Raw genomic sequence first — 53,879 nt, 5'->3', positions numbered from 1 at the left:
ATGTTGCGACCGTAACCCTTGAAGAACTGGCGCGTGATGTTCTGGGTGCGTCTCCCTGGGTTCGAATTCTGGTTGCTGAGCTTTCTGGGGATGTCGTTGGCTATGCCGCACTCTGCCCCATGGCTCAGATGCAATTTGGCGCACGCGGGATGGACCTGCAGCACCTGTTTGTCGAGGAGCATGCGCGCAGGCTGGGTGCTGGCCGGGCATTGATCAAGGCCAGCCAGACGCGCGCGCGCGCTGAAGGGTGCAAATACCTGTCTGTCGGGACGCATCCGGACAATGTCATGGTGCATGGCATTTACCCTGCGATGGGGTTCGACCCGCTCGATCCCCCCGGCCCGAGATTTCGCATCAATCTGAGCGAGACAGCCGCTTAGGCTGCAAGGCCTTTCGACCCGATATCAAGAAACTTGGTGCGCCGGTCCTGGATCAGTTCAGAGGGGTCCTTGCCGCCCAGATCGGCCAGCATATCCTGGATCGTCCTGCCCACCGCTTCAATGGCCTGAGGGGCGTTGCGGTGCGCGCCGCCCATGGGTTCGGAAATAATCCGGTCGATCACACCCAATTGCTTGAGATCCTGTGCTGTGAGGCGCAGGGCTTCGGCCGCTTCGCGCATTTTTTCCGCATCTTTCCATAGAATCGAGGCGCACCCCTCCGGGCTGATCACGGAATAAACAGAATGCTCCAGCATCGCGACCCGGTTGGCCGTCGCAAATGCCACCGCGCCGCCAGAGCCGCCTTCGCCAATCACGACCGCGACCAGCGGAACGCCGATTTGCAGACATTTTTCGGTCGCACGCGCAATCGCCTCGGACTGTCCACGCTCTTCGGCACCCTTGCCGGGGTAGGCGCCGGGTGTGTCTACCAGCGTGATGACCGGCAGACCAAAGCGGTGCGCGATGTCCATCAAGCGGATGGCCTTGCGATACCCTTCGGGCCGGGCCATGCCAAAGTTGCGCTCGATACGCGATTTGGTGTCTGTACCTTTTTCATGTCCAATGACCATGACCGGCTTGTCGTTGAACCGCGCAAGCCCCCCCATGACCGCGTGATCATCGGCAAAATTGCGGTCCCCTGCCAGCGGCGTGTAATCAGAGAACAGAGCGTCGATGTAGTGCTGACAGTGCGGGCGTTCCGGGTGACGCGCCACCTGGCATTTCCGCCAGGGTGTCAGCGATTTGTAAAGCTCTTCGAGCATCGCGCCCGCTTTTACGTCCAAAGCAGCGGCTTCTTCGGTCACGTCCATCTCTTCATTGGCACGGGCCAGCGCGCGCAACTCTTCCGCTTTGCCCTCGATTTCAGCCAGCGGTTTCTCGAAATCCATGTATTGGGTCATGACGGACCTTTGTGTAATTGCCTTGCCTTATATGGCGGGCAATCAAAGGCAATGCAACGCCTCTCAGAACGGCTTCAGGACCGGGTAGAGTGATAAAATCAGCAGGGCGGCCATGACCCGGTTGAAAATTTGCAGCCGTGTCCGGTTGGTCAGAACCCGTGCCATTTGCTGCCCCAAAACCGTCCAGAAAGTGATTGACGGCAGGTTCACACAGCCAAAGACCGCCGCCACAAGTGCAAATGCGGTGAGTGTCTGGCCGGGCGCATAGACGGAGAGCGCCGTGAGCGCCATTGCCCATGCTTTGGGGTTGACCCATTGAAAGGCCGCCGCCTGCGCGAAGGTCAAAGGTCTGGCCTTGTCCGATGACCTGTCAAGCGGTGCCGCGGTCGCGATTCTCCAGGCCAGATAGGCGAGGTAGAGCACAGAGACGACCTTCAGAATGGTATAGCTGATTGGCAGGCGCTCGAATATCTGGGCCAAACCTGCGCCCACCAGAACGATCATCAGCGCGAACCCGACCGAAATGCCCAGCATATGTGGGATGGAGCGGGTAAACCCATAATTTGCGCCGGATGCCATGAGCATGAGGTTATTGGGTCCGGGGGTGGCTGAACTGACAAAGGCGAAAACGATCAGGGAGGAGAGGATGTCAAAGGTCATACCCGCAATTATTCAGAGGTTGCGGCGAGTGAAATTGCGTTTCCTTGAGAATTGCACGATACTACGCAATATATGTCGAAGATTGACCAAATATCCGACTATATATTGCGCGAGTTGAAGCGCGACGGGCGCATCAGCAATCTGGCGCTGGCTGAACGTGTGGGTCTGTCTCCGTCCGCGTGTCTGCGCCGCGTTCAGGAACTGGAGCGCAGCGGTGTGATCAAGGGCTATCGCGTGGTGTTGGACCCGGCCTCACTGGGCATCGGTTTCGTGGCCTATATTACGGTCGGCCTCGGGGATCACTCCAAGGCGTCACAGGAGGCGTTCGAGCGCGCCATATCCCGCGCACCGGAGGTGGTGGAATGTCATAATGTCACCGGCGCGACCGAATATCTGTTGCGCGTGGAATGTGCCGATTTACCCAGCTACAAGAGCTTTCACACCGACAAACTGGGGGCTTTGCCGCAGGTTAATGCCATCACGTCTTATGTGGTCATGGGCTCGCCGAAAGACGAACGCGCCTGAGCGCGGCTATTGGGTGGCGGCGGCTGCGATGGCGCTGAATTTATTGTCCAGCTGGTCCGACAGATCCTTAAGCGCGTCGCCCCCTTCATCGAGATAAGGCGCAAAAACGCTGCCGGGCGTTTTGTAGGATAGGGTTGCGGTGCCGTCAGCTTCCTCGGTCACATAGAAACGGATGGGCGCTTCGATCATCGCGGCGGTGGAGGTTGCCAGAACTTTGACCGCGAAATCATTGTTGAACACGCCGATCACCCGGTTTTCAGGGATAGTGATGCCACGGTTGCGCGCAGCACCCGTGGGTCCGGCCTGAGTGACCACGCCCATTTTGTTAGCTTTGACGGCTTTTTTCAGATCGGCCAGCAACGCGGCATGTGTCTTGCCGGTTTGCAGGATCACCCAGCCGTCGCGCGGGGCGATGGACTGGGCCTGTGCCGTGACGGCCCAGAAGATGACCAGTAGGGCGGTGACAAGGCGTTGCATATTGAGGCTCCGAGCTGGGTTTTAGCACTCAGCCACGGATCGGCCCGAATGCCAAATCAAAGATGCGTTAGCCGTTGATCATTTCGGATTGGCGGACAATGACCTCAGCCTGCTTGATCGACGCGATATCGACCAACCGGCCCTTGTAGACAGTCGCCCCTTCGCCTTTGGCCTTGGCGTCCTCCATCGCGGCGAGAATTTCGCGCGCTTCGGTCACCGCTTCTTCGGAGGGTGTGAAAACCTCATTGGCGATGGCAACCTGCTTGGGGTGGATCGCCCATTTGCCGACCATGCCAAGGGTCGCGGACCGACGGGCCTGCGCGCGGAACCCTTCGTCGTCAGAGAAATCGCCAAAAGGACCATCCACAGGCAGCACGCCATGGGTCCGGCACGCGGCGACAATGGCGGCTTGCGCCCAGTGCCACGGGTCGGACCAGTGCTTTTGCCCCTCGCGGATCATGTAGTAGTTTTCCTGCGTGCCGCCGATGCCCGTGGTCTGCATGCCCATGGAGGCGGCAAAATCCGCGGCTCCCAGGCTCATCGCTTGCAGGCGGGGGGAACTGGCCGCGATCTCCTCCACATGGGCGATGCCAGCCGCAGATTCGATGATCACTTCGAAGCTGATCTTCTTGCTGCGTCCCTTGGCCGCTTCAATGGCCGTGACCAGGGCGTCCACCGCATAGATATCCCCGGCACATCCCACTTTGGGGATCATGATCTGATCCAGACGGTCGCCTGCCTGTTCGAGCAGGTCCACAACGTCACGGTACCAATAGGGCGTGTCGAGCCCGTTGATCCGAACCGAGAGCGTCTTGGTGCCCCAATCCACATCGCTGATGGCCGTGATGATGTTAGCGCGCGCGCTGTCCTTGTCGGAAGGCGCCACGCTGTCTTCCAGATCCAGGTTGATTACATCTGCCGCGGAGGCCGCCATCTTTTCGAAGATGGCCGGACGGGAACCCGGTCCAAACAGCTGGCAGCGATTTGGGCGTGCGGGAGCGGGGGGCTGAATGCGGAAACTCATGCGGACCTCGGAGAAATAATATTTCGATTGTGTCGTCCTGGGTGGTATTAAATTGCGCCGTATGCTGCAAGCGCATTTTGCACATGCAGCATGAGAATCGGCCAAGTAGTTCAGGTGTGACGCTTAATTCTTCGTCATTATCGATAGATAATCGAAGAAGGTTGCGCAAAATATATTGACCAAGGCTTTTTTGAGATGCCTTTGCGGGGCAAAGAGGGGAAATTGCACCAAATCTGACGGAGGCTTAACCATGATCCAGACACCTTACCTTTTGTTTCTCGGCGACGCGCCGGACCAACTTGCCGCCAAGGTGGCGCAGGGTATCAAAGACTGGCGCTCGGAAAATGCGGTAGGCCAGTTCCGTCTGCCGGGGTGCGGCGCGGACATGGGCCTGACCGATATGACGCTTGAAGAGGGGCTGAATGCGGGTGCCAAGACGCTGGTGATTGGCGTGGCCAACCGGGGCGGGATTATTTCTGAAGAATGGCAGGTGGTTTTGGTCAAGGCGCTGCAGATGGGCTATGACATCGCGGCAGGGCTGCATAATCTGCTGCGCAACGAGGACGCGCTGCAGGCGGCTGCGAAGGTCAATGGTGGCACACTACACGATGTGCGGGTGCCCAGCGTCGCCTATCCGATTGCAAATGGTCAGAAACGGACCGGCAAGCGCGCGTTGGCGATTGGCACCGATTGTTCCTGTGGCAAGATGTATACGGCGATGTCGATGGACGCCGAAATGATCAAACGCGGGTTAAAGTCCGATTTCCGGGCGACCGGTCAGACCGGCATCCTCATTACCGGCAAGGGTGTGCCGCTGGACGCGGTGATCGCCGATTTCATGGCTGGTGCGGTAGAATACCTGACGCCCGACAACGATGAAGATCACTGGGATCACATTGAAGGGCAGGGCAGCCTCTTTCACGTGTCCTACTCCGGCGTGACCATGGCGTTGATCCACGGCGGTCAGCCTGATGCGCTGATCCTCTGCCATGAGCCGACCCGGACGCATATGCGGGGCCTGCCGCACTATACGCTGCCGTCATTGGAGACGTTGCGGGACACTGCCCTTCCGATCGCCCGTGTTGCCAATGCCAATTGCCAGATCGCAGGCGTGTCGGTGAACACCAAGGCGCTGGATGAAGACGCGGCGAAGGCTTGTTTGCAAGAGATCGAGGACCGGATGAACCTGCCCGCGACGGATCCGTTCCGATTCGGGGCGGGCAAGCTGGTGGATTCGCTGCTGGCAATCTGATAGCGGGCTGGATTGTGATCTTGAATGTTATAGGTCGAAGAAGGAGCGGGCATGCGTATTGAGGTCAGCCGGGATGTGTTTCGGCTCGCTCAGGTTTTCACCATTAGTCGTGGGTCGCGCACCGAAGCGAATGTGCTGACGGTGACGTTGACGGATGGGGCACACCGTGGTTGGGGCGAATGCGTGCCCTACGCGCGCTATGATGAAACGCTCGACAGTGTCACGGTGCAGATAGAGGCGCTGCCCGCGGATATCACACGTGCTGCTCTTTATGATCTTTTGCCTGCTGGGGCTGCGCGCAACGCCGTCGACTGCGCGCTGTGGGATCTGGAGGCCAAACGCGCCGGAAAACGGGTGTGGGAGCTGGCCGGGCTGCCTGCGCCGGGGCCGGAGATCACTGCCTATACGCTGTCGCTGGACACGCCGGAAAAGATGCGCGAACAGGCGGCTGAGCATGCGCATCGTCCGCTCTTGAAAATCAAGCTCGGCACGCCCGATGACATGCCACGTCTTGAGGCTGTGCGTGCAGGTGCGCCCGATGCCCGGATCATCGTCGATGCCAATGAGGGCTGGAGTGCTGCGGTCTATTCGGACCTCGCGCCGCATCTTGTGCGTCTGGGCGTGCAACTGGTGGAGCAACCCTTGCCTGCGGGCGAGGATGACGCGCTGATCGGGCTTGACCGCCCCGTCCCGGTCTGTGCCGACGAAAGTTGCCATGATCGTGCCAGCCTGCCCAACCTCAAAGGCAAATACGATGTGATCAATATCAAGCTCGACAAGGCCGGTGGCTTGACCGAAGCGCTTGCCTTGCGTAGCGAAGGCCTTGCCTTGGGGTATGACGTGATGGTCGGATGTATGGTGGGCTCCAGCCTTGCCATGGCACCGGCGACACTTCTGGCCCAGGGCGCGCTGATCACTGATCTGGATGGCCCGTTGTTGCTGGCCGAAGATCGCGATAGCGCTCTGATATTTGATGAAAAGGGCGTTCACCCGCCTCAAGCTGGATTGTGGGGATAGCAACATGCGCACCGTGTATCTGAATGGCGACTATTTGCCTGAAAACGAAGCATCTGTTTCCATCTTTGATCGCGGTTTCCTGATGGCGGACGGCGTCTACGAAGTCACATCCGTTTTGGATGGCAAGCTGATTGATTTCGATGGCCATGCGGTGCGGCTGCAACGTTCGCTTGACGCGCTGGAGATGCAGAACCCGATCAGCAAGGAAGACCTGCTGGAAGTGCACCGCGAGCTGGTGCGCGTGAATGAAATTGAAGAAGGTATGATCTATTTGCAGATCACCCGTGGTGCGCCGAATGACCGCGATTTCGTCTTCCCCGACCCGGACACCACAAAGCCGACCATCGTTTTGTTCACACAGAACAAACCCGGTCTTGCCGATAACCCCGCAGCGCAAAAAGGCATGAAAGTCATCAGTATTGATGACATCCGCTGGGGCCGGCGTGACATCAAGACCGTCCAGTTGCTCTATCCGTCCATGGGCAAGATGATGGCGAAAAAAGCGGGCGCGGATGACGCCTGGATGATCGAAGACGGGTTCGTCACAGAGGGCACCTCCAACAACGCCTATATCGTCAAAGGCAACAAGATCATCACCCGCGCGCTGAGCAATGACATCCTGCACGGGATCACGCGGGCGGCGGTACTGCGGTTTGCACGCGAAGCGCAGATGGAAGTGGAAGAGCGCAATTTTACCATCGATGAGGCGAAAGACGCCGACGAAGCCTTCATCACTTCAGCCAGCACCTTCGTGATGCCGGTGGTGCAGATCGACGACGCGGTGCTAGGCGATGGCGTGCCTGGAGGCGTGGCACCCCGTTTGCGCGAAATTTATCTGGACGAAAGCCGCAAAGCCGCGATCTGAGAGGTGCGGGATGCCGCTTGAAGCAGACAGGCTGGCGGCAGCCGTCGGGACCGAAATTGGCTGCTCCCAGTGGATCGATATCGGTCAGGAGCGGATCAACCACTTTGCGAATGTGACCGAAGACTGGCAGGCCATCCATCTCGACGAAAAAGCCGGGAAACAGGCGGGGTTTGATGGCCCCGTCGCCCATGGCTTCCTGACGCTCTCGTTGTTGTCGACCATGGCCTATGACGCTTTGCCCGAGATTGAAGGCCAGAAAACGTCCATCAACTACGGCTTTGACAAACTGCGATTTATCTCGCCTGTGCATGCCGGTGATGCCGTGCGGGCGCGTTTTCTTCTGGACGCTGTAGAGGCCCGTGACGCGCATGTGCTGATGCTGTGCCTGGCCGTGACCGTCGAGATAAAGGAACGGCCGAAACCCGCGCTCTCAGCGCTCTGGCGTATCATCTACACGTTCTGACGCTAGGGCTTCAACCCGATGCGCAATTTGCCAAGTGTCCTGACCAAATCGGTTAGTTGATCTTCGCTCAGGCCCGTATCTTTGATCATGCAGGCCGTCACGGCGGGCGCTTCCGTTCTGAGTTTGTTGCCACTGGTGGTCAGAGAGACAATCACTCTGCGTTCGTCCTTGGGATCGCGGGTGCGCGAGACATGGCCAAGCCTCTCCAACCTCTTCAGCAAAGGGGTCAGCGTACTGGTGTCCATATCCAGAAAACCAGCAATTTCGCCAACGCTTCGCGCATCCTGATCCCAAAGATAAATCAGCGTGATGTATTGCGGGTAGGTCAGACCCAGGCGCCCAAGGTGCTTTTGATAAGCGCGGTTGATCACATGCCACGCCGTATAGACTGCGTGACAGAACATGTCGTCAGGGTTCTCAGGCGCAGAAATTTCGGCCATCTCGCAGTCTCGCAATTAAGTTGTACACGATATAACTGCTTGACATATAGTTCCAAGAAAAATTATATCGCGCACCATATAAATGTGACGCGATATAAAAAGGAATTGTGATGTCCTGGCTCCCCAGTCTTGCCACAGAAACACCCGAAGAAGGGTTCGAGCTGGCGATTAAATTGTCCAGAATGGCCGTCAAGAAAACCCAGCCCGACGATGCGGCCCGCAATCGCATGCGCCCTGATTACGCAAATAGCGCAGACAGCCTCACCATGGCATCACATGTGGTCGCAACCAACTTTCAGACCGTTGCTCAGGCCAACAACTACTGGCGATAGCGCCGGTTTCACTCTTTTCCGACGTTCTCTTCAAAGGCGGTTTTGAAAGCTTCCCGCTGATCGCTGGTGGCCTCAGTTTGATAGTTGGCTTTCCACTCGGCCATCGTCATCCCGTAAAAAAGTTCCCGTGCGTCGTCTTTGCCGATCTCGATCCCTTTTTCTGCGGCCGCTTCGGCGTACCAGCGGCTGAGACAATTCCGGCAAAAACCTGCAAGGTTCATCATGTCGATGTTCTGCACATCCGTCCGGTCTTCCATCAAGTGCTTTTGCAAACGTCGAAAAGTGGCGGCCTGCAATTCAATTTCGGTCTGTGTCGGCATCAAGGCATCCTTTGTTCTCTGACACCCAGATTGGGGCGGCTGGTGTCGCTGTCAAGCGCTGCCTGAGTGCTTGCAGGGGGCGGTGGCGTCATGTCATCTATAATTTAATGAGCAGTGCAAAGCTTGAGCAGTTGCTCTGCGCGTCATCATGCGACATAAGGCGCGCAAGCCGTTAGCGATAACAAGCCTGGAAGGACGACAGCAGAGATGAGACGCACGCGCAACGTCAAAATCGTGGCCACGCTGGGGCCCGCCTCTGAGACATATGAGATGATCCATGCTCTGCATATGGCCGGGGCGGATGTGTTTCGCCTCAACATGAGCCACGGCAGCCATGAAGAGATTCGAGAAAAGCACCGCATTATTCGCCAGATCGAAGAAGACACCGGCGGCAGTATTTGCATTCTGGCGGACTTGCAGGGGCCCAAATTGCGTGTGGGTGTCTTTGCCAGTGATGATGGCGAGATGCTTGAAGAAGGTGCTTCATTTCGCATGGATCTCGACGATGCGCCGGGAGATGCCAAACGGGTAAACCTGCCGCACCCAGAGATTTTCGCTGCTTTGGAACCTGGCGCCACACTCTTGGTGAATGACGGCAAAATTCGTCTCAAGGTCGATGATTGCAGCCCGTCCCACGCCAATTGCACGGTGATTGCCGGTGGTGTGATCTCCAACCGCAAAGGCGTGAACGTACCGGATGTTGTGTTGCCATTGGCTGCCCTGTCCGACAAAGACCGCAGCGATCTGGAGTTTGTCTGCGAGTTGGGCGTTGACTGGCTCGCACTAAGCTTCGTGCAGCGCGCCGAAGATGTGCTGGAAGCTTCGGATCTGGCAAATGGTCGGGCGGCGATTCTCTCCAAGATCGAAAAGCCCGCGGCGGTACAGAATTTTAGCGACATTCTGAAAGTCAGCGATGGCATCATGGTGGCGCGCGGCGATCTGGGTGTCGAATTGCCTGTGCAAAATGTGCCGCCGATCCAGAAACGGCTGGTGCGCCAATGCCGGCGCGCGGCAAAACCGGTGATCGTGGCCACGCAGATGATGGAAAGCATGATCGAAAGTCCAATGCCGACCCGGGCCGAGGTGTCGGATGTGGCAACCGCGATCTACGAGGGTGCGGATGCTGTGATGCTATCTGCTGAATCTGCGGCAGGCGCATATCCGGTTGAGGCTGTGACCACCATGAACAATGTGGCCACTGAGGTGGAGCTTGATCCGACCTATACTCAGATCATCGAAGCTTCCCGTGAAAGCAAGGGGGCGACAATCGCCGATGGCATCGTTTCCGCAGCGCGCGAGATCGCGGAAACCACCGACATCAAGGCGATCTGTTGTTTCAGTCAAAGCGGCACCACGGCATTGCTGGTGGCACGCGAACGCCCCCGCGTGCCGATCCTGGCGATGACGCCACTTGTACGCACGGCGCGGCGCCTGACGCTCAGCTGGGGGACAAACTGCGTGATCACGGACAAGCTGGATCGGTTCAAACTGGCGGTTGTGGCTTCTGCCCGGGCCGCATTGCGTCAGGGATACGCAGAAGAGAATGATCAGATTGTCGTGACAGCCGGTGTGCCGTTCAATGTGCCTGGCAGCACGAACATCCTGCGCGTTGCCCCTTGCGACGAGCGTTTGATTTTCAACACTGATCCGGAATAGTCTCCCTCCGACAGTTCTTTGGGGAAAATTCCATGGACGCGGATACAGCTTTGGTGCTGGGGATTATCATCGGCGCTTTTTCGATCATTTCGATCTTTTCGGCGCTGGTGGATCGTCGCGCGCCCCGTGCTTCTGCATTGACGGTCCTGTTGGCAACGGGGCTGATTGTCTATGCGGCGATGACGACCCCGGTGGCCTATACGGCTGCCTCACTGCCCAAAGTGTTTGTGCAGGTATTTGTGAAGTATCTGCCTTAACGCATTGGCCACGGATTCTGCCCTTGCCATATAATGTGCAACCGCTTATAGCGCAGCTTCTTACCGCGCGACCGGCCAATGTGGCATGCCGAGTCGCGCCTGAAACCGATCTGAAAGACAGGAGACGGAAATGCCCAAGATGAAGACCAAATCGAGCGCAAAGAAGCGCTTCAAGGTGACCGCGACCGGAAAGGTCATCGGCGGTCAGGCCGGCAAGCGCCACGGCATGATCAAGCGCACACGCAAGTTCATCCGTAACGCCCGTGGAACAACAGAGCTGTCTGCGCCAGACGCCAAAATCGTCAAGGGCTTTATGCCCTACGACCGCTAAAGGGAAGGAGAACTGATATGAGCCGAGTTAAAGGTGGTACAGTCGCCCACGCCCGTCACAAGAAGGTCATCAAGGCCGCAAAAGGCTACTACGGTCGCCGCAAGAGCACCTTCAAGGTCGCGCGCCAGGCGGTCGACAAAGCCAACCAATACGCCACGCGTGACCGCAAGAACCGCAAGCGCAATTTCCGCGCGCTGTGGATTCAACGGATCAACGCCGCTGTGCGCAGCCATGACGAAGCGCTGACATACAGCCGTTTCATCAACGGTCTGAACCTCGCAGGCATTGAAGTGGACCGCAAAGTGCTGGCCGATCTGGCCGTTCACGAACCCGATGCTTTCGGCGCGATCGTGAAGCAGGCCCAGGACGCGCTGGCCGCGTAAGGCACAGATATTTTTAAAATCCAAAGCCGCTCCCGTAAAATGGGGCGGCTTTTTCGTTTGCGGAGGGTCAGCATCCTGAGCCCTGCGACAAGAATGCAATCTCGTCTCTGGGGCCTGATGGTGTCGTGCAGCATGATGTGATCAGGTTAATCGTCGGTCAGTATCAGGCTTTTCCCGAGATGCGCGATTTGGCCACCTGCACATTAGAGCGCTCTTGAGCATGCGCCGTTTAGTGCTACAACCTCGATACTCAACAATGCGAAATCCGAATGGCTGAAGCAGGCAGGAAAATCCAAAACGGCGAGGAGGAGGTCGATCTGAGGGATCGGATCGTCAGTGCTGTGATCATCGGCGTCATCCGATGCCTGACACTCCTGCCTTATAGGCTCCGAGTGCCCGCTGGTGGTTGGGTGATCTCGCGTCTGGTGGCTCCTGTCATCGGCTACCGCGGACGTATTCGCGACAATATGCAGATGATCTTTCCGGATATGCCGGAAAAACAAATAGATGAGATGACGCGCGCCGTACCCAATCAGATCGGCCGCACCCTGTGTGAGCTGTTTTCGCCAAAGAATCTGGTGGAAACCGCAAGGAATACGCCCATTCGTGGCGATGGCATCGACGCCGTTGATGCCGCACGCGATGCCGGGCGTCCGATCATTATCGTATCCGGTCATATTGGTAATTACGATGTTGCGCGTTCCAAGCTTATTCAGCGTGGCCATAAAGTCGGCGGGCTTTACCGAAGCATGAACTACAAGGGTTTCAATGACTTCTACGTCTCGCGCATCAGTCAGGTGGGGACACCGCTTTTCCTGCGCGGACGCCGTGGCATGGGCGAGATGGTCAAGTTTCTCAAAGCCGGCAATGCCATCGCCTTGTTGATCGATCAACATATGTCGGCGGGAGCCCCGCTCAAATTTTTTGGCCGCACTGCCTATACCGCGCTCTCGGCGGCTGAACTTGCCTTGCGATATGATGCTCTGTTGGTGCCATGTTACGGGATCCGGCAACCTGATGGGCTGAGCTTTGAGATGATCGTTGAAAAGCCGATCCCTCACACAACGCCCGAGGAGATGACCCAGGCCCTGAACGACAGTCTCGAAGCCCAGGTGCGCGCGAATTTGAGCCAATGGCTCTGGGTGCACCGGCGCTGGAAAACCCAGTAGCTTCTCGCGCTCCTGCCCCCGGGAGGCTTGCGCATGGGCGTGACTGAGGGGATAACCAGAGACAGCAAACAGAGATTTCGGGGAGAGATCATCATGAGGAAACTAATGACGCTCGTCGCCATGGGCACGGCAATGGCAGCAGGATCGGTTTATGCGCAAAGCTGTTCCGATGGTAAAACACTGACCGAGGGAAAGCTGACGATCGCGACGGGGAACCCGGCCTATTACCCCTGGGTCATCGACGACGCGCCGGAGAGCGGGCAGGGATTTGAAGCCGCAGTTGCCTATGCGCTGGCGGATGCGATGGGGTTTGCCAAGGAGGATGTGGTGTGGACACGCACGTCGTTCGACCAGGCAATTCAGCCCGGTGCAAAGGACTTCGATGTTAACATGCAGCAGTTCTCGATCACACCGGAGCGCGATAAGGTCGTCGATTTTTCGCAACCCTATTACACCGCGCCCATGGCTGTGCTGGTGCGTGGCGGGGATGATCTGAATGCTGATCTCGCCGCCATGAAAGAGATGAAATGGGGTGTGGTTGCGTCCACAACGGCATTGCCTGTGGTGATGGAAGCCATCGCCCCTTCGTCCAGCCCGCTGGTTTATGATGACAATGCAAATGTCGTGGAGGCGATGAAGGCCGGACAGGTGGATGCCGCTTTGTTCGATTTGCCCACAGCGCTCTATCTCTCCGCGGTGGTTCTGGACGGCGGGCAGGTCTTGGGGCAATTCGCACCGGACGCAACGTCTGACCCTGATCATTTCGGTATGCTGATGACCGAAGGCAATCCACTCAAGGCATGCGTGGACGCGGCCCTTGCCGATCTGACCGAAAATGGCACCCTGGCCGCGATTGAGGCGGAATGGTTGCAGGAAGCCACCGGTGTGCCGCTGATCAAGTAATCCCCAGGTGAACCGACGACAGGCATATGAAGCAGCCCAGCGGCGGCGGTCATTGACCGTGGCCGGGGTCAGCACAGTGATCGTTCTGGCAGCGATCATCCTGTTGGTGCCACTGGCACCGGGATGGCCTCAGGTGAAGGCCAGCTTCTTTGATGGTGGTGTCTTTGCTCAGACATTTCCAACTTTGCTCAAGGCCTTTCTGATCGACGTGATGATCTTTGCGTGGTCAGTGCCCCTGATCCTGATGTTGGGGCTGGCAGTTGCGCTGGCGCGTGGCGCGATGGCGCCTGCGCTTTTTCCCCTGCGGATTTTTGGCGCAATCTATGTCGATGTCTTTCGCGGCGTGCCTGTTGTGCTGACGATCTACCTGATTGGTTTCGGGGTGCCTGGCCTTGGACTGCCGCGCCCCTGGAATTCACCCTACATCTGGGGGACGGTCGCGCTGGTGCTGACCTATTCGGCCTATATCGCCGAAGTTCTGCGTTCCGGGATCGAAAGCATCCATGCCAGCCAGCGCAACGCTGCGATTTGTCTGGGGCTTTCTGAGCGGGATGCCATGCGCTACGTGATCCTGCCACAGGCGATCCGCCGGGTTGTGCCGGCAAACATGAACATGCTGGTGGCCTTGCAGAAGGACGTCGCACTCCTCTCTTTTATCGGCCCGGTGGAGATCCTGCGGCAGGCGGGCATCTACAAAAGCCTGTTGGCAAATTTTACACCCTACGTCGTCGCCGCTGTGATTTTTCTGATCGTTACCGTTCCGGCCACCCGCTACGCCGACCACCTGCTGAACAGGGATCGAAATGCCCGAAGCTAAACTGTCCCTGCGTGGTGTCGTCAAATCCTTTGGTGAAAATGCAGTTCTGCGGGGCATTGATCTGGAGGTCTCAGAAGGAGAGATGATCTGCCTGATCGGTGCGTCCGGTTCCGGCAAATCAACTTTGCTGCGTTGCATAAACCAACTGGAGCCTATTGATGACGGTTCAGTCTGGCTTGAGGGTCGGGATATATCGGAGCCCGGATTGGATTTAGGCCCGGTGCGGCGGCGTATTGGGATCGTGTTCCAGTCCTACAATCTCTTTCCGCATATGTCGGCGCTTGAAAACGTGCTGTTGGCCCCGCGCCGGGTCTTGCAAGAAGAAGGTCGCGCATTGACGGCGCGTGCCGAGGCGCTTTTCCAGAGGTTTGGTCTGGATCTGCATATGCACAAATACCCCGATCAACTGTCGGGGGGGCAACAGCAGCGCGTGGCGGTCATCCGGGCGCTGGCGATGCGCCCCGAAATCATGCTTTTTGATGAAATTACCGCAGCACTCGATCCGGAATTGGTTGGCGAGGTGCTGAACGTGTTACGTCAGCTGCGCACCGAAGGAATGACCATGCTTTTGGCAACCCACGAGATGGGTTTCGCACGTGAGTTGGCGGACCGGGTGTGTTTCATGGATGGTGGTGTGATCGTCGAAGAAGGCGCGCCGGAACAGATATTCTCAGCGCCGCAGGTGGTTCGGACCCAGGAATTCCTGAGGTCCGTTTTGCGGTGATCTTCTCAGCTAAGCTCCTGTAACAGTTCTGCGAATTCGGTCGCCAGGCGATGCTGGCTTGATCGCTCAGCGACCAGAGCAGAGACGGAACGTTTGGCCGCCAAATCCACGATTGGTCGAAAAACGAGATCGCCATGAAGGTCCTGCACAACCGACCGTGGGAGGATCGTGACCCATTTGCAGGTCTTGATCATGCCGATCAGCGAAAATGTGTTGTGGGCCTGAATTCGGGTTTCTGACAGAGCCTGCCGCACGGTTTCGTGCTCGATGTTGTGACACAGATTGTTGCCGATGAAGTCTGCCGTAATCACATCCTCCAGCCTGATCGACCCCGCGCAATTGGCAAGTGCATGATCGGGGGCGCAGGTCAGTCCGAAACGATCCTCGAACAATACCCGGCCTTGAATGCCGTTGAGGGCGGGTGTCCCGGATGCAATGCCAATATCTGCCTGTCCGCGAACAAGCGCGTCAATCACCATGGCCGTGTCCGTATCGCGCATGTCGACTTTGAGCCCGCTGTGCCGCGTGATGAGCGCGTCGACGGCCAGAGGCACCAGACGACCGGCGGCAGAGGGGATGGATGCGATCCGGAGCAATCCTTTGGGGGAACTGGCGGAGGTCTCGATCTCCCGCACCGTTGCATCAAAATTGGTGACTTGCTGCTGCGCCAGGGCGAAAACCTGTTGCCCGAGCGGGCTTAGCTGATTCTTGCGCTCGCCTTCGAACAGGCTCTGACCAAGGTGATCCTCAAGCTGTTTCAGCGTCATTGATACCGCAGATTGAGTGCGCCCCATGCGGCTTGCCGCCTCTGCCAGATTACCCGCCTGGGCGACGTGACTGAAACAACGCAACATTTCGATTTTGATTGGCAACTTCAAAATTCCTGAAATTAGATTAAGGAATTTGAGTTTGACTGATATTGCTCATTGTGTCCACTCTTCTCCAAATATCGACTTGGGAGAAACGCGTCGTGGCCGAAAGCAAATTGAATTTCATCGCGGGACAATGGATCGCAGGCGAAGGTGAAATCGAAAACCGGAACCCTTCCGATGTGTCCGATGTTATTGGCAATTTTGCTCAGGCAAGCGCTGGACAATTGGATGCGGCTCTGGAAAAGGCCCGCGACGCGCAGCGTATCTGGGCGGGTTACGGTCTCGAACGACGTCAGGCGGTCTTGCAGGCCATCGGTACGGAGCTGATTTCCCGGTCAGAGGAACTTGGCACGCTGCTCAGCCGCGAAGAGGGCAAGCCGCTGGCCGAAGGCAAGGGCGAGATTTACCGTGCCGGTCAGTTTTTCACCTATTATGCCGCCGAATGTCTGCGTCAGCTTGGTGAAAATGCCGACAGCGTCCGGGACGGCATCGAAATCGACGTGCGGCGCGAACCCGTAGGCGTGGTTGCGATCATTTCGCCATGGAATTTCCCGACCGCAACAGCCTCCTGGAAAATCGCGCCAGCGCTCTGCTACGGCAATGCGGTGGTCTGGAAACCGGCGAATATAACGCCCGCCTCCGCCGTAGCGCTGACCGAGATCATTGCCCGGCAGGATATTCCGGAAGGTCTGTTCTCTCTGGTCATGGGGTCCGGGCGTTCGGTCGGACAGCGGTTGGTCGAAAGCCCGGGAGTGAATGCGATCTCTTTCACCGGGTCCGTGCCCGTGGGGCGGGGTATCGCTACGGCAGCGGTCGGAAACTTTACCAAGGTACAGCTGGAAATGGGGTCCAAGAACGCGCTGGCGGTGATGGATGATGCTGATATCGACCTTGCCGTGACGGTTGCCCTTGGCGGCGCGTTCGGCGGAACCGGGCAAAAATGCACGGCCTCTTCGCGGCTGGTGGTCCATGAGGCCATTCACGATGCATTCGTCGAAAAGCTTGTCGCGGGTGCGCAGGCGATGACGGTGGGCCATGCGCTGGAAGCCGGAACGCAGATCGGCCCTGTTGTCAGCGAAGCGCAATTGCTTGAAAATCTTGGCTATGTTGATCTGGGCAAATCTGAAGGGGCAGAGCTTGCCTGTGGCGGTGAGCGCTTGTCGCTTTCTCATGACGGGTATTACATGTCACCCGGTGTGTTTTTGAACACGACAAACGATATGCGGATCAACCGCGAAGAGATGTTTGCGCCGCTGACCTCGGTTATGCGGGTGGGCAGCTATGATGAAGCATTATCCGTCGTGAATGATACCAGCTTCGGGCTGACCTCCGGGATCGTGACCCGGAGCCTCGCGCGCGCGGCCCATTTCCGCCGGAATGCGCGCACCGGGGTTGTGACTGTCAACCTGCCAACGGCCGGGACCGATTATCATGTGCCCTTTGGCGGGCGCGGCGAAAGCTCCTATGGACCGCGCGAACAGGGCAGGGCAGCCGCCGAGTTCTATACAACCGTCAAGACCGCCTACATCAGCGCGGGGGCGCCGGAATAATGCGTATTGATGGGCTGCAATACGCCAATTGGTCGGAGAAGATTTTTCGGCAGATGCGCGACGGGGATGTCGACGCGGTTCATGTGACCATCGCCTATCATGAGACATTTCGCGAAACGGTGCTCAATTTTGAACGCTGGAACCGCTGGTTCGAGGTGCATTCCGACCTGATCCTCAAGGGAACCACCGCGGCCGATATTGATCTGGCCCGCGAAACCGGGCGCACGGCTATTTTTTTTGGTTTCCAGAACCCAAGCCCGATCGAAGACGATATCGGATTGGTTGAGATCGTGCACAGCCTCGGCGCGCGGTTCATGCAGCTGACCTATAACAACCAGTCCCTGCTGGCCACGGGATGTTATGAGGCCGAGGACACCGGGATCACCCGCATGGGCCGTCAGGTGATCCGCGAGATGAACCGCGTAGGCCTGGTGGTGGACATGAGCCATTCTGCAGATCGCTCGACCATTGAAGCTGCTGAGGTGTCTGAGCGTCCCATCGCAATCACCCATGCCAACCCCTATGATTGGTCGCCCGCCCTGCGCAACAAGAAAGACGATGTGATCCGCGCGGTCACCGAAGGCGGCGGGATGCTGGGATTTTCTCTTTATCCGCACCACCTGAAAGACAAATCCGACTGCTCATTGCAAAGCTTTTGCGAAATGATCGCCCGCGCAGCCGAGCGATATGGCGTCCAACACCTGGGGATTGGCTCGGATCTCTGCCAGGATCAACCTGATAGTATCGTTGAATGGATGCGCACGGGCCGCTGGACCAAAGAGATCGACTATGGCGAAGGATCTGCCACTGCCCCGGGGTTTCCCGAAATGCCCGGTTGGTTTCGCGACAACCGCGATTTTGGTAACATCGAAGCCGGGTTGCGGGAAGTTGGTATGAATGACGATGAGGTTGGCGGTATCATGGGGGGTAACTGGTATCGCTTCTTTTCGGACAACTTCGGAAAGGTCCCTGGATGAAGACGAACGCGGCTGATACCCGGCGGCGTTCCCCGAACACCGTCATGCGCCTCAAACGGCTTGGGTCGCTGCATCAATGCAGGCTCAGCTTCATGCGGGTTCTGATGCGTTGTATGGCCCGCGAAAGCTGGCAATTCACCCGCCCCCTGTTTGACATCGACGACAATGGCGTGGGCCGGGCAGTTTACACTGCGACTGGCCCGGAACGTTCCTATTCGCTCATTGCTTTTGCGCATGACCTTCAGGCAGATCAAAGATCCGACAGGGTTATCGCCGAAGCCTGGGATGCAACGTTCACCCTCTTTGACGGCATCCCCACCGCAGAGGATATTGACCGCCTTTCGCAAAACGTCCCTCTTCAGGAAGCGGGGCGGATACAGGAAACCGAGTTGTCGCTGTCGCGGGCAAACCGGTCTGTCCGGCTGTGGGAGCATGTCGTGGCAGCCTTGGCGTCGGGACGTCAGCCAGACGTCAGCAAGATCGATGCGGTCGGGTATCTGATGCGGACGACCGCGGTCTACGGGTCCGGGAAATTCGGCGCTGCTGATCGCGAAAAAATCGCCGACCGCCCAGAGCTTTCGGTGCCCTTCCAGGCAGAAATGCTGTCGGTTTATCTGACCCGCGTTTTCGTGCGTGATCTGGTGCAACATATGGCCCGAGTGAAGGGCGGCCCCGAAGCGGTGGTGTTGCACCCGGAGATTGCCCAGCGTCTGGGGATCGGGAATTCCACCGGGTTGGGAATGGCACCCTATATCGTCAATCACCCGGTTCTTTTCAACAACTGGATCATGGCCCGCGAAGAGGCAATTGCACGGGTCTGTGCGCTGGATACGGCGAGCGCGGAGGAGGCCACCACATTCCGGACAATCCTTCAACGCAGCGAAGGCTCAATCGCGGTGTGGCATTCGGATCATCCCGCGCAAATCGGGAAACTCGCAGCGCTTAGACAGGATATCGCGGCGCTCAACGAATATCTTGCCGGAGATGATTTGCGCAGCCATGCGCCCTGGGCGCGGCTATGCGCCTGGGCGGCGGAAAATCTGAGTGAAGAGGGGCAGGAACTGGTCGCCTCGCTGATCCTGGAACCTTATCCCGATCTGGTGGACGGTCTGGCCCATTGTATGTCGGACAGTAACGCCGACGCGTTTCGGATCGATGGGTCGATGCCAGTCGCGGAGGTGAAGAAGCTCATCGCAAGTGCGTTTGACTGGGCGCTGGAAAAAGACTGGACCGCGCCGGAAAACTGCGCGCGCGCCTGGTACGTTTCCGAAGAAAAACTGGAGCCAAGACTGGGCGAGCGGTTTGACGAACCAATTGAGGAATATGAACAGCCTCTGGCACCCGCGCGTGACGCCGCTGCGGCTTCGGCTGCACTGGAGGGCTGGGCGTCTGAGAGTCCCATCGCCGATTTTCTGCTGCGCCATCCAGAACACCGGCATACGGTGCGCCGGGCCCAGATGAGCCGTGTCGCACCTTATGGTGAAATCCGTGACAATACGATCAGTGACAAGGTTCTGCCGATTGACATGCTGCGCGCCAAGCTTTCGTTTTTCGGGGCGACGCATTTTGATCCCCGATCAGATCGGTGGGTCCGCATTTGCATGTATGCCGGTGCGCCTTATCCCGAAGCGCTGACCACTGAAAACTGCGACCTCTGGGTTTATCCGGAGCTTGTATCGTGAACCTCTCGCTTAACGAGGTTGAGGCGACTGCGCGAAAGGCTGCGCGAGGTGCGGGCTATCCCTGGGGCCTCGCGGAAGAAGCGGGCAAGGCGACGCGCTGGCTTTGCGCGCAAGGTCTTGAGGGATGTGCTGTTCTCGCCCGTCTGCTGGCCCGCGTTGATGGGGCAACGATCTCTGACTTGTCGCCGAAAGTTGATGAGCTGATATGGCAGGCTCCGGGACCACACCTGTGTCCGTTGGTGACAGGGGCCGCGCTCTCGGACCGAGTGAGCCAGTTCGACCACGGGGCTTTCAGAACAGGTCCGATTGCCGAGCCGTGCCTGTTGTTTCCGTTTGTTTCTTATCTTGCCCGGAAAGTGGAACGCGTCGTCGAGATCGAGTGGCGGGGGGGCGGCGCTATTTTTGACGCAGGCCAGATGGGGCTGACCGGCGCGACCAGCGATTTTGCGGATCAGGTCGCGATCCGCTTTGGCGGAACTTTGAGGTCGCCTCAGGCGCGCTGCACCAGAGCTGATCCGGGGAGTTCCGCGTGGGACACACTTTTGGCATTCGCTCACCGAACCTATGCACCGGCGACCGAAGAGAGCCGCCTAAAAGGCGCAGGCGCAGAGATGGGCGGTTCCGAATGAGCGGGCCGAGCCAGAAACCATGAGGTAAGTACAAGGCCCGCCGGGCCTTGCATAAAAATTGCGCATGAATGGCTGAGACAAAGCCAAGCCGCGCGTGCTTCAAATTTTAGGGAGGAAGCAAATGTCCGTCAAACCACCATTCACGGATCTGGAGATCAACAGATCAACGCAGGGCTTTTACGAGGGGCACAGCCTCGAAATCGCTCTGCTCAGCAAGGCGATCATGATCGGCCTGGTCATTTGGGCGTTGGTGTCACCCGCCAATGCCAATGGCGTTCTCGGTAGCCTGAATTGGCAAATCCTCGAAGGCTTCAACAGTTTCTATATCATCATCGTAGGTTTTTTTGCGTTCTTCCTTTTTGTGGTCGCCGCCTTGCCGCAGACCGGAAAACGGGTGATGGGACGCCCGGGTGCTGGCAAGGAATTCTCGAATTTCTCATGGTTCTCGATGATGTTCGGCGCCGGTCTGGGTGTCGGGCTGATGGTGTTTGCGACAGCCGAACCGCTGGGTTTGTGGGGCTCCAATCCCATAGTTGTGGCCGGGGACGTCGCGCCCAACAGCCAGGAAGCGCTGCAATCAGCCTATCGCTACACGTTTGCCCATTACGGTTTCCATGCTTGGGCGATCTATGTGGTGACGGGCCTCTCCTTGGCCTATTACGCCTATACCCGCGACATGCCCTTGACGATCCGAACCGCGCTGACGCCGCTCTTTGGTGGCCTGATGAACGGGATTCTGGGTCATATCGTGGATGTGCTGGGCGTGGTCGCGACGATCCTTGGTGTATCGGTTACAATCGGATTTGGAATCTCACAATTCATCGACGGCATGTATGCCATTACGGGCATGGAATGGATGATGAATATGACGGGTGACGCGCCGACCCCGGGGACTGTTGGTTTGATTGCGGGGCTGATCGTGATCATGAGCCTGTCAATCATCTCGGCGGTTTCAGGTGTGGGGCGCGGGGTCAAATATCTGTCGAACCTGAACCTGGTGCTGTCCCTGATACTGCTCTTCACCTTTGTCCTTTTTGGTTCTTTCCTCTTCGCGATGACAACCTATGCCACGGCGCTGGTCGACTATATCCTGAACTTTGTATCGCTTAGTTTCGGTGCCTATGGCCCCCAATCGCCCGACCAGTTTACCGCGGCACTTTCTGCCGAGGCAGCGCCCTTTGCGGATGCGCTGCGCGCGGGGGCCACAAATGCCTGGGGGTCGTTTGACGGGTTCCGGTCCGGCCTGGAAGGGGAAGCTGCCAATCTCTCAGAAGATGCGCTCAAAGCGGCCTACGCGGCGGGTGAGCCAGGTCGCCAGTTTGGCTGGCAGGCAGGTTGGACAACTTTCTATTGGGCCTGGTGGATTGCGTTTTCGCCATTCGTTGGCCTTTTCCTCGCGCGCATTTCGCGGGGTCGCACGGTGCGCGAGTTCATCATCGGATGTGTCGTGGCACCGGCACTGGTCTGCTTTGCCTGGATGACGATTCTGGGCGGTACAGCGATTGATCTTGAACTGACAGGTGGTGCAGAGGGCGCAATCATCGGCGCCTCCAACACCGCAAAGCTCTTTGTCACGCTGGGCGAAATGATCTCAGGCGGGTTTCTGTCCGCCATCACGATCATGTGCGTCGTTCTGATCATGACCTTTCTTGTGACCTCGGCAGACTCGGGGATCCTGGTGATGAACACCATCATGTCAGGGGGGGACCAGGAAGTCGGCAACAAGCACAAGATCGTCTGGGGCGTTATCCTGACGGCGGTGATCGGGACCCTGCTGGTGGCCGGCAAATCTGGTGGCGCGGACCCGATGGAGGCGTTGCGCAATGCCATGATCATCGGGGCACTGCCCTTCACCATGGTGATGGGGCTGATGTGCATTGCGCTTGCAAAGGCTATGTATCGCGATGGTCTGAGGTCAAAGTCAGGTGACTTGGCCACAGAGCCAGCAGAATGAAAGATTGCGTCGGGCTGGATTGCCTGCCCGGCGCTTCCCACTAGTTGGTCGACCACCAGCAATTGTCTTGGCTTGGTCAGTCGCCCAAAGGCTGCGGGCCAGTTCGCCCATGATAGGCGGTCAGGGACGCCCTGATCCTCCGCAGGTTTTCAAGTGTTTCCGCTGACATCTCCTGAGCGACCGACATGGCAAGCGCATCAATCAGCGTAAGATGCGCATAGCGCGAGGCAGTTGGTTTGTAGATGTCGCTGTCTTCGGGAATATCGACGGCGATCTGGATGTTGGTCACTGCCGCCAACCGCGTATCTGGTTTGGTGATACAGATTGTTGTGGCACCATACCCCCGGGCGATTTCGGCGGCACCTACGATTGCATCTGCCTCCCCGCTCGCGGATATGAGAAACAGAACATCATCGCGGGTAAGGGTCGCTGCTCTCATTTGCAAAAGATAGCTGTCACTGGTGGCGAAGGACGGAAAGCCAAGGCGAAAAAATCGATTTGCCGCGTCATGAGCAACCATCGAAGAGCCGCCGCCAATCCCGGCGAACAACAGGTGCCTTGTGATCAGCAGCGCATTTTTCGCAGCGTTGAGCGCCTGGGTGTCAACCTGCTGGCGCATGGCATTTGTCGTCGCCAACAGGGCACCCAGAACTTGATTTAAGGCGGCGCTACTGCCCAAGGCTGACTGTTCTGCGCCTGCGGACAAATACTGCATGCTAACCGCCAGGTTCTGGACCAGCCGGAGCTTGAACTCCCGGAAGCCGTCACACCCAAGCGAGCGGCAGAATCGGACAACGGTCGGCTTGCTGACACCACAGCGTTCGGCCAAGTCACCAATTGTGATGGCGCTGATGTCTTCAAGGTTCTGCTTCACATAGTCAGCGACCTTTTGTTCCTGAGCCGCGAGGCTGCCGTCATGCAGGTGCAGCGCCGAGATGACATCCACAACACCCTTGCGGCCTTTTTTGGGTGGCAGATCAGCGGGTTGGAGTTCGGGCGTGTCGTCGGACAATTTTTTGGCCTCATGGATGTGATCTGTGTAATTGAGTTACATATTGGGCGGGCCATACACAATGGAATGCGCCGTTTTAATCCGCTACGTACCCTCTTATGTAACTGGATAACATATATTGGTTGATTTTGTGGAATTTTGACCCCACTATGTAACTTAGTTACAGATTCTGCAAAAAGGGGGGCGGGAAATGCGCAGCTGGGCGGTCACAGCCAGTGCAAAGCTCAACACAGTGGTCGAGGCTATCGCCGCTGGCTTGATGCTGGCGCTTGTGCTCGATGTCTGGCTTGGCGTTGTCGACCGCTACTATTTTCACTGGCAATTACCCTGGCCAGAGGCTTTGGCAAGGTATCTGATGATCTGGGCGGCGATGCTTGCGGTATCTTCAGGCGTGGCGCGCCGAAATCACATCGGCCTCACGTCCTTCATAATGGTTTTGCCATATCGTCTCAGACGTGCCGCTCTGATCTGTATGGACGTCCTGACACTTGCACTGTTTTTATACGTGGCATGGTTCGGGGTCGGTTTCGCTTTTGGCGGTGCCACGCGTCATGCGATGATTTTCGGCGCCAGCCTCGCCCCCTTTTATGCCGCTATTCCCGTCGCTGCCGCTTTGTCCTCGATCCAGCTTGTACTGGTGCTTTTGCGGGACCTCGGCACGCATATCGATGATCCGCCTTTCGAAGTGCCGCAGGAGGAAGCAACATGATCGTTGCCCTTACTTTTGTGCTGCTCATCGTGCTGGGGATGCCGATCGGTTTTGCAATCGGGTTTGCTGGCGTTGTCGGCCTGATCGACATGGGTGGCACCCAATTTCTGGCCATTGGGCCAAGTAAGATCTTCAATGGGCTCAATATTTTCCCGTTTCTGGCAATGCCGTTTTTCATTCTTGCCGGCGAGATCATGAACGATATCGGTATTACCAGCCGGTTGGTCAAACTGGCGCAGGTTCTGGTCGGGCGATTTCGCGGCGGTCTGGCGCATACCAACATGCTGGCATCGGTTTTCTTTGCGGGTCTGACGGGATCAGCGACAGCCGATGCTGCGGCTTTCGGACGGACGTTGGTCCCCGCGATGGTCAAGGAAGGGTACAGTCGCGACTATGCCTGCGCGGTTACGGCTGCAGGCTCGATCATTGGCCCAACCATTCCGCCGTCAGGTCTGATGGTGGTTTACGGCTCGCTCATGGGTGTGTCGATTGCGGGCTTGTTTGCGGCGGGTGTTCTGCCCGGGTTGGTGATTTGCCTGGTTTGCATGGCCGTCATTGCAATTGGGGGTAAACGCGAGAACCTGCCCAAAGCCCTGCGCGGGGCGACACTCGGCGAGATCTGGCAGACATTCCTGTCTTCGCTCACAGCCCTCGCCATGCCGGTCATCATCCTCGGTGGCATTCTGGGAGGCATTGTTACCCCAACCGAAGCGGCATCCATCGCGGTGGCATACGCGCTGGTCATCGGGGCTTTCATATACCGCACGCTCACTTTCAAGAGTTTCTACGGCATGCTGGTTCGCACGGCGCGCATCACAGGTGTGATCTTTGTCATCATCGCGTTTGCAAGCATCCTGGGCTGGTGGATGAGTTTCGAACGCATCCCGCAGCTGATCGCGGAAACCGTCCTGGGATTGTCCGACAATCGCTACGTCGTGATCGCGATCATCGTGGGGCTGCTGCTCGTTGTCGGCATGGTCATGGACATCACTGCGATTTTGATCATCCTCGCGCCTGTTTTGGTGCCGTTGACCGAGCAGGTGGGGCTTGAGCCCATTCATGCGGGGATCATTTTTGTGCTGGCGCTCAACATCTCGCTGATGACACCCCCGGTAGGGGCCTGCCTCTTCGTGCTGTCATCGGTGACCGGCGAGACGCTCGAGCGAATCTCGCTAAAACTGATGCCCTTCCTCGTGGCGGAAATAGCGATCCTCTTTGCCTTTGCCTTCTGGGATGACGCAGCCCTCTGGCTGCCCAGATTGCTTGGATTTGCCCAATAACCTCATATCAGAAACTCAACAGGAGAGAAAAAGATGAAACATATACTGACCGGGACCTTTCTAGCTGCCTCGCTCGTTGCCGGAAGTGCGCTGGCCGAGGGCGGCGTCATCAAGTTTGGCCATGACAACAAAACAGACCCTTTTGAAAACCCCGCCCATGCTTGCACGGCCGTTTTCTCAAATCTGGTGACTTCGGGGACAAATGGCAGCGTCACTGTCGAAGTGTTCGGGTCGAACCAATTGGGGTCTGCAGCGGAACATGTCCAACAGGTGCGCGATGGGTTGATCCAGGCAACGCTGACATCAACAGGTGCCTTGGCAAGCTACTACCCGCGCATTGATGTGCTGAACCTGCCCTTTGCGTTCACCGGAAATGCCGCCACATATCCGGTTTTTGATGGTGCCTTCGGCAAGGCGCTGGCGGCCGACATCGAGGCGGAACTCGGGGACGTTGTGGTCTTGGGGTTCCCGGACACCGGTGGGTTCTTTGCCGTCACCAACTCGCAACGTCCAATTGCCAAGCTCGAAGATTTTGACGGTATCCGCATCCGGACCATGACGCTGCCGTCTCATCAGAAAATCGTACAGGCACTTGGTGCCGAGGCTTATCCGCTTTCGTGGGGCGAGGTCTATTCCGGCCTTCAGACCGGCGTGATCGATGGGCAGATGAACCCGGTTCCGATTATTTCCTTCGCGAATTTTGCGGAAGTTCAGCAGTACCTGACCCTCACCAACCATCTGTTTTCGCCCTATACCTTCATGATCAACCGAGCCTTTTTCGAAGGTCTTTCCGAAAGCGAGCAGGCAACAATTCGGACAGCGGCAGAAAACTGTGTCACCGCCAGCCGGGGTTTGTCGCGGATCATCGAGGCCTCTGATCGCGGTCTTGCAGGTTTGATGGACAATATTGAAGTCACAGCGTTGACTGATGAGCAGCGTGAAAAAATGGCCTCAGTGACCCAACCCGCCTTCAAATCTCATGTGGCGGAAAATCTGGATGCAACCGCCGGCGCACTGCTGGGGCAATTCGAACAGGCGGTGGCCGAAGCAAACGCATCGACTTATCTCGACTAGAACGTGTGGGCATCAGGCGGGTCTTGCCCGCCTGATCGCTGGTTTTTGACCTTACCGAACGGATGCAGGAAATGAACATGCGGATATTCTGTGCGTCGCTGGCGACCGAGACCAATACGTTCTCGCCCCTGCGCACAGATTTTTCCGATTTCGAGCAGAGTTTCTACGCGGCACCCGGTGATCATCCTCGGACACCCACGCTTTGCAGTGCAATTTTTCCGGCGCTGCGCACTCGTGCCGCGACGGATGGTTTTGACTTGGTCGAAGGGACTGCAACCTGGGCCGAGCCCGGTGGTCTGATCAACGCCGGTACTTGGCAACGACTACGGGATGAGATTCTGGATCAGGTTCGCGCTGCCATGCCATTGGATGGCGTTGTTTTGGGGCTTCACGGCGCCATGATCGCAGAAGGGTGTGTTGATTGCGAAGGCACATTGATCGAGGCGGTACGTGATATCGTGGGTAGCAAAACGATCATTGGTGTCAGTTTTGATCCCCACAGCCACCTGAGCGAAAAACGTGTGCAGAACGCGGATGTCATCACCGTATTCAAGGAATTCCCCCACACGGATTTTGTTGCTGCGGGGGAGGCTTGTGTTGATCTTACCTTGCGCGCCATTCGCAAGGAAATCACCCCTGTCCTCTCGGTCTTTGATGTCCGGATGATCGAAATCCTCCCGACAAGCCGCCACCCGATGCGCGGTTTCGTCGATAAGATGACGGCGCTCGAAAAAGCTGGTGAGGTGTTGTCGGTCTCTGCAATTCACGGGTTTATGGCGGGCGACTCCCCTGACTTGGGGGCCAAAATTGTTGTAGTGACCGATAATCAACGCGCGGACGGAGACCGGATTGCCGAAGCGCTGGGGAGGGAGCTGTTCTCATTCAGGGGGCAAACCAAACCGGAGTTCATGTCGGCAGAAGCCGCCCTTCGAAAGGCAGGCGAGGCACCCGCGGGCCCGGTGGTTGTCGCGGATGTCTGGGACAATCCCGGCGGCGGTGTTGCCGGAGATTCCACCTTGGTGTTGCAAGAGGCCATGGCGCAGAATCTGACCTCGGCGGCATTTGGGACGATTTGGGACCCGATGGCGGTGCGCCTGTGTCATGCAGCCGGAGAGGGCGCAGTGTTGGATCTGCGATTTGGCGGGAAAACGTCTGCCAAGGCGGGTGACCCCATAGATGCGCGGGTCAAAGTCATCCGCAATCAACGCGGCGCGGTTCAGAGTTTTGGCAGCTCGGTTGTGCCTCTCGGCGATTGCTCGGTGATCCGGCTGGGGGGAATTGACGTGGTACTGAATTCCAATCGAAGCCAGGCATTTTCTCCGGATCTGTTCACGAACCTTGGCATCGACATTGCTGAAAAGAAGGTTCTGGTGGTCAAATCCACCAACCATTTTCACGGCGCTTTCGCTGAAATTGCATCACAAATCATCTATGCCGCCGTCGATGGCCCCTATCCAAGTGATCCATCAACAACGCCTTATCAGCGGTTATCCCGTGCGATCTGGCCAATTTGCGACGATCCGCATCAGAAGGAACCGATATGATTTTTCCTGAAATCGACACGCCAGCAGTTCTTGTTGATCTGGACGTTGCAGAGGCGAATATCGACCGCTTTCAGGCGCATTGTGACGCTTATGGCTTGGGCCTTCGGCCGCACATCAAGACCCATAAGTTACCGATGCTCGCCAAACGCCAGATCAAGACCGGGGCCATCGGGATCACCTGTCAGAAGGTCAGTGAAGCCGAAGCAATGATTGCCGAAGGCGGGATCGAGGACGTCCTGATCACCTTCAACATTCTCGGCTCCGAAAAGCTGACCCGGTTGAAAGCCTTGGCCGAAAAGGTGCGGGTGAGCGTCGTTGCGGATAACGGTGAAACCGTGGCGGGGCTTGCGGAGGCATTTGCGCAGGCGCGTGCGCCACTGGCCGTGTTGGTTGAATGCGATACAGGGGCCGGTCGATGCGGCGTGATGACGCCTGAAGCGGCTTGTGAACTGGCGGTGCAGATCAGTGCCCAACGCGGGCTGCGTTTCGCAGGTTTGATGACATATCCGCCAATTGGAAAAGAGGCCGTAGTTCAAGACTGGTTGGTCGCCGCAAAGGCGCTTATCGAAGCCTCGGGGCTGCAGGTGGACGTGATTTCGAATGGCGGGTCGCCGGGTATGTGGGATGCGCAGAAGGTTTCCGTCGCGACGGAGTATCGCATCGGCACCTATGTCTATAATGACAGATCATTGCAGGATCGTGGTGTTTGCACCTGGGATGATTGTGCTCTGAGTGTGCTCGCAACCGTTGTGTCGGTTCCCGCCCGCGACCGCGCCGTGATTGACGCGGGGTCCAAGGTGCTGACCTCCGATTTGCTTGGGCTCGAAGGGCATGGATATGTTCTGGGTCGCCCGGACGTCAGCGTTGCGGGGTTGTCGGAGGAACATGGTGTCCTGACCGCTCAGAGCATTGACCTGACCGTGGGAGAACAAGTCAGGATTATTCCGAACCACTGTTGTGTTGTGAGCAACATGCTGGATGAAATTCAGCTGATACGGGGCGGCGAAGTGCTTGGTCCCCATCGTGTGCGTGCCCGGGGTCAGGTCTGGTGATCCTCCTGTTCCGACCAGAGAAGCAGGATATTCGGGTCCATCACTACACAACATCGGAATTCAATAACGAACCAGAAGGGAAGCAATTTCATGAGCAGCCGAAAAATCGAACGCCTTGGAGATGACAGAACCGGGGCAGGGGGGCAGGCTCTGCCCTTTGCACCAGCCGTGCGGGCGGGCGATTTCGTCTTCATTTCCGGCCAGGTGGCGATGAACGAGAACGGCGAGATCGAGGCGGGGGGCATCGAGAGCCAAACCCGAAAGACCATGGAGAACCTGATCGCGGCATTGGCATTGGCCGATTGTACGTTGGATGATATCGCCAAGGTCGGTGTCTGGCTGGATGACCCGCGTGATTTCTGGACCTTCAACCGGGTCTATGCCAGCTATTTTCCCAATGGCGGGCCCGCGCGATCCACCGTTCGCTCGCAGATCATGGTCGATGCGAAAGTCGAGATAGATGCAGTGGTTTATAAACCTCTCGATGGCGGGTAAGCCCTGACAGCGAGTTTTCCCGCGGGTTTGGTTGCTAATGCGCAAAATACTGTCTGCCTTGCATTCACCGGCCATTCTGCTAGCACCGGCGCAAGACGAATAGGCGAGGCAGAGATGAACGATCTCAAGCAAAAGTATTTGGGCCAGATAGCCGATGCAGCAGACGAGAATGCGCTGGAAGCGATCCGTTTGGCGGCTGTTGGCAAGAAGGGCGAAGTGGCTCTGAAAATGCGAGAGCTCGGCAAGATGACCCCGGAAGAACGGCAGGTCGCGGGGCCTGCGCTGAATGCCCTGAAGGACGAGATCAATTCTGCGCTGGCGGCGAAAAAAGCAGGTTTGGCCGATGCAGCTTTGGATGCGCGTCTGCGGGAGGAATGGCTGGATGTCACCTTGCCGGCGCGAGGGCGACGTCAGGGGACAATCCATCCGATCTCTCAAGTGAGCGAAGAGGTCACCGCAATTTTTGCCGAGATGGGCTTTTCCGTTGCCGAAGGCCCGCGCATTGACACCGATTGGTATAACTTCGATGCGCTGAATATTCCCGGCCACCATCCGGCGCGCGCCGAAATGGATACTTTCTACATGCACCGTGCGGAAGGCGACAACCGCCCGCCACATGTTTTGCGCACCCACACCTCGCCCGTACAGATACGGTCGATGGAGGCGATGGGCGCGCCTTTGCGGATCATCTGTCCGGGGGGAGTGTACCGCGCTGACTATGATCAGACGCACACACCGATGTTCCATCAGGTCGAAGGTCTGGCCATCGACAAAGACATCTCCATGGCGCATCTGAAATGGGTGCTGGAAGAGTTCGTCAAATCCTATTTCGAGGTGGATGGTGTCGACCTGCGCTTCAGGGCATCCCATTTCCCCTTCACCGAACCATCGGCGGAGGTCGACATCCGCTGTTCCTGGGAAGGCGGCACGCTGAAGGTCGGCGAAGGCGACGATTGGCTGGAAATTCTGGGCTCGGGCATGGTGCATCCGAATGTGTTGAAGGCCGGTGGCATCGATCCGGAGGCCTGGCAGGGCTTCGCCTTTGGCATGGGGATCGACCGGATTGCCATGCTGAAATACGGCGTTCCCGACTTGCGTGCCTTTTTCGATTCCGATCTGCGCTGGCTTCGTCACTACGGGTTCTCCGCGCTCGACCAGCCAAACCTTCATGGTGGGCTAAGCCGCTAAATTTCCGCCATCACGGGTGCTTACACGGAAGTGATGTGACACCCGGTTCGGCGTGGGTAAAGTGCGCGCATGATCTATCGTTTCATTTTCACCGCTTGTTTGCTTTTCTGCGCCCAAGTTGCGGCTGCGATGGGTCCCTCGAACAGGGACTGCATCGGTCAGACCCCGTGCGTTTTGGGGGATCGCAGTTACCACGTTTTGCCACCCGACGATTGGGATGGTGTCTCGCCTTTGCCGGTGATGCTGCATTTTCACGGCTGGCAACGTCAGGGCACGCTGATCGTGCAGCACCAGCGGATTTCCGGCGCCACGCGCCGACGTGGTGTTCTGCTGGTTGCCCCCAACGGCTTGGGGCGCAGTTGGGATTTCTGGCATGCGGGCACGGATGACGTGGATTTTGCGCGCTCGGTTCTGGATGATGTCAGGAAAAACTATCCGATCATCGAAGATCAGATTTTTGTCTCGGGATATTCCTGGGGTAGTAACATGGCCTGGAGGTTTGTCTGCGAAGACGGTGCGGACGTGGCCGCATTGCTGGCCATTTCGGGCACCCTGCGTCAGACCGAAGATTGCACCACTGCGCCGCGCGAAGTGCGGCAGGTCTATGGTCTGAACGATCAGGTGCTTGATTATCCTTATGGGCCCCAAGGTGAAGAAGATTACCCGGTCTATCTGTGGCGCGAAAAATTCGATTGTGCGGAAGGGGTCGCCAACGGGCCGTGGAATGCGCGCGATTTCCTGACCTTTCAGCGTATCGTCTGGGAGAATTGTGAAACCGGGCGGGTCAGTCTGGATATTCACCCCGGCGGGCATTTCATTCCGCATGGCTGGATCGCCCGGCAATTGGACGAAATTCTGGGTCTGCCGAACTCCTATCCCTGAACGAAGAGTTGGCTTTCCCCTCTGATCTCTTTGGGCTATCAGGGCGCGACGCAAACCTGACGCCGGTGACCTGATGAAATTCACACTCTCCTGGTTGAAAGACCACCTGGACACAAACGCAAGCCTGGACGAAATCGTCTATGCGCTGACAGACCTCGGACTGGAGGTTGAGGGCGTCGAAGATCGCGGCGCGCGCCTGCGTGACTTTACAATTGGCTACGTGCAATCCGCGGAAAAGCACCCCGATGCCGACCGCCTGCGGGTGTGCCAGGTAGAGACCGACGAAGGCGTCAAGCAGATCATCTGTGGCGCGCCCAATGCGCGCGAAGGGATCACCGTGGTTGTGGCCAAGCCGGGGGTCTATGTGCCGGGCATCGACACCACCATCGGTGTGGGCAAAATTCGCGGGATCGAAAGCTTCGGCATGATGGCCTCCGAACGGGAGATGGAGCTTAGCGAGGAACACGACGGGATCATTGAATTGCCCTCCGGCGAGGTGGGACAATCTTTCGTGGATTGGCTGGCGCAAAACGATCCGGCCAAGGTTGATCCGGTCATTGAAATCGCAATCACGCCGAACCGTCCGGACGCGCTGGGCGTACGTGGCATCGCGCGTGACCTTGCGGCCCGTGGGCTCGGAAAACTGAAAAAACGCGATGTCGACGCGGTCGAAGGGACATTCCCGTGCCCTGTCACCGTGACCATCGAAGGTGACACGTTGGCGCAATGCCCGGTGTTTTACGGTCGGTTGATCCGTGGCGTCAAGAACGGCCCATCGCCCGCGTGGTTGCAGGACGCGTTGCGCGCAATCGGGCTGCGTCCGATCTCTTTCCTCGTGGATGTCACGAACTTCTTCACCTACGACCGGAACCGTCCCTTGCACGTCTTCGATGCCGACAAGATCGCGGGGAATGCCCTGCGTGTGCATCGCGCCAAAGGTGGCGAAACCCTGATGGGTCTTGACGAAAAGGAATATACCTTCACCGAAGGCATGACCTTGATTTCCGACGCAGATGGTGTGGAAAGCATTGGCGGCGTGATGGGCGGGTTGGCGTCCGGATGCACCGAAGAGACGACCAACGTCTTCATCGAGGCGGCGTATTTCGACCCCGTGCGCACCGCCTATACCGGGCGCGCGCTCAAGATCAATTCGGATGCGCGGTATCGGTTTGAGCGTGGCATCGACCCGGCCTGGACGCCTTATGGTATTGAACATGCGACGCGGATGATCCTGGATCATGCGGGCGGCGAGCCATCGGAAGTGATTGTCGCGGGCAAAATTCCGGATTGGGACCGCGCCTTCAAGCTGGATGCCGCTCGGGTGCAATCGCTGGTGGGCATGGATATTCCGGAAAGCGAACAGCGCCAGACGCTGACGTCACTGGGGTTTGTTCTCGAAGGCAATTTGGCCCATGTCCCAAGCTGGCGGCCGGATGTTCAGGGAGAAGCGGATCTGGTGGAGGAAGTCGCCCGGATTGCTTCGCTGACAAAGCTGAAGGGCAAACCACTGCCCCGGCTGAACGACGGGGTGCCCAAGCCGATCCTTCTGCCCTTGCAGCGCCGCGAAGTGATTGCACGACGCACCTGCGCAGCACTCGGTTACAACGAATGCGTGACCTACAGTTTCATTGATGAACCCTCCGCCAGACTCTTTGGTGGCGGGCAGGATGCCACACGTCTGGAAAACCCGATCAGCAGCGACATGAGCCACATGCGGCCCGCGCTTTTGCCCGGGCTTTTGCAGGCCGCGGCCCGCAATCAGGCGCGTGGCTTCAACGATCTGGCGCTGTTCGAGGTAGGCCCTGCATTCCACGGTGGAGAACCCGGCGAGCAGCATCTTCTCATCAGTGGCTTGCTGGTCGGGCGGACTGGTCCAAAGGATGTGCACGGGGCGTCGCGCGGCGTTGATGTCTACGACGTCAAGGCCGACGCCGAAGCGATTTTGGCGGCCATCGGCGCACCGGCAAAAACCCAGATTCTACGCGGTGCGGCGGAGTGGTGGCACCCGGGACGTCATGGAAAAATCTGCCTGGGACCGAAGAAAGTGCTTGGTATCTTTGGTGAGGTTCATCCGCGTGTGCTGGCGGCCATGGATGTGAAAGGCCCGGCAATGGCCTTTACGCTCTGGCCCGCCGAAGTGCCGATGCCACGCAAATCCGGTGCATCGCGCGGAGCGTTGAACATCAGCGATTTGCAGGCGGTGGAGCGTGATTTCGCTTTCGTTGTGGATGCGAGTGTTGACGCTCTGACGTTGGTCAACGCCGCCATGGGTGCGGACAAAGCGCTGATCGAAGATGTGCGGATCTTTGACGAGTTCATTGGTGGCAGTCTTGGTGAAGGCAAGAAATCTCTCGCTCTGACCGTCCGAATGCAGCCAGTTGCCGAGACGCTGAAGGACAAGGACATCGAAGCGGTCAGCGCTAAAGTTGTCGAGAAAGTCACCAAGGCAACCGGTGGAACCCTGCGCGGATAATCTGCCGCGCAAAGTTTCACGGGGTCAAAGCCATTTAACAGGGCGCCACATCTGAACCGCAGCAAAAGGAGAATAAAGTGACGTTGAAAGTTTATCTGTCCGGCGAAATTCACACTGACTGGCGAGATCAGATCATGTCCGGTGCCGAGGCGCTTGATGTGGCTTTTGACAGCCCGGTGACAGATCACGCAGCAAGTGATGATTGCGGCGTCGCAATCCTTGGTGCGGAAGACAACAAATACTGGCACGACCACAAGGGCGCGATGGTCAATGCGATCCGGACGCGTAAGGGGATCGCCGATGCCGACGTCGTAGTGGTGCGATTTGGGGACCAGTACAAGCAGTGGAATGCTGCTTTTGATGCCGGTTATGCATCCGCTTTGGGCAAGTCGCTGATCATATTACACGGCCCGGATCATGCCCACGCGCTAAAGGAAGTGGACGCGGCGGCTTTGGCTGTGGCGCAAGAACCGTCGCAGGTTGTCGAAATTCTGCGATACGTATTGACCGGCACTTTGCCGGGCTGATCGCCGCAGATATTGCGCCAAGCAGGGCGAAGTTGATCTCCGCCCTGGAGCACGTGTTACGCTGGCTCCCGTGGAGGAATCTGCAAGCCCTTCTCGACGGCGGGTCGCTCAAGGAAGCGATCCAGATAGGCCGCCACATTCTTGTGGTCATAAAATCCAACTACGTCTTTTGTCTCGTAGAAGTCCAGGGCCCGAAGCCAGGGCGCAATCGCGATGTCGGCGACCGAATAATCGCCCGCAATCCATGTTTTACCTTCCAATGCGCCATCCAGAACGCCAAGCAGGCGTTTCGCTTCATCAATATAACGCTGCTGCGGGCGCTTGTCTTCCCACTGCGACCCGGCGAATTTGGAGAAAAACCCGAGCTGTCCGAACATCGGACCCAATCCACCCATCTGAAACATGACCCATTGAATGATATGGGCTTTTTCTGTGGCATTAGATCCGATGAGTTTACCAGATTTCTCCGCGAGATAGATCAGGATGGCACCACTTTCAAAAAGGGTAAGCGGTGTGCCATCTGGCCCGTTCGGGTCGATGATCGCCGGAATCTTGTTGTTCGGATTGAGCGACAGGAACTCGGGACTTTTCACATCCGCATCTGACAATGTGACCGTGTGGGCCTCGTAAGGGATACCCATTTCTTCCAGAGCGATTGATGCCTTCACGCCATTCGGCGTTGGGAAAGAATAAAGTTGCAGGACATTTGGGTCCTTTGCAGGCCATTTGTCGTTGATACTGAAGTTTGACAGGTCGGCCATACGGCATCTCCTTTTTTGCGTTGAGGGTAAGACATAGGCGGATTTCCCCGTAAAAACAGGCTCGCCTGCGCGCAACAATGTGTTAACTAACGCACAGAGGGCCAAAGCAATCAGAAAGAGCCCCGGATCAGACAGTGTGAGGGACAATTATGATCAACGAATTCAAGGATTTCATCGCCAAGGGCAATGTCATGGACATGGCTGTGGGTATCATCATCGGTGCGGCATTTACGGCGATTGTGACCTCGCTTGTGGGCGATCTGATCAACCCCATCATCGCGCTTTTCACCGGTGGGATTGATTTCTCGGGGTGGTTCTACGTGATGGGAGAAGAAAGCTTCCCCTCCATTGAGGCTGCCACCGAAGCAGGGGTGCCGGTGTTTGCCGTCGGCAAGTTTGTCATGGCGATCATGAACTTCCTGATTGTCGCTTTTGTGGTGTTTTTGCTGGTCAAGATGGTCAATCGGATCAAGGAAGCTGCGGAAGAAGAGAAAGAAGCGGCGCCCGAAGAGCCAAAGGGACCGTCCGAATTGGACGTCCTTCTGGAAATTCGTGATGCGTTGAAAAAAGGCTGATCCTAAGCCTGAGATCACGATGTAATGCCCGCTTCCGATGGAGGCGGGCTTTTTCCTATTAGAGCAATGCGATCAGCGTTTCTGCACCTTTGGTGCGCAGCGCATGGGTCTCGATCAGGTCTGGATCATCAATCCATGCTTGTGCGGCGCCTCGGTCAGGAAATGTCAGGATCGCGACGCCGTCTGGCAGGGCCTGGTCACCTTCCAGCCTGAGCAATTCTGTAGAGGCTTGCAAAATTGCACCTCCATGGCGCGCCAGCGCTGCGCTTGCTTTTTCGCGATAGGCAGCAAGGGCAGCGGGGTCTTTCATCTTCAACGTTGCTACAGCATGTGCGGTCATCAGGTGTCCTACTCTGTTGATTGTCAGGCCTCACAAATAAGTGTCGGCCAGATGTGCGAAAATACCTCAACTCTGCATGTCCTATGTGCGATAATGATCATCATGTTGGATTGGGATGATTTGAAATACGTGCTGGAGACCGTGCGCCATGGTGGACTGAGTGGAGCCGCCCGGGCGTTAAAGGTGAACCACGCGACGGTTTCACGACGGATTGCGTCAGCAGAACGCGCGATGGGTGCGAGAATGTTTGACAGGGCACCAGGTGGATACCGACCTACAGAAGCGGGTCTGGAAGCCGCGCGAATGGCCGAACGTATGGAAACGGCCAGCCATGATTTAAGCCGCAGCCTGAGCGCCCGGGATCAGCAATTGAGCGGGGCGTTGACGATCACAGCACCGCAATTGCTGGTGGAACGTCTTTTGGCACCCATTCTGCGGGATTTTAAGGCGCAATATCCGGCAATTGAGCTAAGGATCATTGCAGCCAACCGCCAGCTCAATCTTGCAGCGCATGAAGCCGATGTGGCTTTTCGCATCTCGGATACGCCAGGTGATACGCTGGTAGGCCGTCGCGTTACCGAGCAATCTGCAGCCGTTTACGTGGGTAAAGAGCAGGCTGAACGGCTTCGTTGTGACCCGCAGTTACCGCTGGATTGGATCCGCTTCGCGCATTGGCCGGGGCCGCCGGCGGCTCTCAAAGAAGCTTGGCCGGAACGGCGTATAACACTGACCGTCGACGATATGTACGCGGCGCTGGCGGGCGTGCGCGCAAATATTGGGGCCACGCGGATGCCGTGCTTCATTGGCGACGTGGAACCCGGCATACAAAGGCTCGCGCGGGTGCCATTGCTCCCCTATCGGCCCATCTGGGTATTGACCCATGCTGACCTGCGCGGCACCCGTAAAGTCACGACATTTACCGAATTTGCGGCATTACGTATTAATGCGATGCGCCCCCTTTTCGAGGGACGCACGCCCGCAGAGGGTTCTAGTTTTTGATGGCTACGCTGGGCGAGATGACGTCGATCCCCAGCGCTTTTCCAACGGCATAATAGGTGAGTTGGCCACCGTGAACGTTCAGGCCGTTCATGAGGTGCGGATCGTCGGTGCAGGCTTGGCGCCACCCCTTGTCGGCCAACGCCAGCATGAAAGGCATCGTCGCGTTGCCAAGCGCAATCGTAGACGTGCGTGCAACGGCGCCGGGCATATTGGCGACGCAGTAGTGCATGATACCGTCCACGTTATAGACAGGGTCTTGATGGGTCGTCGCCTTCGAGGTTTCAAAGCATCCGCCCTGATCAATTGCAACGTCAACAAGAGCGGCACCTGGCTTTAATTCGGCGAGCTGGGCGCGACTGATCAGCTTGGGCGCCGCTGCACCTGGTATCAGAACCGCACCGATGATCATATCTGCTTCGCGGGCCAGTTCGATCGTGTTCCCCGCAGAGGCATAGCTGGTTTTGAATGTGCCTCCAAAGACATCGTCAAGGTATCTCAGTCGGGGCAAAGACCGATCCAGCACGGTCACATCCGCGCCCATGCCGGCTGCGATCTTGGCGGCGTGAGTGCCGACAACACCGCCCCCGATGACAACAACACGCGCTGGTCCCACACCAGGCACGCCGCCCATCAGGACACCGCGGCCTCCATTGGCTTTTTGCAACGTCCAGGCACCAACTTGCGGAGCCAGGCGACCGGCGACTTCGGACATCGGCGCGAGAAGGGGCAGGCCGCCACGATCATCCGTGACGGTTTCATAGGCGATGCACGTGGCGCCGGACGCGATGAGATCATGTGTTTGATCGGGGTCTGGTGCCAGATGCAGATAAGTGAAAAGCAACTGCCCGTCGCGCAGCATTTTGCGTTCGCCAGCCTGGGGTTCCTTGACCTTGACGATCATATCTGCGGTTGCAAAGATTTCTTCGGCCGTTTCGATGACCCGTGCGCCAGCAGTCACATAGGCCTCATCTTCAAACCCGGCACCGGCACCCGCGCCGCTTTGGATGAGAACGTCGTGTCCGTGGTTCGCCGCCTCTTGGGCCGCATTTGGCGTCATGCCGACGCGGAATTCCTGAGGTTTGATCTCTTTTGGGCAACCGATGATCATCGGGGTCTCCTCCGCATATAATTGCCGGTATGGTACGGTATGCAAAATGCAATGTAGCACCAAAGGTTGCTCGCGTTAGCGCTAGTTCTGTGAATATACTGGCGCAAATAGAGGGATTATTCGGAGAATCTTGCGAAAATGAGCTTGGATGCAACAGATAGACGTATCATGAAAGCACTTCAGCGCAAGGGGCGTATGCCAAATGCCGAGCTGAGCGAGATGGTCAATCTGTCTGCCTCCGCGTGCCATCGTCGCGTGCAGCGGCTTGAAAAAGACGGTTATATCCGAGACTACGTGGCGTTGTTGGATGCGCGCAAGATGGGCGTTGCTACCACTGTCTTTGTCGAGATTACGTTGCAGGGTCAGGCGGATGAGGTTCTGGATGCATTTGAAAAGGCGGTCAGCCGTATCCCGGACGTATTGGAGTGTCATCTGATGGCGGGCACCGCTGATTATCTGCTAAAAGTTGTCGCTGAAAATACGGAGGATTTCGCCCGCATTCATCGACAACATCTGGCGCGTTTACCGGGGGTCGCGCAGATGCAATCGAGTTTCGCCTTGCGGACAGTATTTAAAACCACGGCTCTGCCTGTCTGACGTTTGCCGCACAGGCTGCATGGAGAACCACAGTGATGAGATGCGCGGTTGCCATTTTCTGACCATCCTCACGCCTGTTGTTGAAAATTGTGGTCAATAACCGAAGCTAGCTGGATCAGCTGCGACGGGCAAATCAGGCCGCAGATGTTTTGCCGAGTTGCCCGACCGTGACGGCCTCAAGTGCCTTTTCCGCGGGCATCGGTTTGCCAAAAAGAAAACCTTGATATTGATCGCAATCCAGTTCCCTCAACATTTCCGTGTGATCGTGGCTTTCGACACCTTCGATTGTCACTTGCATGCCCATCTTGTGGCCGAGGGTAACGATGGTTTCGATGATTTCGCGATACTTGGTGCTGTCGAATTCGAAACCTTCCAGGAAAACCCGATCAATTTTCAATTTGTCGAAGTCGTACTTCCACAGGTACCCGAGACTGGAATATCCTGTGCCAAAATCATCCATCGCTATGGAGATTCCGATGCGTTTCAGTCCCACCAATTGAGCCGAGACACGTTCTTCATCTGCCATCAGCAAGCTTTCTGTCACTTCCAGTTCCAGACGTGAGGCTGGGAAGTCCTGCCGCGTCAACACGTCTTCAATTTCCGATACCAGATCGCCGCGTTGGAACTGGGCTGGTGACAGATTGACCGACAGAAAGATGTGATCGGGCCATGATTTGGCCGCGACAATTGCGCGTTCCAATGTTTGTATTCCGATGGCCTGAATCATGCCGGTTTCCTCTGCGATCGGAATAAATTCTGTTGGCGATATCGGGGTGCCTTGGGCGTCATTCAGCCTGAGCAGGGCTTCAAATCCAACAATAGAGGCATCCGCGGGATTGGAGAGCGGTTGGAAATGGATATCGAATTCATCGTTTTGCAACGCCTCACGCATCCTCGCCTCGACTGCGCAGCGCCGTATCATGGCGGTGTCAAGCTCGTGGAAATAGAATTGCATATTGTTTCGGCCGTTTGTTTTCGCGTGATATAGGGCGAGGTCCGCCGCGTGGAGCGCCTCGGGTCCGGATTCCGTTACATCTGCAAGGTGAGACCCTATGCTGATGCTGCCTTGTATTGTCGTTCCTTTGTATTCGAATGGTTTGGAGGCTTCCTCCAAGATGCGCTCACCGATCGACGTCAGAAGCTCAGCGGTAGCATCCGGGAAGGCAATGACAAATTCGTCCCCTCCCATGCGGCCCACAAGATCGGTGCCGCGTACATTGTTGATCAGAATGGAGGCGATGTGTTTGAGATAAGCGTCGCCAAATTCATGCCCATTGGAATCATTGATGTTTTTGAATTTGTCGACGTCCATGAAAAAGACACCTATCACCTTGCTTTTTTCGCGGTCAGCAAACCGTGCTTTGCATTCGCTGCTCATGGTGTGCCGGTTCAAGGCACCGGTGAGAGCGTCAAAGCGGGACAGGTGGTTGACCCGTTTTGTTCGCGTATAAGCCTGTTCCCGCTTCATGATAAAGGCGATGGAGGGCACCAAATAGATGATGGCGGACAGAATTGGCAGGAGCAGGCCAATCCAGTCGAGAAACTTGGTGTAGAAGGCGGCTGCTTCCGATTTATCCAGGTATAGTTGAACCGCCCCGATCGCTGCGCCGCTGGGATCTTTGATGAGAACCAGCGCGTCGACAAACACGTTTACCGTACCGTTAGGGCTTTCTTTTTGAACCACATCGATACTCGATTGACCGGAGGTGACGACATTCAGCGCAGTATCATTCACAGGTTGATTGCCGCTCATGTCAAAGAGGCCGTAATCATTCGAGTAGACTGCACGCCCTTCCGCATCATAGACGATAAAGGCATAGACATTGCCAAAATTGATCGCTGAATCGATGACTGATTGCTGGCCGGCTGTCAGCGCGCCATCGCTGAGAATGCTGCCCGAACCGGTTGAGCGTGTATTGAACTCCTCAGCCCAATTCATCGCGTCCATTTCTGCCTGCTTGTTGATGGTCTCTCCGACGGCCCAGTCGATGAGAAGATGAACCCCAAGCGTGATCGCGCCTGTAAAGGCGACCAGAACGAGCAACGGAACAGCGCATTTGCGCAAAGAAGAACTTGTTTCACCATTTGTGAACAAGGTGCTGGCGTCCATGTTTTGGCTCCGACAACGACTGTTCACTCTTTTGTGAAGTAGTGTCGTTAACATGGCGTGGCTCGCCGCACGCAATAAATCGCGATTTTTATCAGCAGTTTAACGAAATGGAATTTCAGAAGTTTAAGCGGGAACGAAAGACCCCCCGCACGTTGTTACATACGAGGGGTCAATTCAGTTGCCTTGCGACGGGAAAAGCTTAGAGCATTCCTTCGCGTTGGGCTTTTTTGCGTGCCAGTTTACGGGCACGGCGGATCGCTTCAGCTTTCTCGCGCGCTTTTTTCTCGGACGGCTTCTCGAAATGCTGCTTGAGCTTCATCTCACGGAAGACACCTTCACGCTGTAGCTTTTTCTTCAGGGCACGAAGCGCCTGATCGACATTGTTGTCGCGAACACTAACCTGCATGTGGTTTTCACCACCTTTCTAAGTTGAGTTGCAAGGATTTGCAGGAAATGGGCGTATAGCAAGGACGCCCTATCTTGTCCAGTCACGAGCCGCATCATCGCAACGGAGACACCAAATGACAGTATCTTATGAGACCGCAAAGTCACAACTGCTGGAGGCAGCGCTCCTGCATGTGCCTTTCGATGGATGGTCGGAGGCGACCTTCAAGGCTGCGATTCGTGAAACTGCTACCGCCCCTGCGGTGGCACGCGCTGTCTGTCCGCGCGGCGCGATTGATCTTGCGATTGCTTTTCATCACCGCGGAGATGAGGCGATGCTGGAACGTCTCAATTCCGAAGACATGAGCGAGATGAAGTTCCGCGAGAAGATCGCCGCAGCGGTGCGGTTCCGCCTTGAAGCGGTCTCCGACAAGGAAGCTGTTCGACGCGGGACAACACTTTTTGCGCTGCCGATCTATGCAGCTGATGGGGCTAAGTTGATTTGGGGTACGGCGGACAAGATCTGGGATGCCCTGGGCGACACTTCAGATGATGTGAACTGGTACACAAAGCGTGCAACGCTTGGCGGTGTCTACTCTGCAACTGTGCTTTATTGGTTGGGCGATGACAGCCCGGAGGCTACGGCGACCTGGGAATTCCTTGACCGGCGCATCGAGGACGTGATGCAGATCGAAAAACTGAAAGCGCGCGTGCGTCAAAGCCCGGCGCTCACACGATTGATGACAGGGCCCAATTGGATTTTGAGCCACATCAAAGCGCCCGCCCGCATGCCCAATATGGACCTTCCAGGCAGTTGGACGACACCGCGCAAATGATCTGACGCAACCTGTCTTTGGTTGGCCATTCCGCATGGTCCTGCTAGGCAGGGGCAAGCAAAGAGGACCTGTTCATGACCGAGATGATGCGCGCCGTTGAGATCACCGAAGCCGGAGGCCCGGAGGTTCTGAAACTGACAGAACGCCCTGTCCCTGAGCCAGCGCATGGGCAGGTGATCATTCAAGTCGCCTGGGCGGGGGTCAATCGACCTGATGCCTTGCAACGGGCAGGGCTCTACGCGCCGCCACCCACAGCGAGTGACTTGCCGGGATTGGAAGCTTCGGGTGAGGTTGTGGCGGTGGGAGACGGCGTGTCCGGTCTTGAGATCGGCGATCAGGTCTGTGCGCTTTTGCCCGGAGGAGGGTACGCCGAATATGTGGCCACCCCTGCCGCGCATTGCCTGCCGGTGCCTAAGAATATGAACCTGCGAGAGGCGGCCTGCCTGCCGGAGACGTTTTTCACGGTGTGGTCCAATGTATTCGGTCGTGGCGGTCTGCAGGCGGGTGAGCGGTTTTTGGTGCATGGTGGATCCTCCGGCATCGGGACAACGGCAATCCAGTTGGCGCGCGCGTTTGGCGCAAGGGTGTTCACCACTGCCGGATCCGCAGAGAAGTGCGATGCCTGCGCCGCTTTGGGCGCAGAAATTGCCATCAATTACCGGGAACAGGATTTTGTGAAGATCCTGCGCGATGAAGGTGGCGCGGATTTGATCCTCGACATGGTTGGAGGGGAATACATTCCTCGCAATCTCAAAGCCCTTGCTGATGACGGACGGCTCGTCCAGATTGCCTTTCTGGGAGGGGCGAAGGTCGAAGTGAACTTTGCCACGTTGATGACCCGGCGGCTGACCATGACAGGTAGCACGCTGCGTCCGCAGAGTGATCTGGCAAAGGCGCGCATCGCGCAGGAGTTGCGTGAGGCAGTTTGGCCTCTGCTGGATACTGGCCAGGTGGCACCGGTCATGGATCAGGCCTTTGATCTGGAAGACGCCAGCAAGGCCCATGCGCGCATGGAAAGCTCGGGGCATATTGGTAAAATCGTTCTGAAAGTCAGATAATTCGCCACGCGCCAATGCTGGCCGTTCGCATTGGGACGAGGAGATAAATCTTGAGGAGACCGCGACATGGCACAAACTGTCATCATAGAACAAACCGGTGGGCCGGAAGCGATGGCCCTTGTGGACCGGGATGTCGGAGATCCTGGCCCCGGCGAAATACGTATTGCGCACAAAGCCTGCGGCCTGAACTTCATTGATGTGTATCAGCGCACGGGACTTTACCCGCTGGACTTGCCGCATGCCCTGGGGATGGAGGCGGCGGGGGTCATTGAGGCCGTTGGTGAGGGTGTTGCGCATTTGAAAATCGGTGACCGTGCCGCCTATGCGGCGATCCCACCCGGCGCTTATGCGCAGGCGCGGGTCATGCCCGCCGCCCAGGTGTGTCCGTTACCTGAGGATATTTCCTTTGAGATTGCCGCTGCAATGATGTTGAAAGGCACAACTGTCGAGTATCTGTTCCACCGCACAACGCCTCTGACCCGCGGAGATACGGTTCTCTTTCATGCCGCTGCGGGGGGTGTTGGTCTGATCGCCTGCCAGTGGGCGCGCTCCGAAGGTATCACGTTGATCGGTACCGCTGGCACGGATGAAAAATGCCAGCTCGCTTTGGAACACGGCGCGACCCATTGCATCAACTATCGTACCGAGGACTGGGTCGCACGTATTCAGGAGCTGACGGAGGGTCGCGGCGTTGATGTCGTTATGGATTCGGTTGGCGCGGATACGTTTGAGGGGTCGCTCGACAGTTTGAAACCTTTGGGCATGATGATCTCCTTTGGGAATGCGTCAGGCCCGGTGCCGCCGTTCAGCCTTTCGGTGCTCGCTCAGAAAGGGTCTCTGAAAATCACACGCCCCACGTTGTTTGCGCATTCCAATGACCACGCAACCTGCCAGGAAATGGCGCGTCACCTCTTTGACAAAGTGCAATCGGGCGAGGTCAATATCAGGATTGATCAGAGATTTCCGCTCAGTGACGTGCGCGCAGCCCATGAGGCGCTTGAGGCGAGGCAAACGACAGGAAGCACCATTCTGACGGTATGATGGGCCGCTTAGCGTATCGGCGCAAAGAGGGCGTCCTGCTGCGTGCAATCGCGAACAACATCCTGGCCGCAGGGCACGGGTTTGAGATTTTTTGACAGGCAAATCCGGGTTTCCTGAATGTGACTGTCGCGGCAGGTGATCGTGATCATGTCGGGCTCCAACAGCGGGTTTTCTTTCAGAAACGCTTCTTCCACGACTTTTGCGGGCAGCTTTACGGTTTTTTCCAACCGGCGGAAAACTTCTGGCCGAACGATGGTCTCATAGGCCTTGCGTGACAAATCGAAGTAGGCGGGTGCATCTAATCCTGAACAGCTGCCATGTTTGCGCCACTGGTGCCAGGCCAGCCCCGCCGACCCCATGATATCTGTCATTTCTGATGTCATGCGCCGGGTTGGCGGTCGGGCAATGGTCTGGCAGAATTCCGGATAGCCGCGATGGTACTGAGGCCACAGACCATGCAATATCCAACCGTAGTTGTGGCGGGCATCGCATTGATCCGACCCGCGCGCATCGCCTTCACGGGCACACCAGTTGGGCGACCAGCTCAGCGCCATCACATAATAGTCGAATTCTCCGGCCACATTTTGTTCCGCCTGAGCGGGCAGGGTCAGAAACATCCAGACGAGCATCCAGCGCATTGGGTCTTTCCTTATTCGCTTTGCCCGCCTATATAAGCCACAAGTTCCCCCACAATGGAAACCGTTCCGACCCTCCGGGACAGCCCTTTCAGGCGACGGTCGAATTGCGGGTTCCGAGATGTAGACAGGAGTACGACAATGGCAAAACCAATCATGGCAAAAGCCACCGCGGTATGGCTGGTTGATAACACGACGATCAGTTTCAAACAGATTGCTGATTTTGTCAGCATGCATGAACTGGAAGTCCAGGGTATTGCGGATGGGGATGTCGCGCAGGGCGTCAAGGGCTTTGACCCGATTGCGAATAATCAGCTGACACAAGATGAAATTGACGCAGCTCAGGAGAATCCGCTCCACAAGCTGAAGCTCAAATTCAACGCGGCGGCACAAGGCGAAGAAAAACGTCGGGGGCCGCGCTACACGCCCTTGTCAAAACGTCAGGATCGGCCAGCGTCGATCCTCTGGCTGGTGAAATTCCATCCTGAATTGAGTGATGGGCAGATCAGCAAACTGGTTGGCACCACCAAACCGACCATTCAGGCGATCCGTGAGCGGACGCATTGGAACATTTCGAACATTCAGCCGATTGATCCGGTGGCTTTGGGGCTGTGCAAACAGTCTGAGCTTGATGCGGTTGTTCAGAAGGCGGCCGCCAAGAAAGCGGCTGATGCACCGATCATGAGCGATGATGAGCGTCGCAAACTGGTCAGCACTGAGCAAAGTCTGGGCATGGAGGCAGAGCCCAAGATTCCAACGGCCATCGAGGGGCTTGAGACCTTTACCCTGTCCGGTGAGGTGGAAGAGGAAGACGACGAAGAGAAGGGTGATTTCTCTGATGCCGATAGCTTCTTCAACCTTCCGGATGGGCCGGTTGACGAGGATAGTGAAGACAGCGATCCACGCACCTGACCCATCGATGATGTTTTGAATAGAGCCCTCGGTGCCGTGTGCATCGGGGGCTTTCTTTATTGTCTGAGCGGGATCGGAACCATCAGGCGGACTGCCCGTTGGGTTCTAAAAGGACAGAAAGATGCAGCAAGGTTTCGGGGCGATCGTGGTTTGGGGGCTGACCCTCGCACTTGTGTTGGCGACACTGCTACCACTGACCAAGCTGCCGTTCGGGGCCATCCGTGGCCTGGCCTTTCCGCGACTGCAATTTGCCTGCGTGACGCTGGTATTGGGGGTAGGAGTTCTCATCCTTTCGCCGACGGCAAGCACCTATTTGGCGGGGTGGATATTGCTGACCTGTGCGGTTTTTCAGGCGGCCTATATCATCAAATTCACGCCCATCTGGCCCAAGCAGTCCCTTTCCGTTTCGGCAACGCAAGCAAACCCGGGCACCAGAATCTCGCTGCTCACAGCGAATGTCAAAATGTCTAACCGCGCCTATGGCCGGTTGTTAGCGCAGGTCGATGCCTGCGATCCGGACGTGCTCATGGCGATCGAGGTCGATGAACCCTGGGTAGTGGCGCTGGAAACCGCGTTGGGAGATCGCTATCCGCACTGGATCAAAGTGCCCAAGGACAACGGTTATGGGCTGTGCCTGTTGTCGCGACTGCCGCTTGCCCGGTCGGAAATTCGCACTCTTGTCACCAGAAACGTGCCGTCAATCCGAACCGAAATTACCCTGCCATCAGAGGATGTAATCGAGCTCAATCTCCTGCACCCTGAGCCGCCAGTCATCGTCCACGATACCAAGGGACGGGACAGCGAGATCGCGCTGATTGGTCTGGAGGTCCAAAACTCCGATAAACCGGTGATCGTGGCTGGTGATTTGAACGATGTCGCCTGGTCGACAACAACACGGCGGTTTCAGCGGTTGTCAGGGCTATTGGATCCCCGCGTGGGACGGGGCCTCTACAACACGTTTCACGCAGATTTCGCAGTATTTCGCTGGCCTTTGGACCATCTGTTTCATGACGCGCGTTTCCGTCTGATCTCCATGAAGCGATTGCCAAACATCGGGTCGGATCACTTCCCGATTTTCCATGAGCTGGCTCTCGCCTCCAGGTCGGCGGGGCGCGAAAAACTGGATCGCGCGACAGATCAGGAAACAACCGAAGTCAAGGAAATGATCCGCTCTGAGCGCGACCGCGAAAGAGCGGCGATCGGTGAGGATTGGGAAAAAGATCGATAGGCCTCGGCGACCCTGTGCCTGGCCTGATCGCCAGATACAGACAATTGGTGAGTATCTTTTTGGTAAGAATCCATTTTTGATCTTGAACGAATCCCAGATAGGCGTAAATGGCGCTTTGCAGACGCCAACGCACGCGCCTCTGGCCGGTCAGCCGATCCTGACTGACCCGCGTTTATGTAGCGACGGTAACGTCTCTTGAAACGACTCTTGGGGAATTCCCCCACCTGCTCTTTGGAGATGACCATGAACGCTACAGTCCCCGGCGCAATGCGCGCCGCCACTCCCGTCTATGCCGATACTGCAGCCGCCTTTATTGCGGCAAACACGTTCGACAAACCCACGCTGGTCATCAGCCGGGAGCGTGTGGCCGGGCAATATGACGCGCTGAAATCCGGGTTGGGCGATGCGCATATCCATTACGCGGTAAAGGCAAATCCTGCGCCTGAACTGATCCGGATGCTGGTCAAGAAGGGTTCCGGTTTTGACGCAGCCTCGCGTCAGGAAATCGAGCTTTGCCTCAGCCAGGGCGCGCGCCCCGAAAACATCTCCTTTGGCAACACCATCAAACGTGCTTCTGATATTGCCTTTGCCTATAGCGCGGGCGTGAAGCTCTTTGCCGCGGATTCCGAAGCGGAACTGGACAAGATTGCCCGTCATGCGCCCGGCGCGCGGGTCTATCTGCGACTGATCGTGGAAAACTCACAGGCTGACTGGCCGCTCAGCCGGAAATTCGGGTGCGCCGCTTCCATGCTGCCGACGCTGCTGGACCATGCTGATGCCCTGGGCCTGCAACCCTACGGATTGTCGTTCCATGTCGGATCACAGACCCGCGAAGCGGCCCATTGGACACCTGTTCTCGATCAGGTAGCGCCTCTGTGGCACGCGGCACGTGCGGCGGGACATGATTTGCAATTGCTGAACATCGGCGGCGGCTTTCCGGCCTTTTACGGGCAAACCGTGCAGGCCCCACGTGCTTATGCGGCTGCCGTCATGGCTTCTGTCAAGGCGCGCTTCGGGGATGTGGCACAGGTTATGGCAGAACCCGGTCGCGGGATGGTGGCAGAAGCGGGACACATCGTCGCCGAAGTGATGCTGGTGTCCAGAAAATCCGCTGATGACCTGCACCGCTGGGTCTATCTGGATATTGGCCGTTTCTCCGGTCTGGCCGAAACTGAAGGCGAGGCGATCCGTTATCAGTTCACCACACGCCATGATGGCGGGGAAACCGGTCCTTGTGTTCTGGCGGGGCCGTCCTGCGACAGCGCAGATATTCTTTATGAAAAACGCCCCGTACAATTGCCCCTGGCCTTGCGCGACGGCGACCGCATCGTGATCCGAAATTGCGGGGCCTATACGTCCAGCTATTCTTCGGTTGGTTTCAACGGATTTCCGCCGCTGGATGTTGTTGTTCTCTGACGAACACATGCATCGCGACGGAAACGCGCCGTCCACCTGGGAGGGGTGGACGGCCCTTTCATATTAAAGTGGGCGTGAATTTGCGGGGTTCTGCCTTGTGGTTTTGCGCGCGGGGCGTCATGGATTGCGCGAATTGCAAATCCAACAAAAAGGGGCTCATCATGATCGAACGCATCGAAACAGGTGTCAGATCGTCAAAAATCGTCAAGCACAACGGGGTTGCCTATATCACCGGACAAGTGGGTGAGGGGGAGACCATTCAAGCACAAACCGAAGAATGCTTGCGACGGCTTGAGGCATTGCTTGAGCAGGCGGGTTCATCACGCACACAGATGCTGCGGGCGACCATCTGGTTGGCTGATATGAGCGATTTCGCGGGTCTCAACGAAGTGTGGAACGCCTGGGTGCCCGAGGGCCACGCGCCTGCGCGCGCCTGCGGTGAGGCGAAACTGGCCCGACCGGAACTGAAGGTGGAGATTATCGTGGATGCTGCCTACGACTGACTTGCGCTAGAGCGTCTTGCGGGCACGCATGGCGGCGGTGATGGTGCCGTCATCGAGGTAATCCAACTCGCCGCCAATCGGCACGCCTTGTGCCAAGGAGGTAAGCGTTACCTGCCCCTCAAGCTGGTCCACGATGTAATGCGCCGTGGTCTGCCCGTCGATTGTGGCGTTGAGGGCCAGTATGACTTCCGAGATGCCTTCCGAAGGTATCCGGTCGATCAGCCGGGGAATGCGCAGTTCTTCCGGCCCCACGGCATCAAGCGCAGACAACGTGCCACCCAGCACATGATACCTCCCCTTGAACACACCAGACCGTTCCATGGCCCATAGGTCGGCCACATCTTCGACGACACAAAGCTCACCATTGCCACGTTTTTCCGACGTACAGATATCGCAGATGTCCAACGTGCCGACATTGCCGCAGTTCAGGCACTCGCGCGCTGTTGCCGCAACTGTTTGCATGACGTCTGCCAAGGGGGTCAGCAGCAGGCTGCGTTTGCGAATAAGATGCAGAACCGCCCGGCGCGCCGACCGTGGTCCAAGGCCCGGCAATTTAGCCATCAGCTCAATCAGCGCATCTATGTCTTTGGTACTGCTCATCGGATTTGACGTGACAACCGGAAGGTCGAGAGATCACGCGGATTGCGCCGCCTTCCCGTATCGCTCCGGACGTGTCTCAGAACGGCAACTTCATGTCTGCGGGCAAACCCAATCCTTCGGTCAGTTTCGCCATTTCTTCCTGGGCGCGTTCAGTCGCCTTGGTTTGAGCGTCCTTGATGGCCGCGAGGATCAGATCCTCAACCACTTCCTTGTCATCCCCATTAAAGATCGACGGGTCGATATCGAGCGTTTTCAGCTCACCTTTGGCCGTACAGGTCGCGGTAACGAGGCCCGCCCCGGAAGATCCTTCGACAATGATGTTTTGCATATCGTCTTGCAGCTGAGCCATCTTGCCCTGCATTTCCTGCGCTTTTTTCATCATCCCGGCCATATCGCCGAGGCCGCCTAGTCCTTTGAACATTGTGCCGTCCTTTTTATGGGTCTGTTGTTGGGTATATGCGGGTTGCATCTGCCTGGAGCAAGGGGGTCAAAGCGTTTGCCGTCAGTCGTCTTCAAACGGGTCCCATTCGTCCTCAACTTCGGGCAAGGCGTCCTGAACGGCTTCGGCAGCGATCTGATCGGGGGTACGGATGTCCTTTATCCTCGCTTTGGGAAATTGTGCCAACACCGCCTGCATTAACGGATGTGCGCTCGCTTCTGCTTCCAGCGCGTATTTCTTGGCATTGCGGACCTCGTCGATGGTCTTGCCGCCGCCATCGCTGACGACCGTGACCGCCCAGCGGTTCCCGGTCCACAACTGTAACCTTTGTCCCAAACGCTGCGCCAGATCGCGCGGTGCCCGGTCCGTGGGTTCAAATTCGATCCGTCCGGGTTGATAGGAGGCAAGGCGCAAATCGGTTTCAACATCCGCCAGCAGCTTTCCGTCACGATTGGCGCGGATCAACGCGACCACATGATCAAAGGTCGGAAATCTGGCGAGTGCTGCGTCCGCGTCAAGAGCCTCAGCCGTTGCGGGTCCCGCACCGGAGTGTCCACTTGTTCGGGCCGAGGCGATAGCCGAGGCCCCCCCGCCCGCGGCACGCGCGCCTGCGCCTTGCGCAGGTCTCCCACCTCCGCCACCCGATGTTGCACCCGGAGGCGGTGTTGCGCCGTTCAGTTTGCGCACAAGCTCTTCGGGGCTTGGTAAATCCGCCACATGGGTCAGCCTTATGATGGCCATCTCTGCCGCCATCATCGCATTTGGGGCGCTGGCAACCTCATCCAGCGCTTTCAGCAGCATTTGCCAAAGGCGCGTCAGAACGCGCATGGGCAGCGCATCCGCCATGGCTTTGCCCCGGCTGCGTTCATCCGGCGAAACCGTCGGATCTTCTGCCGCTTCCGGGGTGATTTTGACGACAGACACCCAATGGGTGATCTCGGACAGGTCACGCAGCACCGCCATAGGGTCCGCCCCTTCCGCGTATTGAGCCGAAAGCTCCGTCAAGGCTCCTGCCGCATCCCCTTTGAGCACCATGTCAAAAAGATCCAGAACCCGGCCGCGGTCCGCCAGCCCCAACATGGCGCGCACCTGAAGTGCTGTTGTCTCACCCGCGCCATGGCTGATCGCCTGATCCAGAAGCGAGGTGGCATCCCGGGCGGATCCTTCCGCCGCGCGCGCGATCAAGGCCAGCGCATCCTCTGCGATCTCGGCACTTTCCGCCGCTGCAATACGGCGCATCAGTGCGATCATCACTTCGGGCTCAATCCGGCGCAGATCAAAGCGCTGACAGCGCGACAGAACGGTCACGGGGACCTTGCGTATTTCGGTGGTGGCAAAAATGAACTTCACATGCGCGGGGGGTTCTTCCAGCGTTTTCAAAAGCGCATTGAATGCACCCGTGCTGAGCATGTGAACTTCATCGATGATGTAGACTTTGTAGCGGGCGGAGGCGGCGCGGTAGTGCACGGAATCAATGATTTCGCGAATATTGGCCACACCGGTGTTGGACGCGGCATCCATTTCCATCACGTCGACGTGTCGACCCTCCATAATGGCGGTGCAATGCTCGCAGGTGCCACAGGGTTCCGTCGTCGGCCCACCAGCACCATCGGCGCCAATGCAATTCATGCCTTTGGCGATGATCCGGGCGGTGGTCGTTTTTCCGGTGCCACGAATGCCGGTCATGATAAACGCTTGGGCGATCCGGTCCGCGTCAAAGGCGTTTTTCAGGGTGCGGACCATCGCATCCTGCCCCACAAGATCGGCAAAGGTCTCTGGTCGATACTTTCGGGCAAGCACCTGGTATTCGGATTTGGCAGTTTCGGTCATGATGCGCCTTGCAGGAATGAGATTCGCACGTCAGCCTGTAGGGTAGGCGCACTGGCGAGGGACGTAAACTAGAGCCACCAAAGAATGGCACCGGTCATGAGCGATGCGATGCTGAGAATGACACTCAGCGTGGTGATGTATCGAACGGGCTGTGCCTGCGCCGTGTTCTCGTTCAGCCGCGCCAGAGTGGCACAGGCTTGCCTGCGCGCGGCCCAGAAAATGAAAACGGCCGTCAGAATGAATGCGGAAGCGACGGTTTTTGGAATCCATGTTGGCTCGAAGGGAGCAAAGACGGCCTTGAGCCCAATGGCCAGGGCGACACAGGCCATCCCGGTACGCATCCACCCCGCGAACGTCCGTTCATTTGCCAGAATTGTACGATCCTCGGCCCAGTCGGTGCGATCTTCGGCCATTTCATTACTGTTCGACATGAACTAATTGTGACGTGGCTGCGTTGGTTTGCAAGCTTTGTCAGAGTGAGGGAGGGTTAAGATGCGTCTCAGAGGGATCAGATCCAGCCGCAACGTATCGGTCCGGCGTGGCAGCGGTCGCAGAGGCGCGCGCACCGGCGGATTGAGCCTTGCTGGTTTGGTCGCGGTTCTGGCCATTGGCTACTTCACGGGAATTGATGTGTCTCCGTTGTTGCAGGGCACAAGCGCCCCGACCGAACAATCACGGCCCGCGACAGCGGAAGAAGACGCGGCAATCCAATTTTCTGCGCAGGTTTTGACCACGACGGAGGAGGTCTGGTCCCGGATCTTTGCCGAACAGCTTGGTCGCGAATATGCGCCGCCGCAACTCATCATTTTCTCCGCAGTCACGCAAAGCGCATGTGGCGGCGCTTCGGGGGCCACCGGGCCCTTCTACTGCCCCGCGGACCAAAGCGCCTATCTGGATACTCAGTTCTTTGTTCAACTTGACCAGCAGTTGGGTGCGAGAGGTGATTTCGCTGCCGCTTACGTTATTGCGCATGAAGTTGCACATCATGTGCAGAATCAATTGGGTATCCTGCCGAAAGTTGACGATGCGCGGCGGCGCGCGAACCAGGCTGATGCAAATGCGCTGACCGTGCGGCTTGAATTACAGGCCGACTGCCTGTCCGGCGTCTGGGCGCGATCAGTTCAGGGGCTCATGGAACGCGGCGACCTAGAGGAGGCGCTGAACGCGGCGCGCATGATTGGCGACGATCACCTGCAGCGTCAATCGGGGCGCGTACCACAACCGCATACATTCACCCATGGCACGTCCGAACAGCGCGCGCGTTGGTTTGAGCGGGGCTTTGACAGCGGGCAGATCGGATCCTGCGATACCTTCGGCGCGCAGCAGCTGTGATGATGCCCGTCGGTTGAGCCAAAAGTAGCAGGGTGAAGAAGTGAGAGGCTGGACAACGACCCAAGCGGGGCTCGTTACGGCTGCTTCCTTCCGGATCTGACCGGGTTGGCGAGGCGCTCGCCCGCGCCAACCTCTCATAGCGTGATATAGGCAAGGCCGACGCCGGACGCAAGCCCGTTGCTAGAGGTGTAGTCGGAGCCGGGCGAACCCCTCAGGCGTGGTGCCGTATGGTTCCGGATGAAGCGATGGGATGTCGCCCAGATGTTCCAGCGCTTCGGGGGCGGTATGCAGTATCGCGCTGACACCCAGTTTGGGCGTGAA

At 57.4% G+C, this 53,879-nt stretch carries 60 protein-coding genes and 1 other RNA gene (2 of these 61 cut by a window edge); 41 read left to right on the top strand and 20 right to left on the bottom strand.

Translation table 11 applies throughout. The features are described 5' to 3' along the window. A protein-coding gene (locus ACOTTU_RS14180) for a GNAT family N-acetyltransferase (protein WP_425658932.1) crosses the window boundary here: on the top strand, positions 1-380 show its 3' portion. It extends 106 nt beyond the left edge of the window; only the last 380 of its 486 coding nucleotides appear in the window; its start codon lies off the left edge, out of view; the stop codon is at positions 378-380. Here the strand turns inward: ACOTTU_RS14180 and ACOTTU_RS14175 are convergent. Continuing rightward, a complete protein-coding gene (locus ACOTTU_RS14175; RefSeq protein WP_425658930.1) occupies positions 377-1,339 on the bottom strand; it encodes an acetyl-CoA carboxylase carboxyltransferase subunit alpha in 963 nt (320 codons plus the stop codon). The two genes, ACOTTU_RS14180 and ACOTTU_RS14175, sit on opposite strands and share 4 nt — an antisense overlap. Before the next feature lie 63 nt (positions 1,340-1,402). Beyond that, positions 1,403-1,999 carry a LysE family translocator gene (locus ACOTTU_RS14170; RefSeq protein WP_425658928.1) on the bottom strand — a complete coding sequence of 199 codons (597 nt, stop codon included), beginning with the start codon at positions 1,997-1,999 and terminating at the stop codon, positions 1,403-1,405. Between the two features lie 72 nt (positions 2,000-2,071). Here ACOTTU_RS14170 and ACOTTU_RS14165 point away from each other — a divergent pair, with 72 nt between their 5' ends. Continuing rightward, a complete protein-coding gene (locus ACOTTU_RS14165; protein ID WP_425658927.1) occupies positions 2,072-2,524 on the top strand; it encodes an Lrp/AsnC family transcriptional regulator in 453 nt (150 codons plus the stop codon). Positions 2,525-2,530: 6 nt separating this feature from the next. Here ACOTTU_RS14165 and ACOTTU_RS14160 read toward each other — a convergent pair whose 3' ends face one another. Then, positions 2,531-3,001, bottom strand: coding sequence for a DUF302 domain-containing protein (locus ACOTTU_RS14160; RefSeq protein WP_425658925.1), 471 nt, complete (start codon positions 2,999-3,001; stop codon positions 2,531-2,533). 67 nt (positions 3,002-3,068) lie between these two features. Further along, positions 3,069-4,025 carry an L-malyl-CoA/beta-methylmalyl-CoA lyase gene (locus tag ACOTTU_RS14155; RefSeq protein WP_425658923.1) on the bottom strand — a complete coding sequence of 319 codons (957 nt, stop codon included), beginning with the start codon at positions 4,023-4,025 and terminating at the stop codon, positions 3,069-3,071. A gap of 250 nt (positions 4,026-4,275) precedes the next feature. On the opposite strand from ACOTTU_RS14155, the gene dgcN reads away from it, so the two are divergent. Genes dgcN through ACOTTU_RS14135 form a run of 4 tightly spaced genes read left to right on the top strand, consistent with a single transcriptional unit; the run spans position 4,276 to position 7,622 of the window. Continuing rightward, positions 4,276-5,277 carry an N-acetyltransferase DgcN gene (dgcN, locus tag ACOTTU_RS14150; RefSeq protein ID WP_425658921.1) on the top strand — a complete coding sequence of 334 codons (1,002 nt, stop codon included), beginning with the start codon at positions 4,276-4,278 and terminating at the stop codon, positions 5,275-5,277. Between the two features lie 51 nt (positions 5,278-5,328). Further along, entirely contained in the window at positions 5,329-6,294 is a 966-nt protein-coding gene (gene dgcA / locus ACOTTU_RS14145; protein WP_425658920.1) for an N-acetyl-D-Glu racemase DgcA, read from the top strand. 4 nt (positions 6,295-6,298) lie between these two features. Beyond that, entirely contained in the window at positions 6,299-7,159 is an 861-nt protein-coding gene (locus tag ACOTTU_RS14140) for a D-amino-acid transaminase (protein ID WP_425658919.1), read from the top strand. 10 nt (positions 7,160-7,169) lie between these two features. Then, positions 7,170-7,622 carry a MaoC family dehydratase gene (locus ACOTTU_RS14135; protein WP_425658917.1) on the top strand — a complete coding sequence of 151 codons (453 nt, stop codon included), beginning with the start codon at positions 7,170-7,172 and terminating at the stop codon, positions 7,620-7,622. A 2-nt stretch (positions 7,623-7,624) separates the two neighbouring features. On the opposite strand, the gene ACOTTU_RS14130 is transcribed toward ACOTTU_RS14135, so the two are convergent. Next, complete coding sequence (locus tag ACOTTU_RS14130) at positions 7,625-8,062, bottom strand: MarR family winged helix-turn-helix transcriptional regulator (RefSeq protein WP_425658915.1); 438 nt, start codon at positions 8,060-8,062, stop codon at positions 7,625-7,627. Between the two features lie 110 nt (positions 8,063-8,172). Between ACOTTU_RS14130 and ACOTTU_RS14125 the strand changes: the two genes are divergently transcribed. Beyond that, entirely contained in the window at positions 8,173-8,394 is a 222-nt protein-coding gene (locus tag ACOTTU_RS14125) for a hexameric tyrosine-coordinated heme protein (protein ID WP_298920214.1), read from the top strand. A gap of 8 nt (positions 8,395-8,402) precedes the next feature. Here ACOTTU_RS14125 and ACOTTU_RS14120 read toward each other — a convergent pair whose 3' ends face one another. Beyond that, positions 8,403-8,714 carry a DUF1244 domain-containing protein gene (locus tag ACOTTU_RS14120; protein ID WP_425658913.1) on the bottom strand — a complete coding sequence of 104 codons (312 nt, stop codon included), beginning with the start codon at positions 8,712-8,714 and terminating at the stop codon, positions 8,403-8,405. A 207-nt stretch (positions 8,715-8,921) separates the two neighbouring features. Here ACOTTU_RS14120 and pyk point away from each other — a divergent pair, with 207 nt between their 5' ends. The 8 genes from pyk to ACOTTU_RS14080 all read left to right on the top strand — a co-directional run bounded on the left by pyk (position 8,922) and on the right by ACOTTU_RS14080 (position 14,954). Then, a complete protein-coding gene (gene pyk / locus ACOTTU_RS14115; RefSeq protein ID WP_425658911.1) occupies positions 8,922-10,370 on the top strand; it encodes a pyruvate kinase in 1,449 nt (482 codons plus the stop codon). Between the two features lie 32 nt (positions 10,371-10,402). Then, positions 10,403-10,627 carry a hypothetical protein gene (locus ACOTTU_RS14110; protein ID WP_298920218.1) on the top strand — a complete coding sequence of 75 codons (225 nt, stop codon included), beginning with the start codon at positions 10,403-10,405 and terminating at the stop codon, positions 10,625-10,627. 130 nt (positions 10,628-10,757) lie between these two features. Further along, positions 10,758-10,958: a 50S ribosomal protein L35 gene (gene rpmI / locus ACOTTU_RS14105; RefSeq protein ID WP_298920221.1), complete on the top strand. Its 201-nt coding sequence runs from the start codon at positions 10,758-10,760 to the stop codon at positions 10,956-10,958. A 17-nt stretch (positions 10,959-10,975) separates the two neighbouring features. Further along, positions 10,976-11,341, top strand: coding sequence for a 50S ribosomal protein L20 (gene rplT, locus ACOTTU_RS14100; RefSeq protein WP_298920223.1), 366 nt, complete (start codon positions 10,976-10,978; stop codon positions 11,339-11,341). Positions 11,342-11,610: 269 nt separating this feature from the next. Further along, entirely contained in the window at positions 11,611-12,510 is a 900-nt protein-coding gene (locus ACOTTU_RS14095) for a lysophospholipid acyltransferase family protein (RefSeq protein ID WP_298920224.1), read from the top strand. Positions 12,511-12,603: 93 nt separating this feature from the next. After that, on the top strand, positions 12,604-13,413 hold the full coding sequence (locus tag ACOTTU_RS14090; protein ID WP_425658907.1) for an ABC transporter substrate-binding protein: 810 nt from the start codon (positions 12,604-12,606) through the stop codon (positions 13,411-13,413). A gap of 7 nt (positions 13,414-13,420) precedes the next feature. Next, positions 13,421-14,230 carry an amino acid ABC transporter permease gene (locus ACOTTU_RS14085; protein ID WP_298920228.1) on the top strand — a complete coding sequence of 270 codons (810 nt, stop codon included), beginning with the start codon at positions 13,421-13,423 and terminating at the stop codon, positions 14,228-14,230. Beyond that, a complete protein-coding gene (locus tag ACOTTU_RS14080) occupies positions 14,217-14,954 on the top strand; it encodes an amino acid ABC transporter ATP-binding protein (RefSeq protein WP_425658905.1) in 738 nt (245 codons plus the stop codon). The genes ACOTTU_RS14085 and ACOTTU_RS14080 overlap by 14 nt, the downstream gene beginning before the upstream one ends. A 5-nt stretch (positions 14,955-14,959) precedes the next feature. On the opposite strand, the gene ACOTTU_RS14075 is transcribed toward ACOTTU_RS14080, so the two are convergent. Next, complete coding sequence (locus tag ACOTTU_RS14075; protein WP_425658903.1) at positions 14,960-15,826, bottom strand: LysR family transcriptional regulator; 867 nt, start codon at positions 15,824-15,826, stop codon at positions 14,960-14,962. Positions 15,827-15,924: 98 nt separating this feature from the next. Between ACOTTU_RS14075 and ACOTTU_RS14070 the strand changes: the two genes are divergently transcribed. The 5 genes from ACOTTU_RS14070 (at position 15,925) to ACOTTU_RS14050 (ending at position 22,618) form a co-directional block, all read left to right on the top strand. Then, positions 15,925-17,376 carry an aldehyde dehydrogenase family protein gene (locus ACOTTU_RS14070; RefSeq protein ID WP_425658901.1) on the top strand — a complete coding sequence of 484 codons (1,452 nt, stop codon included), beginning with the start codon at positions 15,925-15,927 and terminating at the stop codon, positions 17,374-17,376. Further along, positions 17,376-18,353 carry a membrane dipeptidase gene (locus tag ACOTTU_RS14065; RefSeq protein ID WP_425658899.1) on the top strand — a complete coding sequence of 326 codons (978 nt, stop codon included), beginning with the start codon at positions 17,376-17,378 and terminating at the stop codon, positions 18,351-18,353. Before ACOTTU_RS14070 ends, ACOTTU_RS14065 begins: the two co-directional genes overlap by 1 nt. Next, positions 18,350-20,035 carry a hypothetical protein gene (locus ACOTTU_RS14060; protein WP_425658897.1) on the top strand — a complete coding sequence of 562 codons (1,686 nt, stop codon included), beginning with the start codon at positions 18,350-18,352 and terminating at the stop codon, positions 20,033-20,035. Before ACOTTU_RS14065 ends, ACOTTU_RS14060 begins: the two co-directional genes overlap by 4 nt. After that, entirely contained in the window at positions 20,032-20,664 is a 633-nt protein-coding gene (locus tag ACOTTU_RS14055; protein WP_425658896.1) for a DUF3726 domain-containing protein, read from the top strand. The genes ACOTTU_RS14060 and ACOTTU_RS14055 overlap by 4 nt, the downstream gene beginning before the upstream one ends. 121 nt (positions 20,665-20,785) lie before the next feature. Continuing rightward, positions 20,786-22,618 carry a BCCT family transporter gene (locus tag ACOTTU_RS14050; RefSeq protein ID WP_425658894.1) on the top strand — a complete coding sequence of 611 codons (1,833 nt, stop codon included), beginning with the start codon at positions 20,786-20,788 and terminating at the stop codon, positions 22,616-22,618. A 76-nt stretch (positions 22,619-22,694) separates the two neighbouring features. Here ACOTTU_RS14050 and ACOTTU_RS14045 read toward each other — a convergent pair whose 3' ends face one another. Next, entirely contained in the window at positions 22,695-23,630 is a 936-nt protein-coding gene (locus ACOTTU_RS14045; RefSeq protein WP_425658892.1) for a MurR/RpiR family transcriptional regulator, read from the bottom strand. A gap of 190 nt (positions 23,631-23,820) precedes the next feature. Between ACOTTU_RS14045 and ACOTTU_RS14040 the strand changes: the two genes are divergently transcribed. The 10 genes from ACOTTU_RS14040 to ACOTTU_RS13995 all read left to right on the top strand — a co-directional run bounded on the left by ACOTTU_RS14040 (position 23,821) and on the right by ACOTTU_RS13995 (position 34,854). Beyond that, entirely contained in the window at positions 23,821-24,339 is a 519-nt protein-coding gene (locus ACOTTU_RS14040; protein ID WP_425658891.1) for a TRAP transporter small permease, read from the top strand. Then, positions 24,336-25,619: a TRAP transporter large permease gene (locus ACOTTU_RS14035; RefSeq protein WP_425658889.1), complete on the top strand. Its 1,284-nt coding sequence runs from the start codon at positions 24,336-24,338 to the stop codon at positions 25,617-25,619. Before ACOTTU_RS14040 ends, ACOTTU_RS14035 begins: the two co-directional genes overlap by 4 nt. Positions 25,620-25,652: 33 nt before the next feature. Next, positions 25,653-26,693 carry a DctP family TRAP transporter solute-binding subunit gene (locus ACOTTU_RS14030; RefSeq protein WP_298920248.1) on the top strand — a complete coding sequence of 347 codons (1,041 nt, stop codon included), beginning with the start codon at positions 25,653-25,655 and terminating at the stop codon, positions 26,691-26,693. Positions 26,694-26,770: 77 nt separating this feature from the next. Then, on the top strand, positions 26,771-28,237 hold the full coding sequence (locus ACOTTU_RS14025) for a M81 family metallopeptidase (protein WP_425658887.1): 1,467 nt from the start codon (positions 26,771-26,773) through the stop codon (positions 28,235-28,237). Continuing rightward, positions 28,234-29,289 carry a D-TA family PLP-dependent enzyme gene (locus ACOTTU_RS14020; protein ID WP_425658885.1) on the top strand — a complete coding sequence of 352 codons (1,056 nt, stop codon included), beginning with the start codon at positions 28,234-28,236 and terminating at the stop codon, positions 29,287-29,289. Before ACOTTU_RS14025 ends, ACOTTU_RS14020 begins: the two co-directional genes overlap by 4 nt. Before the next feature lie 90 nt (positions 29,290-29,379). Next, the gene (locus ACOTTU_RS14015) at positions 29,380-29,784 is read left to right on the top strand and encodes a RidA family protein (protein WP_425658883.1); all 405 of its coding nucleotides are present in this window, start codon (positions 29,380-29,382) and stop codon (positions 29,782-29,784) included. A gap of 114 nt (positions 29,785-29,898) precedes the next feature. Continuing rightward, positions 29,899-30,972 carry a phenylalanine--tRNA ligase subunit alpha gene (gene pheS, locus ACOTTU_RS14010; RefSeq protein ID WP_425658881.1) on the top strand — a complete coding sequence of 358 codons (1,074 nt, stop codon included), beginning with the start codon at positions 29,899-29,901 and terminating at the stop codon, positions 30,970-30,972. A gap of 69 nt (positions 30,973-31,041) precedes the next feature. Continuing rightward, on the top strand, positions 31,042-31,854 hold the full coding sequence (locus ACOTTU_RS14005) for an alpha/beta hydrolase family esterase (protein WP_425658879.1): 813 nt from the start codon (positions 31,042-31,044) through the stop codon (positions 31,852-31,854). Between the two features lie 73 nt (positions 31,855-31,927). Next, positions 31,928-34,327: a phenylalanine--tRNA ligase subunit beta gene (pheT, locus tag ACOTTU_RS14000; RefSeq protein WP_425658877.1), complete on the top strand. Its 2,400-nt coding sequence runs from the start codon at positions 31,928-31,930 to the stop codon at positions 34,325-34,327. Positions 34,328-34,404: 77 nt separating this feature from the next. Next, complete coding sequence (locus ACOTTU_RS13995; protein WP_425658876.1) at positions 34,405-34,854, top strand: YtoQ family protein; 450 nt, start codon at positions 34,405-34,407, stop codon at positions 34,852-34,854. 56 nt (positions 34,855-34,910) lie between these two features. On the opposite strand, the gene ACOTTU_RS13990 is transcribed toward ACOTTU_RS13995, so the two are convergent. Next, a complete protein-coding gene (locus tag ACOTTU_RS13990; RefSeq protein WP_425658874.1) occupies positions 34,911-35,615 on the bottom strand; it encodes a glutathione S-transferase family protein in 705 nt (234 codons plus the stop codon). A gap of 149 nt (positions 35,616-35,764) precedes the next feature. On the opposite strand from ACOTTU_RS13990, the gene mscL reads away from it, so the two are divergent. Continuing rightward, positions 35,765-36,190 (top strand): large conductance mechanosensitive channel protein MscL, encoded by a 426-nt coding sequence (gene mscL, locus ACOTTU_RS13985; RefSeq protein WP_425658873.1) that lies wholly within the window; start codon positions 35,765-35,767, stop codon positions 36,188-36,190. 58 nt (positions 36,191-36,248) lie between these two features. Here the strand turns inward: mscL and ACOTTU_RS13980 are convergent, their stop codons facing one another. After that, positions 36,249-36,530, bottom strand: a complete 282-nt coding sequence (locus ACOTTU_RS13980) for a DUF1330 domain-containing protein (protein ID WP_425658871.1) — start codon at positions 36,528-36,530, stop codon at positions 36,249-36,251. A gap of 93 nt (positions 36,531-36,623) precedes the next feature. Between ACOTTU_RS13980 and ACOTTU_RS13975 the strand changes: the two genes are divergently transcribed. Next, positions 36,624-37,529, top strand: coding sequence for a LysR family transcriptional regulator (locus tag ACOTTU_RS13975; protein WP_425658870.1), 906 nt, complete (start codon positions 36,624-36,626; stop codon positions 37,527-37,529). Here the strand turns inward: ACOTTU_RS13975 and ald are convergent. Next, complete coding sequence (gene ald, locus ACOTTU_RS13970; protein WP_425658868.1) at positions 37,519-38,637, bottom strand: alanine dehydrogenase; 1,119 nt, start codon at positions 38,635-38,637, stop codon at positions 37,519-37,521. The two genes, ACOTTU_RS13975 and ald, sit on opposite strands and share 11 nt — an antisense overlap. A 138-nt stretch (positions 38,638-38,775) precedes the next feature. Between ald and ACOTTU_RS13965 the strand changes: the two genes are divergently transcribed. Next, the gene (locus ACOTTU_RS13965; RefSeq protein WP_425658867.1) at positions 38,776-39,234 is read left to right on the top strand and encodes an Lrp/AsnC family transcriptional regulator; all 459 of its coding nucleotides are present in this window, start codon (positions 38,776-38,778) and stop codon (positions 39,232-39,234) included. A gap of 133 nt (positions 39,235-39,367) precedes the next feature. Here the strand turns inward: ACOTTU_RS13965 and ACOTTU_RS13960 are convergent, their stop codons facing one another. Together ACOTTU_RS13960 and rpsU are read right to left on the bottom strand one after the other, a co-directional pair. Beyond that, the gene (locus ACOTTU_RS13960) at positions 39,368-41,344 is read right to left on the bottom strand and encodes a putative bifunctional diguanylate cyclase/phosphodiesterase (protein ID WP_425658866.1); all 1,977 of its coding nucleotides are present in this window, start codon (positions 41,342-41,344) and stop codon (positions 39,368-39,370) included. Between the two features lie 199 nt (positions 41,345-41,543). Continuing rightward, complete coding sequence (gene rpsU / locus ACOTTU_RS13955) at positions 41,544-41,750, bottom strand: 30S ribosomal protein S21 (RefSeq protein WP_008207378.1); 207 nt, start codon at positions 41,748-41,750, stop codon at positions 41,544-41,546. Positions 41,751-41,865: 115 nt separating this feature from the next. Here rpsU and ACOTTU_RS13950 point away from each other — a divergent pair, with 115 nt between their 5' ends. The 3 genes from ACOTTU_RS13950 (at position 41,866) to ACOTTU_RS13940 (ending at position 44,663) form a co-directional block, all read left to right on the top strand. Then, positions 41,866-42,564, top strand: a complete 699-nt coding sequence (locus tag ACOTTU_RS13950) for a COQ9 family protein (RefSeq protein ID WP_425658862.1) — start codon at positions 41,866-41,868, stop codon at positions 42,562-42,564. Positions 42,565-42,638: 74 nt separating this feature from the next. After that, positions 42,639-43,622: an NAD(P)H-quinone oxidoreductase gene (locus ACOTTU_RS13945; protein WP_425658860.1), complete on the top strand. Its 984-nt coding sequence runs from the start codon at positions 42,639-42,641 to the stop codon at positions 43,620-43,622. A 66-nt stretch (positions 43,623-43,688) separates the two neighbouring features. Continuing rightward, positions 43,689-44,663: a quinone oxidoreductase family protein gene (locus ACOTTU_RS13940; RefSeq protein ID WP_425658858.1), complete on the top strand. Its 975-nt coding sequence runs from the start codon at positions 43,689-43,691 to the stop codon at positions 44,661-44,663. Between the two features lie 8 nt (positions 44,664-44,671). Here ACOTTU_RS13940 and ACOTTU_RS13935 read toward each other — a convergent pair whose 3' ends face one another. Then, positions 44,672-45,301 (bottom strand): ribonuclease T2 family protein, encoded by a 630-nt coding sequence (locus ACOTTU_RS13935; protein ID WP_425658856.1) that lies wholly within the window; start codon positions 45,299-45,301, stop codon positions 44,672-44,674. A 138-nt stretch (positions 45,302-45,439) separates the two neighbouring features. Here ACOTTU_RS13935 and ACOTTU_RS13930 point away from each other — a divergent pair, with 138 nt between their 5' ends. The 4 genes from ACOTTU_RS13930 (at position 45,440) to ACOTTU_RS13915 (ending at position 49,357) form a co-directional block, all read left to right on the top strand. Next, a complete protein-coding gene (locus tag ACOTTU_RS13930) occupies positions 45,440-46,210 on the top strand; it encodes a DUF1013 domain-containing protein (protein ID WP_298920287.1) in 771 nt (256 codons plus the stop codon). Positions 46,211-46,331: 121 nt separating this feature from the next. Continuing rightward, positions 46,332-47,438, top strand: coding sequence for an endonuclease/exonuclease/phosphatase family protein (locus ACOTTU_RS13925; protein WP_425658854.1), 1,107 nt, complete (start codon positions 46,332-46,334; stop codon positions 47,436-47,438). A gap of 237 nt (positions 47,439-47,675) precedes the next feature. Then, the gene (locus ACOTTU_RS13920) at positions 47,676-48,854 is read left to right on the top strand and encodes a type III PLP-dependent enzyme (RefSeq protein WP_425658852.1); all 1,179 of its coding nucleotides are present in this window, start codon (positions 47,676-47,678) and stop codon (positions 48,852-48,854) included. 161 nt (positions 48,855-49,015) lie between these two features. Next, on the top strand, positions 49,016-49,357 hold the full coding sequence (locus tag ACOTTU_RS13915) for a RidA family protein (RefSeq protein ID WP_425658850.1): 342 nt from the start codon (positions 49,016-49,018) through the stop codon (positions 49,355-49,357). A gap of 6 nt (positions 49,358-49,363) precedes the next feature. Here the strand turns inward: ACOTTU_RS13915 and recR are convergent, their stop codons facing one another. The 4 genes from recR to ACOTTU_RS13895 form a co-directional block, all read right to left on the bottom strand. Next, positions 49,364-49,957: a recombination mediator RecR gene (gene recR / locus ACOTTU_RS13910; RefSeq protein ID WP_298920295.1), complete on the bottom strand. Its 594-nt coding sequence runs from the start codon at positions 49,955-49,957 to the stop codon at positions 49,364-49,366. Between the two features lie 76 nt (positions 49,958-50,033). Beyond that, the gene (locus ACOTTU_RS13905) at positions 50,034-50,378 is read right to left on the bottom strand and encodes a YbaB/EbfC family nucleoid-associated protein (RefSeq protein ID WP_298920299.1); all 345 of its coding nucleotides are present in this window, start codon (positions 50,376-50,378) and stop codon (positions 50,034-50,036) included. A gap of 81 nt (positions 50,379-50,459) precedes the next feature. Next, positions 50,460-52,226, bottom strand: a complete 1,767-nt coding sequence (locus ACOTTU_RS13900) for a DNA polymerase III subunit gamma/tau (protein WP_425658847.1) — start codon at positions 52,224-52,226, stop codon at positions 50,460-50,462. Positions 52,227-52,294: 68 nt separating this feature from the next. Then, the gene (locus ACOTTU_RS13895) at positions 52,295-52,657 is read right to left on the bottom strand and encodes a YidH family protein (RefSeq protein WP_425658845.1); all 363 of its coding nucleotides are present in this window, start codon (positions 52,655-52,657) and stop codon (positions 52,295-52,297) included. A 61-nt stretch (positions 52,658-52,718) separates the two neighbouring features. On the opposite strand from ACOTTU_RS13895, the gene ypfJ reads away from it, so the two are divergent. Next, positions 52,719-53,558 carry a KPN_02809 family neutral zinc metallopeptidase gene (gene ypfJ, locus ACOTTU_RS13890; protein ID WP_425658843.1) on the top strand — a complete coding sequence of 280 codons (840 nt, stop codon included), beginning with the start codon at positions 52,719-52,721 and terminating at the stop codon, positions 53,556-53,558. 38 nt (positions 53,559-53,596) lie between these two features. Here the strand turns inward: ypfJ and ffs are convergent. Together ffs and ACOTTU_RS13880 are read right to left on the bottom strand one after the other, a co-directional pair. Further along, positions 53,597-53,695: signal recognition particle sRNA small type (ffs, locus tag ACOTTU_RS13885), an RNA gene on the bottom strand. Between the two features lie 43 nt (positions 53,696-53,738). After that, positions 53,739-53,879: the 3' end of a 5'-nucleotidase C-terminal domain-containing protein gene (locus ACOTTU_RS13880; protein WP_425658841.1), read on the bottom strand. Its footprint extends 1,671 nt past the window's final position; the window shows 141 of its 1,812 coding nt (coding positions 1,672-1,812); its start codon lies beyond the right edge, outside the window; it ends in the stop codon at positions 53,739-53,741.

Source organism: Roseobacter sp. EG26, from assembly GCF_049830555.1.
GTDB lineage: Bacteria > Pseudomonadota > Alphaproteobacteria > Rhodobacterales > Rhodobacteraceae > Roseobacter.
This window is presented reverse-complemented; position numbering and strand designations above follow the sequence as displayed.

Bases quoted from the DNA above. Each gene is read 5' to 3' on its own strand.
- dgcA (WP_425658920.1), top strand. From the start codon at position 5,329: ATGCGTATTGAGGTCAGCCGGGATGTGTTTCGGCTCGCTCAGGTTTTC.
- mscL (WP_425658873.1), top strand. From the start codon at position 35,765: ATGATCAACGAATTCAAGGATTTCATCGCCAAGGGCAATGTCATGGAC.
- ypfJ (WP_425658843.1), top strand. From the start codon at position 52,719: ATGCGTCTCAGAGGGATCAGATCCAGCCGCAACGTATCGGTCCGGCGT.
- ACOTTU_RS13975 (WP_425658870.1), top strand. From the start codon at position 36,624: ATGATCATCATGTTGGATTGGGATGATTTGAAATACGTGCTGGAGACC.
- ACOTTU_RS14065 (WP_425658899.1), top strand. From the start codon at position 17,376: ATGCGTATTGATGGGCTGCAATACGCCAATTGGTCGGAGAAGATTTTT.
- ACOTTU_RS13990 (WP_425658874.1), bottom strand. From the start codon at position 35,615: ATGGCCGACCTGTCAAACTTCAGTATCAACGACAAATGGCCTGCAAAG.
- ACOTTU_RS14130 (WP_425658915.1), bottom strand. From the start codon at position 8,062: ATGGCCGAAATTTCTGCGCCTGAGAACCCTGACGACATGTTCTGTCAC.
- ACOTTU_RS14050 (WP_425658894.1), top strand. From the start codon at position 20,786: ATGTCCGTCAAACCACCATTCACGGATCTGGAGATCAACAGATCAACG.
- ACOTTU_RS14170 (WP_425658928.1), bottom strand. From the start codon at position 1,999: ATGACCTTTGACATCCTCTCCTCCCTGATCGTTTTCGCCTTTGTCAGT.
- ACOTTU_RS14165 (WP_425658927.1), top strand. From the start codon at position 2,072: ATGTCGAAGATTGACCAAATATCCGACTATATATTGCGCGAGTTGAAG.
- ACOTTU_RS14120 (WP_425658913.1), bottom strand. From the start codon at position 8,714: ATGCCGACACAGACCGAAATTGAATTGCAGGCCGCCACTTTTCGACGT.
- ACOTTU_RS14020 (WP_425658885.1), top strand. From the start codon at position 28,234: ATGATTTTTCCTGAAATCGACACGCCAGCAGTTCTTGTTGATCTGGAC.
- ACOTTU_RS14110 (WP_298920218.1), top strand. From the start codon at position 10,403: ATGGACGCGGATACAGCTTTGGTGCTGGGGATTATCATCGGCGCTTTT.
- ACOTTU_RS14015 (WP_425658883.1), top strand. From the start codon at position 29,380: ATGAGCAGCCGAAAAATCGAACGCCTTGGAGATGACAGAACCGGGGCA.
- ACOTTU_RS14040 (WP_425658891.1), top strand. From the start codon at position 23,821: ATGCGCAGCTGGGCGGTCACAGCCAGTGCAAAGCTCAACACAGTGGTC.
- ACOTTU_RS13935 (WP_425658856.1), bottom strand. From the start codon at position 45,301: ATGCGCTGGATGCTCGTCTGGATGTTTCTGACCCTGCCCGCTCAGGCG.
- ACOTTU_RS13980 (WP_425658871.1), bottom strand. From the start codon at position 36,530: ATGACCGCACATGCTGTAGCAACGTTGAAGATGAAAGACCCCGCTGCC.
- ACOTTU_RS14175 (WP_425658930.1), bottom strand. From the start codon at position 1,339: ATGACCCAATACATGGATTTCGAGAAACCGCTGGCTGAAATCGAGGGC.
- ACOTTU_RS13925 (WP_425658854.1), top strand. From the start codon at position 46,332: ATGCAGCAAGGTTTCGGGGCGATCGTGGTTTGGGGGCTGACCCTCGCA.
- ACOTTU_RS13905 (WP_298920299.1), bottom strand. From the start codon at position 50,378: ATGTTCAAAGGACTAGGCGGCCTCGGCGATATGGCCGGGATGATGAAA.
- ACOTTU_RS14090 (WP_425658907.1), top strand. From the start codon at position 12,604: ATGAGGAAACTAATGACGCTCGTCGCCATGGGCACGGCAATGGCAGCA.
- pyk (WP_425658911.1), top strand. From the start codon at position 8,922: ATGAGACGCACGCGCAACGTCAAAATCGTGGCCACGCTGGGGCCCGCC.
- dgcN (WP_425658921.1), top strand. From the start codon at position 4,276: ATGATCCAGACACCTTACCTTTTGTTTCTCGGCGACGCGCCGGACCAA.
- ACOTTU_RS14080 (WP_425658905.1), top strand. From the start codon at position 14,217: ATGCCCGAAGCTAAACTGTCCCTGCGTGGTGTCGTCAAATCCTTTGGT.
- ACOTTU_RS13895 (WP_425658845.1), bottom strand. From the start codon at position 52,657: ATGTCGAACAGTAATGAAATGGCCGAAGATCGCACCGACTGGGCCGAG.
- rpmI (WP_298920221.1), top strand. From the start codon at position 10,758: ATGCCCAAGATGAAGACCAAATCGAGCGCAAAGAAGCGCTTCAAGGTG.
- ACOTTU_RS14060 (WP_425658897.1), top strand. From the start codon at position 18,350: ATGAAGACGAACGCGGCTGATACCCGGCGGCGTTCCCCGAACACCGTC.
- ACOTTU_RS14140 (WP_425658919.1), top strand. From the start codon at position 6,299: ATGCGCACCGTGTATCTGAATGGCGACTATTTGCCTGAAAACGAAGCA.
- ACOTTU_RS13940 (WP_425658858.1), top strand. From the start codon at position 43,689: ATGGCACAAACTGTCATCATAGAACAAACCGGTGGGCCGGAAGCGATG.
- pheS (WP_425658881.1), top strand. From the start codon at position 29,899: ATGAACGATCTCAAGCAAAAGTATTTGGGCCAGATAGCCGATGCAGCA.
- ACOTTU_RS13930 (WP_298920287.1), top strand. From the start codon at position 45,440: ATGGCAAAACCAATCATGGCAAAAGCCACCGCGGTATGGCTGGTTGAT.
- rplT (WP_298920223.1), top strand. From the start codon at position 10,976: ATGAGCCGAGTTAAAGGTGGTACAGTCGCCCACGCCCGTCACAAGAAG.
- ACOTTU_RS14135 (WP_425658917.1), top strand. From the start codon at position 7,170: ATGCCGCTTGAAGCAGACAGGCTGGCGGCAGCCGTCGGGACCGAAATT.
- ACOTTU_RS13915 (WP_425658850.1), top strand. From the start codon at position 49,016: ATGATCGAACGCATCGAAACAGGTGTCAGATCGTCAAAAATCGTCAAG.
- ACOTTU_RS14025 (WP_425658887.1), top strand. From the start codon at position 26,771: ATGCGGATATTCTGTGCGTCGCTGGCGACCGAGACCAATACGTTCTCG.
- ACOTTU_RS14160 (WP_425658925.1), bottom strand. From the start codon at position 3,001: ATGCAACGCCTTGTCACCGCCCTACTGGTCATCTTCTGGGCCGTCACG.
- ACOTTU_RS14030 (WP_298920248.1), top strand. From the start codon at position 25,653: ATGAAACATATACTGACCGGGACCTTTCTAGCTGCCTCGCTCGTTGCC.
- ACOTTU_RS13965 (WP_425658867.1), top strand. From the start codon at position 38,776: ATGAGCTTGGATGCAACAGATAGACGTATCATGAAAGCACTTCAGCGC.
- ACOTTU_RS14155 (WP_425658923.1), bottom strand. From the start codon at position 4,025: ATGAGTTTCCGCATTCAGCCCCCCGCTCCCGCACGCCCAAATCGCTGC.
- ACOTTU_RS13920 (WP_425658852.1), top strand. From the start codon at position 47,676: ATGACCATGAACGCTACAGTCCCCGGCGCAATGCGCGCCGCCACTCCC.
- ACOTTU_RS14005 (WP_425658879.1), top strand. From the start codon at position 31,042: ATGATCTATCGTTTCATTTTCACCGCTTGTTTGCTTTTCTGCGCCCAA.
- ACOTTU_RS14125 (WP_298920214.1), top strand. From the start codon at position 8,173: ATGTCCTGGCTCCCCAGTCTTGCCACAGAAACACCCGAAGAAGGGTTC.
- ald (WP_425658868.1), bottom strand. From the start codon at position 38,637: ATGATCATCGGTTGCCCAAAAGAGATCAAACCTCAGGAATTCCGCGTC.
- ACOTTU_RS13900 (WP_425658847.1), bottom strand. From the start codon at position 52,226: ATGACCGAAACTGCCAAATCCGAATACCAGGTGCTTGCCCGAAAGTAT.
- pheT (WP_425658877.1), top strand. From the start codon at position 31,928: ATGAAATTCACACTCTCCTGGTTGAAAGACCACCTGGACACAAACGCA.
- rpsU (WP_008207378.1), bottom strand. From the start codon at position 41,750: ATGCAGGTTAGTGTTCGCGACAACAATGTCGATCAGGCGCTTCGTGCC.
- ACOTTU_RS14095 (WP_298920224.1), top strand. From the start codon at position 11,611: ATGGCTGAAGCAGGCAGGAAAATCCAAAACGGCGAGGAGGAGGTCGAT.
- ACOTTU_RS13960 (WP_425658866.1), bottom strand. From the start codon at position 41,344: ATGGACGCCAGCACCTTGTTCACAAATGGTGAAACAAGTTCTTCTTTG.
- recR (WP_298920295.1), bottom strand. From the start codon at position 49,957: ATGAGCAGTACCAAAGACATAGATGCGCTGATTGAGCTGATGGCTAAA.
- ACOTTU_RS13950 (WP_425658862.1), top strand. From the start codon at position 41,866: ATGACAGTATCTTATGAGACCGCAAAGTCACAACTGCTGGAGGCAGCG.
- ACOTTU_RS13945 (WP_425658860.1), top strand. From the start codon at position 42,639: ATGACCGAGATGATGCGCGCCGTTGAGATCACCGAAGCCGGAGGCCCG.
- ACOTTU_RS14035 (WP_425658889.1), top strand. From the start codon at position 24,336: ATGATCGTTGCCCTTACTTTTGTGCTGCTCATCGTGCTGGGGATGCCG.